At 61.4% G+C, this 45,548-nt stretch carries 41 protein-coding genes and 4 pseudogenes (1 of these 45 running past the window's edge); 31 read left to right on the top strand and 14 right to left on the bottom strand.

Annotated elements, in window-relative coordinates:
* The first annotated feature begins 93 nt into the window (after positions 1–93).
* Both HLH21_RS11960 and HLH21_RS11955 read left to right on the top strand, forming a co-directional pair.
* A complete protein-coding gene (locus HLH21_RS11960) occupies positions 94–429 on the top strand; it encodes a DUF736 domain-containing protein (RefSeq protein ID WP_182943987.1) in 336 nt (111 codons plus the stop codon).
* 344 nt (positions 430–773) lie between these two features.
* Positions 774–929, top strand: coding sequence for a hypothetical protein (locus HLH21_RS11955; protein ID WP_182943972.1), 156 nt, complete (start codon positions 774–776; stop codon positions 927–929).
* A 27-nt stretch (positions 930–956) separates the two neighbouring features.
* Here HLH21_RS11955 and HLH21_RS11950 read toward each other — a convergent pair whose 3' ends face one another.
* Positions 957–1,190 carry a helix-turn-helix domain-containing protein gene (locus tag HLH21_RS11950; protein WP_048848409.1) on the bottom strand — a complete coding sequence of 78 codons (234 nt, stop codon included), beginning with the start codon at positions 1,188–1,190 and terminating at the stop codon, positions 957–959.
* Between the two features lie 270 nt (positions 1,191–1,460).
* Here HLH21_RS11950 and HLH21_RS16915 point away from each other — a divergent pair, with 270 nt between their 5' ends.
* From HLH21_RS16915 to HLH21_RS11910, 9 genes and pseudogenes are all read left to right on the top strand, one after another.
* Positions 1,461–1,667 carry a transcriptional regulator domain-containing protein gene (locus HLH21_RS16915; RefSeq protein ID WP_264811536.1) on the top strand — a complete coding sequence of 69 codons (207 nt, stop codon included), beginning with the start codon at positions 1,461–1,463 and terminating at the stop codon, positions 1,665–1,667.
* Positions 1,606–2,247: a DNA -binding domain-containing protein gene (locus HLH21_RS11945; RefSeq protein WP_182943971.1), complete on the top strand. Its 642-nt coding sequence runs from the start codon at positions 1,606–1,608 to the stop codon at positions 2,245–2,247. The genes HLH21_RS16915 and HLH21_RS11945 overlap by 62 nt, the downstream gene beginning before the upstream one ends.
* Before the next feature lie 96 nt (positions 2,248–2,343).
* Complete coding sequence (locus tag HLH21_RS11940) at positions 2,344–2,643, top strand: helix-turn-helix transcriptional regulator (RefSeq protein WP_077808161.1); 300 nt, start codon at positions 2,344–2,346, stop codon at positions 2,641–2,643.
* A pseudogene (locus HLH21_RS11935) lies at positions 2,640–3,713 on the top strand (replication initiator protein A). Before HLH21_RS11940 ends, HLH21_RS11935 begins: the two are co-directional and overlap by 4 nt.
* Positions 3,710–4,198, top strand: a complete 489-nt coding sequence (locus HLH21_RS11930) for a DUF2840 domain-containing protein (protein WP_182943970.1) — start codon at positions 3,710–3,712, stop codon at positions 4,196–4,198. Before HLH21_RS11935 ends, HLH21_RS11930 begins: the two are co-directional and overlap by 4 nt.
* Entirely contained in the window at positions 4,195–4,824 is a 630-nt protein-coding gene (locus HLH21_RS11925) for a S26 family signal peptidase (RefSeq protein ID WP_182943969.1), read from the top strand. The genes HLH21_RS11930 and HLH21_RS11925 overlap by 4 nt, the downstream gene beginning before the upstream one ends.
* Positions 4,825–4,882: 58 nt before the next feature.
* Positions 4,883–5,224, top strand: coding sequence for a DUF736 domain-containing protein (locus HLH21_RS11920; RefSeq protein ID WP_182943968.1), 342 nt, complete (start codon positions 4,883–4,885; stop codon positions 5,222–5,224).
* Positions 5,221–5,892 carry a lytic transglycosylase domain-containing protein gene (locus tag HLH21_RS11915; RefSeq protein ID WP_182943967.1) on the top strand — a complete coding sequence of 224 codons (672 nt, stop codon included), beginning with the start codon at positions 5,221–5,223 and terminating at the stop codon, positions 5,890–5,892. Before HLH21_RS11920 ends, HLH21_RS11915 begins: the two co-directional genes overlap by 4 nt.
* Positions 5,893–6,085: 193 nt before the next feature.
* Positions 6,086–7,825 carry a relaxase/mobilization nuclease domain-containing protein gene (locus HLH21_RS11910; RefSeq protein WP_182943986.1) on the top strand — a complete coding sequence of 580 codons (1,740 nt, stop codon included), beginning with the start codon at positions 6,086–6,088 and terminating at the stop codon, positions 7,823–7,825.
* A 232-nt stretch (positions 7,826–8,057) separates the two neighbouring features.
* On the opposite strand, the gene HLH21_RS11905 is transcribed toward HLH21_RS11910, so the two are convergent.
* The 4 genes from HLH21_RS11905 to HLH21_RS11890 all read right to left on the bottom strand — a co-directional run bounded on the left by HLH21_RS11905 (position 8,058) and on the right by HLH21_RS11890 (position 12,552).
* The gene (locus HLH21_RS11905) at positions 8,058–10,598 is read right to left on the bottom strand and encodes a DEAD/DEAH box helicase (RefSeq protein WP_182943966.1); all 2,541 of its coding nucleotides are present in this window, start codon (positions 10,596–10,598) and stop codon (positions 8,058–8,060) included.
* A 64-nt stretch (positions 10,599–10,662) separates the two neighbouring features.
* Positions 10,663–11,634 carry an ATP-binding protein gene (locus tag HLH21_RS11900; RefSeq protein WP_182943965.1) on the bottom strand — a complete coding sequence of 324 codons (972 nt, stop codon included), beginning with the start codon at positions 11,632–11,634 and terminating at the stop codon, positions 10,663–10,665.
* 332 nt (positions 11,635–11,966) lie between these two features.
* Entirely contained in the window at positions 11,967–12,278 is a 312-nt protein-coding gene (locus tag HLH21_RS11895) for a CcdB family protein (RefSeq protein ID WP_182943964.1), read from the bottom strand.
* A 4-nt stretch (positions 12,279–12,282) separates the two neighbouring features.
* Positions 12,283–12,552, bottom strand: a complete 270-nt coding sequence (locus tag HLH21_RS11890; RefSeq protein WP_029605669.1) for a type II toxin-antitoxin system CcdA family antitoxin — start codon at positions 12,550–12,552, stop codon at positions 12,283–12,285.
* A gap of 173 nt (positions 12,553–12,725) precedes the next feature.
* Between HLH21_RS11890 and HLH21_RS11885 the strand changes: the two genes are divergently transcribed.
* Positions 12,726–14,726 carry a conjugal transfer protein TraG gene (locus tag HLH21_RS11885; RefSeq protein ID WP_182943963.1) on the top strand — a complete coding sequence of 667 codons (2,001 nt, stop codon included), beginning with the start codon at positions 12,726–12,728 and terminating at the stop codon, positions 14,724–14,726.
* Between the two features lie 7 nt (positions 14,727–14,733).
* Positions 14,734–15,162 (top strand): ribbon-helix-helix protein, CopG family, encoded by a 429-nt coding sequence (locus tag HLH21_RS11880; RefSeq protein WP_182943985.1) that lies wholly within the window; start codon positions 14,734–14,736, stop codon positions 15,160–15,162.
* Between the two features lie 33 nt (positions 15,163–15,195).
* Here the strand turns inward: HLH21_RS11880 and HLH21_RS11875 are convergent, their stop codons facing one another.
* Positions 15,196–16,251: an aldo/keto reductase gene (locus HLH21_RS11875; RefSeq protein ID WP_182943962.1), complete on the bottom strand. Its 1,056-nt coding sequence runs from the start codon at positions 16,249–16,251 to the stop codon at positions 15,196–15,198.
* A 179-nt stretch (positions 16,252–16,430) separates the two neighbouring features.
* Between HLH21_RS11875 and HLH21_RS11870 the strand changes: the two genes are divergently transcribed.
* The 11 genes and pseudogenes from HLH21_RS11870 (at position 16,431) to HLH21_RS11820 (ending at position 26,879) form a co-directional block, all read left to right on the top strand.
* Positions 16,431–17,351, top strand: coding sequence for an AraC family transcriptional regulator (locus HLH21_RS11870; RefSeq protein ID WP_182943961.1), 921 nt, complete (start codon positions 16,431–16,433; stop codon positions 17,349–17,351).
* A 182-nt stretch (positions 17,352–17,533) separates the two neighbouring features.
* Positions 17,534–18,510: pseudogene (gene trbB, locus HLH21_RS11865) on the top strand (P-type conjugative transfer ATPase TrbB).
* The gene (locus tag HLH21_RS11860; protein ID WP_182943960.1) at positions 18,507–18,839 is read left to right on the top strand and encodes a TrbC/VirB2 family protein; all 333 of its coding nucleotides are present in this window, start codon (positions 18,507–18,509) and stop codon (positions 18,837–18,839) included. Before trbB ends, HLH21_RS11860 begins: the two are co-directional and overlap by 4 nt.
* Positions 18,839–19,117, top strand: a complete 279-nt coding sequence (locus HLH21_RS11855; protein ID WP_182943959.1) for a VirB3 family type IV secretion system protein — start codon at positions 18,839–18,841, stop codon at positions 19,115–19,117. Before HLH21_RS11860 ends, HLH21_RS11855 begins: the two co-directional genes overlap by 1 nt.
* Before the next feature lie 12 nt (positions 19,118–19,129).
* Complete coding sequence (gene trbE / locus HLH21_RS11850; protein ID WP_182943958.1) at positions 19,130–21,562, top strand: conjugal transfer protein TrbE; 2,433 nt, start codon at positions 19,130–19,132, stop codon at positions 21,560–21,562.
* A complete protein-coding gene (trbJ, locus tag HLH21_RS11845) occupies positions 21,559–22,338 on the top strand; it encodes a P-type conjugative transfer protein TrbJ (protein ID WP_182943957.1) in 780 nt (259 codons plus the stop codon). Before trbE ends, trbJ begins: the two co-directional genes overlap by 4 nt.
* 14 nt (positions 22,339–22,352) lie before the next feature.
* Positions 22,353–23,783: a P-type conjugative transfer protein TrbL gene (gene trbL, locus HLH21_RS11840; RefSeq protein ID WP_182943983.1), complete on the top strand. Its 1,431-nt coding sequence runs from the start codon at positions 22,353–22,355 to the stop codon at positions 23,781–23,783.
* Complete coding sequence (gene trbF, locus HLH21_RS11835; RefSeq protein ID WP_182943984.1) at positions 23,783–24,466, top strand: conjugal transfer protein TrbF; 684 nt, start codon at positions 23,783–23,785, stop codon at positions 24,464–24,466. Before trbL ends, trbF begins: the two co-directional genes overlap by 1 nt.
* Positions 24,463–25,465: pseudogene (gene trbG, locus HLH21_RS11830) on the top strand (P-type conjugative transfer protein TrbG). The gene trbF and the pseudogene trbG overlap by 4 nt, the downstream one beginning before the upstream one ends.
* Positions 25,462–26,649: pseudogene (locus HLH21_RS11825) on the top strand (TrbI/VirB10 family protein). Before trbG ends, HLH21_RS11825 begins: the two co-directional pseudogenes overlap by 4 nt.
* On the top strand, positions 26,646–26,879 hold the full coding sequence (locus tag HLH21_RS11820) for a DUF2274 domain-containing protein (protein ID WP_041249229.1): 234 nt from the start codon (positions 26,646–26,648) through the stop codon (positions 26,877–26,879). Before HLH21_RS11825 ends, HLH21_RS11820 begins: the two are co-directional and overlap by 4 nt.
* A gap of 2 nt (positions 26,880–26,881) precedes the next feature.
* Here the strand turns inward: HLH21_RS11820 and HLH21_RS11815 are convergent, their stop codons facing one another.
* The 4 genes from HLH21_RS11815 to HLH21_RS11800 all read right to left on the bottom strand — a co-directional run bounded on the left by HLH21_RS11815 (position 26,882) and on the right by HLH21_RS11800 (position 33,549).
* Complete coding sequence (locus HLH21_RS11815; RefSeq protein ID WP_182943956.1) at positions 26,882–27,796, bottom strand: LysR family transcriptional regulator; 915 nt, start codon at positions 27,794–27,796, stop codon at positions 26,882–26,884.
* A 6-nt stretch (positions 27,797–27,802) separates the two neighbouring features.
* Positions 27,803–30,868, bottom strand: a complete 3,066-nt coding sequence (locus HLH21_RS11810; RefSeq protein WP_182943955.1) for an efflux RND transporter permease subunit — start codon at positions 30,866–30,868, stop codon at positions 27,803–27,805.
* The gene (locus HLH21_RS11805) at positions 30,865–31,935 is read right to left on the bottom strand and encodes an efflux RND transporter periplasmic adaptor subunit (RefSeq protein ID WP_264811533.1); all 1,071 of its coding nucleotides are present in this window, start codon (positions 31,933–31,935) and stop codon (positions 30,865–30,867) included. Before HLH21_RS11805 ends, HLH21_RS11810 begins: the two co-directional genes overlap by 4 nt.
* Before the next feature lie 93 nt (positions 31,936–32,028).
* Positions 32,029–33,549 carry an efflux transporter outer membrane subunit gene (locus tag HLH21_RS11800; RefSeq protein ID WP_182943954.1) on the bottom strand — a complete coding sequence of 507 codons (1,521 nt, stop codon included), beginning with the start codon at positions 33,547–33,549 and terminating at the stop codon, positions 32,029–32,031.
* Between the two features lie 153 nt (positions 33,550–33,702).
* On the opposite strand from HLH21_RS11800, the gene HLH21_RS11795 reads away from it, so the two are divergent.
* Complete coding sequence (locus HLH21_RS11795) at positions 33,703–34,065, top strand: ArsR/SmtB family transcription factor (protein ID WP_182943953.1); 363 nt, start codon at positions 33,703–33,705, stop codon at positions 34,063–34,065.
* Positions 34,066–34,092: 27 nt separating this feature from the next.
* Here HLH21_RS11795 and HLH21_RS11790 read toward each other — a convergent pair whose 3' ends face one another.
* Complete coding sequence (locus HLH21_RS11790; RefSeq protein WP_182943952.1) at positions 34,093–34,815, bottom strand: DsbA family oxidoreductase; 723 nt, start codon at positions 34,813–34,815, stop codon at positions 34,093–34,095.
* 61 nt (positions 34,816–34,876) lie between these two features.
* On the opposite strand from HLH21_RS11790, the gene HLH21_RS11785 reads away from it, so the two are divergent.
* Positions 34,877–35,575, top strand: a complete 699-nt coding sequence (locus HLH21_RS11785) for an alpha/beta hydrolase (protein ID WP_246379643.1) — start codon at positions 34,877–34,879, stop codon at positions 35,573–35,575.
* Between the two features lie 212 nt (positions 35,576–35,787).
* Here HLH21_RS11785 and HLH21_RS11780 read toward each other — a convergent pair whose 3' ends face one another.
* Together HLH21_RS11780 and HLH21_RS11775 are read right to left on the bottom strand one after the other, a co-directional pair.
* Positions 35,788–37,101 (bottom strand): DUF5623 domain-containing protein, encoded by a 1,314-nt coding sequence (locus HLH21_RS11780; protein ID WP_182943951.1) that lies wholly within the window; start codon positions 37,099–37,101, stop codon positions 35,788–35,790.
* 492 nt (positions 37,102–37,593) lie between these two features.
* The gene (locus HLH21_RS11775) at positions 37,594–38,187 is read right to left on the bottom strand and encodes a glutathione S-transferase family protein (RefSeq protein ID WP_182943950.1); all 594 of its coding nucleotides are present in this window, start codon (positions 38,185–38,187) and stop codon (positions 37,594–37,596) included.
* A 109-nt stretch (positions 38,188–38,296) separates the two neighbouring features.
* Here HLH21_RS11775 and HLH21_RS11770 point away from each other — a divergent pair, with 109 nt between their 5' ends.
* The 5 genes from HLH21_RS11770 (at position 38,297) to HLH21_RS11750 (ending at position 44,370) form a co-directional block, all read left to right on the top strand.
* The gene (locus HLH21_RS11770) at positions 38,297–38,851 is read left to right on the top strand and encodes a TetR/AcrR family transcriptional regulator (RefSeq protein WP_182943949.1); all 555 of its coding nucleotides are present in this window, start codon (positions 38,297–38,299) and stop codon (positions 38,849–38,851) included.
* A complete protein-coding gene (locus HLH21_RS11765; protein ID WP_220789790.1) occupies positions 38,848–39,366 on the top strand; it encodes a GNAT family N-acetyltransferase in 519 nt (172 codons plus the stop codon). The genes HLH21_RS11770 and HLH21_RS11765 overlap by 4 nt, the downstream gene beginning before the upstream one ends.
* Positions 39,360–40,364 carry a zinc-binding dehydrogenase gene (locus tag HLH21_RS11760; RefSeq protein ID WP_246379641.1) on the top strand — a complete coding sequence of 335 codons (1,005 nt, stop codon included), beginning with the start codon at positions 39,360–39,362 and terminating at the stop codon, positions 40,362–40,364. The genes HLH21_RS11765 and HLH21_RS11760 overlap by 7 nt, the downstream gene beginning before the upstream one ends.
* Positions 40,365–40,499: 135 nt before the next feature.
* Positions 40,500–43,013: a DEAD/DEAH box helicase family protein gene (locus HLH21_RS11755; protein WP_182943948.1), complete on the top strand. Its 2,514-nt coding sequence runs from the start codon at positions 40,500–40,502 to the stop codon at positions 43,011–43,013.
* Positions 43,014–43,083: 70 nt separating this feature from the next.
* Complete coding sequence (locus HLH21_RS11750; protein ID WP_182943947.1) at positions 43,084–44,370, top strand: hypothetical protein; 1,287 nt, start codon at positions 43,084–43,086, stop codon at positions 44,368–44,370.
* Positions 44,371–44,533: 163 nt separating this feature from the next.
* Here HLH21_RS11750 and HLH21_RS11745 read toward each other — a convergent pair whose 3' ends face one another.
* A protein-coding gene (locus tag HLH21_RS11745) for a recombinase family protein (protein ID WP_182943946.1) crosses the window boundary here: on the bottom strand, positions 44,534–45,548 show its 3' portion. The gene runs 770 nt beyond the window's last position; the window shows 1,015 of its 1,785 coding nt (coding positions 771–1,785); the start codon falls outside the window, past its right edge; the stop codon is at positions 44,534–44,536.

Here is a 45,548-nt window from a genome sequence, read left to right as displayed (position 1 = left end):
TCGACGCCGCCTGTTCCGCTTGGAATAATTTTGCCGCCCTGCCTGACACCATCCGGTCGATCGGACTCAGAAAGTGGGCTCACACAGGTCTGTATCTATAACCGTTGGTATAACATCGGTTCCTTCAAGAAGGTGGGTGAAGGCTTCGAAGGCGAAATCGTCACCCTGGCCCTGCAGGCCCGCAACGTCCGTCTGGTGGCGGAAACCAACCGGGCCAACGACAATGCCCCCAACTACCGCGTCTACCTCGGACGGGTGGAACTCGGTGCCGCATGGACCCGCCGCTCCAACGAAGGCCGCACCTATCTGAGCCTGAAGCTGGACGATCCCTCCTTCGCCGCCCCGATCTTCGCCAACCTGTTCACCGACGAGGAAGGGGAAGGCTACACCCTCATCTGGACCCGGCCCCGCAGCCGGAACGGGGAGTAAGCTCCCCACCACCAACCCCGCCCGGTCTCCCCGGGCGGGGCCTTCCGGGTCTTCTTTTCCGACGTGCTCTTCGGGGCGCGGGCGGCAGCGCTGGCCGCCCGACGTGAGAGGTCGGAGGAATACGAGGCTTTCCCTCAGCCTTCCCATTGTACCATGCGCGAGGGCGAACCGCGTCAAGGACGCGTGGTCCCCCCAATTTTGCCCGACGCACCCGTGCCGGGCACGCCGAACAAAATCGGCTCCCCCACACGCCGGCAGGCCGGTCGCCTGACGGCGATCCCTGACCCGGTCCGCCCCGGCATGAGCCGTCCGTCCTGTCTTTGACAAACGAAAGGAGCAGGACGATGACCACGCTACACGACCACATCCAGATGCTGCGCGCCGAACTGACCAGCTTTCACCTCAGCCGTCGCGAGCGCCGGCAGATCGAGTGCGAACTCAAGGAGGCGCTTGCTTGGCAGGGTAACGTCGAAGCAGACAGGCCGACACCGCCCCATTGAGGGCGGAGAGGGTGGGGTCAAGGAACCTTATTTCTGATCGTCCGCCGGAACCTGATTTTCATCCAGTAATGCCGCCGGTCGTACGTTGAGTGCCTGTGACGCATGCCATAACGAAAGCAGCGTCGCGTTCTGGCGTCCGGTCTCGATCCAGCTGATATACGCGCGGTCCACGCCCATCCGTTCCGCCAGGGCCTCCTGGCTGAGACCGGCGGCGCGTCGCAGGCGCCTCACGTTCGCGCCGAAAAGTCCTCGGATATCCATCCTCAGGATAGGAACGATTTGTGTATTATCGCGCTACGTATTATAATACACGGAACGCTCAGCGCCTTCCCCTGTGATGCGCCATGGGCATCACGTGATGTCGCGAAAACCGATGTTTCCGGCCCGTCTGGCGTGAATCGTTTCCCAATACCGAAACAATTCTGAGCCCACCGGATATTTTCGGGATCACCTCCCTAAGTCTTCGGGACTACCCGTTCCGGTTTTGCACCGGATACTGGGTCGAATCCATGACATATCGGGGAGGGGGGAGTGCCGACAATCCGGCCGTGGGATGCCGCACCCCTTCGTCGCGCCTTCGCCGGGCTCGACCCTGCCGGTCTCGCCCAGGAATGGCTGCGGCGCAACCTGGCTTATCGGAACGATTATGCCGCCATCATGACGACGGGTAAGGCAGATGCTGAGGCATGGCGCGCCTTCGCCCGTCGCTGGGGGTTGCGTTTTCCCTGTCGACCCTGATCTTCCCGCCTGGCTCGCCCCCGCGTTCTGGGATCCGGACATCGCGCCCGAGGTCGCCGTGCGTGGCGATGGAGGTGATATTCTGTCCCGTCTCGCACCATACACGCGTGCACGGCATGATGGTCCGGATGGCATTCACCTCGTGCTGGACAGTGTGGCGGGTCCGCTGCGCCTTGTCATTGTCGTCGATCGACAACCCGATGCGCCAGGAACCTGGTTCATCGTCGATGACCGCCACCTCCCGACCCGTCTTGCCTGCGTGGCACGCTTCGGCTGCCTGCTTGCCGATCATTCGCCGGGTTCAATTCCCCCCAGCCTGCGCCTGAGTCCCCAGCAGAAGCTGCGCCAGATCCGCATGCTCTGCATCGCGGAAGGACGGCGTATGGGGGTGACAGCGAAGCGGATCGCCGCTGGTCTTTACGGTGCCGACATTCTCCGGCTCTCGAACAGGGAATGGCACGCCAGCTCATGGTACCGGGCCTTCTACCGCGATCTCGACGGTGCCGGCTTCTATCTGAGCGGCGGCCACATCGCTCTCCTTCAGGGGCTGAAGCAGGGGGGTGACAGTCTGGTGGCCTGAACTTTGTCATCCCTCCCCACAGGCCATTCTCCGGCAGCGTCTTCCCATGAGCCGCGACATTCCGCACGCGGCCCGATCCAACGGGAGGAAGACCCCATGCGTGTCCAGCCGACACTGCCACCGCGCTATCTGCGCACCCCGGACGCGGCCAATTTCGTTGGCCTGTCTATCCGCACCCTCGAAAAGCACCGGAGTTGCGGCACCGGTCCGCTCTACCGCCAGCTTGGCGGCCGGATCGTCTATGCCGTCGAAGACCTCTGCGCCTGGGCCGATCTGAACGTCAGGCTCTCCACCGGGGACGGTGGGGGTATCCCGATGCCGTCCGATCCCCGCGCGTATATCATCCGCCTGCAGGCCAGGGCTCGCAAGGCTCAGCAGCGGAGCGCCGGACGATGATGCCGGCCGGTGATAGCTGGCGTCAGCCCGACCGCCGCTTCGTGGTCACGGGGTCGGCACGGCCCCGTGACATTCGTGATCTCATGGGGCGTCCGTTTTTCGCATTGGGAAAAACGCCGCGCCTCACCCCGATTGATTATCAGGCGCGACATATCACGATCATGGTGCGGTCTGAAAATGCTGGCGGTATGGCGACGGTCTGGGATGTCGACGTCCTGATCTGGCTGACCGGGCAGATCGTCGATGCGCTGAACCATGGATTGTGGGTGTCACGCCATGTGCGCTTCACGCCCTGGCGTCTGTTTCAGGATCTGGGCTGGGCTTCCGGACTACATGAATACCATCGCCTTCGCCGTGCATTGGAACGGCTGTCCACGACAACAGTCATGACGAACATCCGCCAGGGCGCTGACTGGCGGGAGAGGCCGTTCACGTGGATCAGTGATGTCCGGATATCCCGTGACGAGGGCGTGGCCCTGACTCTGCCAGACTGGCTGATGGAAGCCGCCTGCGATCGCTCGCGCGTGCTGAGCGTTGATCCCGCCTATTTCTGCCTTCGTGGCGGTCTGGAGCGGTGGCTTTACCGCCTGGCGCGTCGACATGCCGGGCGACAGAAGGAGGGATAGCGCTTCGATCTGGCGGAACTGCACGCACGCTCAGGCAGCCTGACCCGTCGTCGCGATTTCATCGCGAAAATCCGCGCCATTGTCGTCAGCCAGACCATTCCCGGTTATGCGTTTCGCGTCATTTCTGGCGGAAAACAGGGGATTTTATGCGCTGTTCCAACGAGTCAATTCACCGAGGGTGTGGATAACGATGTGCAACATGTCGTTGGATCAACGGCGCATCATATCGTGGGAGCGGCGGCGGATTTATCGTGGGATCATTGGCGAAAATCGGCGCAACGTATTGTTTTCAAAAGCGGAATCAGCTCTGTAACTTATATAACTAATATAATAACTTATTATGTAGGGGATTTCGGTCTTTTAGCTCCCCTTCCGGCAGCCTGGTCGGGGCGTGGAGAAAAGGCTCGGGAAGCGGTCGCGGATCGCCTGGTCGGTGTCCCATGACCGCCCGCTCTTTCAAGCCGGACGACGCTGTCCTCACTACGGTTGAACTGACGTGGATCGAGAAGCGCATCGAACACTGGGTCCGCTTCGGCCGTCCCGTCGAGGATCGCATTCTCGACCGTCGGCGCAGGCTGATGAGCTTCACGCCGGACAGCGTGTTCGCCTTCATCCGCTGGGCTGCGAACGATTTCGGCACCGTGGTGTCCTGCATCGACATCGTGCGGGCGGTCGGGGCTCAGGAAGCCTGCCAGACCGTGCCCTTCGTGCGCCCCGGGGGCGAGAGCCTGCTGCGCCAGAGCGGCTGGCCCAAGGTGCGGCGCGTGCTGGAGGCCATCGACGTCGTGGAGGCGCTGGGAATTGATCCTGCGGCCGCCTGTCCCGATCACTGGCGGCACCTGCATCACCGGCTCACGGCAGCGCAGGAACCGCGTCCCTACACGCGTGAACGGCACGAAGGATGGCTGCGCCGGAGGGCCGCGTCATGACCGGGCGCGCCTGGTTTTTCACCACGTATTTCGCCGTGCTCGGTGTGGGTGCTTCGCTGGCGTTTCATCCCACGCCGCGCTGGGTTTGGAACGAGACGGCCAGCGTTCCTGTCGGGCTGTATCGCATCCAGCCCACCACCCCGGTCCGTGTCGGCGACATTGTCGCGCTCCGTCTTCCTGAGCGCGAGGCCACGCTGCTGGCGACACGCGGCTACCTGCCGTTCGGCGTGCCGCTGCTCAAGCCTGTGGCAGCACTGGCGGGGCAAAGTGTCTGTCGCATCGGCGTCCACGTCACCATCGACGGTAAGGCGGCCGGCGATGCGAAGACCGTCGATCATCGGGGCCGCAAGCTGCCGGTCTGGCAGGGCTGTCAGCATCTCGGGCCGGGGCAGGTTTTCGTTATGAACGCCGCTGTGCCAACCAGTCTGGACGGGCGGTATTTCGGCGTCCTGCTGATGGATACCGTGATCGGTCGCGCGGTGCCGGTTCATGTCCGAACGGGCGAAGCGGAGCCACCGCCGCTGCATTTCGATCCGCTCCCGGAACCGGATGATCCCGTGCGGAAGGGACTGCTCCTGGGACGGCCGATGATGCCCGCGAAAGAGAGCGAACCGCCCATTCAATGATGGTCATTCAGCCCTTGAATTCTCTGTCATTGCCACTCTGTCTGAAAGGATTGTTCCTGTGAGCCAGATCGGATTTTTCACCCGCACGTCGGATGGTTTTGCCGGACGCGTGCGCACCCTGTCACTGGATGCCGAACTGACCTTCGTGCCGGCGGAAAACAATGGCGCGGAGCATGCGCCGGATTATCGTATCCATCTCGGTGATGGAGACGCTGGGCCGGAGATCGGGGCAGGGTGGACCCGCACCGGGGAGCGTGCTGGCGAGTATATTTCCATCGTGCTGGATGACCCCAGTTTCATGCAGCCGGTCCGGGCCACGCTGTTTCAGGCCGGACGCGGTGGGCGTGAGTGGCAACTGGTTTGGAACCGGCCCGCAAAACGTCCGGGAGGGCGGGAATGAGCCTCCGGTTTTTCATGTCCGCTGGCGTGCTGGCCGTGCTCGCGCTGACGCTCTCGCCGACCATCGCCCGCGCCCAGCATTTTGATGATCTGGTGCGGCAGGCAGCGGAGCAGAATGCGATCCCGGCAACATGGGTAAGGGCCGTCCTGCAAGCTGAAAGTGCCGGTGATCCACATGCGGTTTCTGCCGCCGGTGCAATGGGGCTGATGCAGCTCATGCCGGACACATGGAAGGATGTCCGGCGAACACTCAATCTGGGGGCCGATCCTTTCGATCCGCACGACAATATCGCGGCTGGTGCAGCCTATCTGCGATGGCTGCACGACCGCTATGGCGATGCGGGATTCCTTGCCGCCTACAACGCTGGTCCCGGTCGTTATAACGATCATCTGGCGACTGGTCGGCCATTGCCAGCCGAGACGATTTCCTACGTGGAATTCGTCAAACGGCTGATGAAAAACCTATCGTCTGACCTCCATCTTCCCGCTTCTTTTTTGTCCTTTCCGGCTCGTTCCTGGGTGACGGCCGCGCTCTTCGTTTCTGGCTATCCCGATGGGTTTCGAGCACCCACGGCACGTCATGTCGCTGCTCCCGAAAACCTCTTCGCAGGACATGCCGGGGAGAGGTCCGGCATGGTCCCACTGAGGGGATCGGATCAGGTCCAGTGAGGCGTGAAAACCCCGGAAAGCCAACAGAAAAGGGAGGGCTGGATAAAAGGCCGCACATCGCGGCTCGGTTGGGGTGGCGGTTTTTCGGGGTTTTTGAAGTCTTGTTGCGAGGTGCGTGGAAATTCCATACCTCGCGTCGAGGCGTCATCTCTTTGATCCGACGCGATCTTTCGCGCGGTGCAGGGCAGTTTTCATGAATAGGGACGAGGAATTTCGCATCCGGTCAGGGCGCATCCGCTCTACCCGCGCCCGGCAGGCGCGGCCTTTCGTGACGCAGGTGCTGGCGTCGGTGCAGCGGGCCGGTGGCAGGGTGTCCCGCGCGGGGAAAATCGGTGCCGGGCGTCGCTCCAGTTTCGGGCGTGGGAGGGCCGCCGCTCATGCGGCCAATCGCCTGCTCACCAGCCGCTCACGGGGCGTCGTCATCAAGGCCCGTGTCGTGCGCCATGCCCCGCGCGCCACACCATTGGCAGCACACCTGCGGTATCTCCGTCGGGAGGGCGTGACGCGGGACGGGGAGGACGCGCGCCTGTTCGGCAAGGACAGCGACGACATCCGCGCCTCGGACTTCGCGGAACGCTGCGATGACGACCGCCACCATTTCCGCTTCATCGTCTCCCCGGAGGACGCACCGGAGATGTCGGACCTGCGGGCTTTCGCGCGGGATCTGATGGGGCAGATGGAAACCGATCTCGGTACGAAACTGGACTGGGTTGCCGTCGATCACTGGAACACAGCACATCCCCATTTGCATGTTATCGTTCGGGGTGTCGCGGAGGACGGTTCCGACCTGGTGATCGCGCGGGATTATATTCGCGAGGGGATGCGCGCCCGTGCCCAGGATCTCGTGACGCTGGAACTCGGGCCACGCACCGATCATGATATCCATCAGGCGGTCGAACGGCAGGTGAATGCCGACCGCTGGACCCCGCTTGACCGTCAGCTTCAGAGGGACGGCGGGGAAGATGGTGTCATCGCTCTTGGGCGCGCGTCGGGCGAAACGCCGGACGCCTTCGCCACGGTGAAGCTGGGTCGCCTGCGCCGCCTGGAAACCATGGGGCTGGCGCACCAGGTCGGGCCGGATCGCTGGCGGATGGACGAGAGTGCGGAAGCGACGCTGCGGGAGATCAGCGAGCGCAACGACATCATCAAACGGATCCACCGGGGGCTGGCGGAGCAGAAGATCGATCGTGCCGCATCATCCTGGGTAATGGCCGCCGAGGGCACCACCGATCCCGTCATCGGCCGATTGGTCGATCGCGGCCTCGACGATGAGCTACGCGGCACGGCCTATGCGGTGATCGACGGAATTGATGGTCGCACGCACCATGTCCGCCTGCCGCACCTCGAAGCCGCAGGTGATGGGTCGGTCGGTTCGATTGTCGAACTGCGGCGTTTCACCGACAAACAGGGACGTGATCGTATCGCGCTGGCTGTGCGTTCGGACGTCACGCTGGAGCGACAGGTGACGGCGGAGGGTGCCACCTGGCTCGACCGGCAGGCCATCGCGCGGGAGCCTCTTGCCCTTGCGTCCACCGGGTTTGGCGCCGAGGCCAAAGAAGCCATGGAAAAGCGGGCGGATCATCTGGTGAAGCAGGGGCTGGCCAGCCGCGACGGCGGGAGCATCCGTTATGCGCGGAACCTGATCGGCACCCTGCGTCAGCGGGAACTGGACGCGCTGGGCCGGAACCTCGCCGGGAAGTCGGGAATCCCCTTCCGGCGGAGTGACGAGGGCGATCCCGTTGCCGGCACCTATCGTCAGCGTCTCAACCTGGCGTCGGGCCGGTTCGCCATGATCGACGACGGGCTGGGCTTCGAGCTGGTGCCGTGGTCGCCGTCGCTGGAAAAACAGCGAGGGCGGGAGGTGTCGGGAATCATGCGCGGCGATGGGGGGATTGACTGGTCGTTCGCGCGGAAACGGGGTTTGGGTCTATGACCGGGAAGCGGGGGAAGCGGAAGGTCTGCTTATGGAGTGCCAACATATGAAAACAGACATTTCTTGGAACCGAGCTGGCCCTCTCTGCTAAATCCGCGTCGTTGGACGTTCCAGAACGGTGGGTTACGGGGCGTGCACGACGGCATGAAACATCCGTTTAACAAAAGAAGCCACCCTCCTGACACGCCTGTTCCTCTTTGGTAGGTACCGATGATGGGTGGCGGTCGATCCGTTAGAAGCTTCCATCGTCGACGTTCTCAGGATCTTCAAAAGTGTTAGTTGTCGGATTCCAGAAGACTTGTTTCCAATCTTGGCCGGTCGGTTCGATCTGCTCGTGCGGAACCCATGAATCACCATCGTCGCGATTCTTGTAGCGATACATGAGAAGCTTCGTGTCACTTATGTCGAAGAACTTCACTTCAAGCAACTCCCGCTCGACGAGCGTACCGTTAATCCGGACGCTGACGATGCTACCTGGTTCATAGACCACCAACTCGCCGCTTCGAACCGGCAACTGCCGTCCCACCGGCATAGTGCCCTCCTGCAAGCTGCTGTGCCAGTCCATTAGCTTTCCGACAATATCGCCTGGGATCAGAGCATCACTGCCCGCCATCTCTGCCGCCCTCTTCAGGCGGTCGAGGACCTGACCGAAGTCCTCAAACAACGCCTCAGTCAGCCGGAGCCCCCCATAGATGCTGTCGTAGACCACGATTGTATCGGTCGCCCGTGTGAGTGCTCCGTTCTGGTAGAAGGCGATGTGCGAATGTGTGTCGTCAATGTCAGTGGGAGCGATGCTTTTTTTGCGAAGGATCATCTGTCGAAGTGCGGCCGAGACAGCACGCCGAAGCTGGGCTTGCTGGCCACTTCCAGAGAACCACGGTTCCTTGATCTGGAGCACGATTCCCGTCGTGCTGAATTCGCGCTGCTTTTTGCTCATGCGCGGGTCTTTTGCGCGTAGGTCTCTGTAGATGAACGATGTGCCGCCTATCTTATAGCCAAGGACCGCCTCATTCACCTGGAGAGCAACCTCTGCGATCAGCCCGCGTTCGCCCGATAGTATGCGATTTGAAACAACATCTTCCGACGAAGCGCCGACATTGACGGTTTTGTGCAAGATAGGCTGCGTGATAACCGGGCTTTTTGCATCATAGAGCCGGATGGAGCGGTCGAAGGAGCTCGACTTCCATTCCGACACCTTCATTGGCCGTTTCAGGTGCAAATAGGTGGCGCCGGGATAGGCTTCGCGGATGGCTTGGTTCAGGGCTATGTCGCCGATGTTTTCGGCTTCACTGCGTGAACCCTCCTTCAACTTGTAGTTCGGTTCGCCGACCTGCCTGAGGGGGTAATTGAAGTGGGGGGAATCAGCACCGATCTGCGCGATCAGCTCGAATTCCCTCGGCCGACGGATGCCGGGTCGCGCCAACTCGAAGACCTTCTCGAACGAATCAGGCCAAATAACGCCCGGCGGCATCTTGGCTTCGCTGAAGCCCAGCTGCTCGGACTCGTCCATCAGGCACCTTGCATGGGCGAACTGAATGAACCGGTTATCGAGATAGAGATACGACTGCTCGACTGAACCCTCGAAATATTCCTGAAAGCTCGAACCGAGTTGAGTGAATGCATGTCGTGGTGCGATTACCGCGAAAACACCTTCCGAGGAGCGACCTACGCGACCCAACCTTTGACGAAACGCCTTCTTCGACTGCGGGACGCCGAGATTCAGGCCGACAGTGAACCCACTGACATCGATGCCAACCTCCAGCGCCGATGTGGAGACGATGCCCCGGAGTAGGCCTTTGCGTAACTTTTGCTCAATTTCGGCCCGGTCGTGCCCTTCGTAGCCGCTACGATACGGCAGGACATCATCGCGGTCGATCACTCGGGCGACCCGCTCGACGCCCTGACGCGAATTGTGGAACGCGATGAAGGTATCGGTGGTAGCGTGCTCCATCTCATTGATGATGCCTTGTAACATCGCTTCTGCTGGTCCGCCAATATCGGGGCCATCAATGTGCAGAAGGGTTCTGGGATGGCTGGGCGACCCATCATCGGCCTCGTCAACCGCAACGAATGGCCAACCAGTCAGGTAGGTCATATGATCTACCGGGCTGTGAATGGTCGCGGTCGCTGCGATGATTTGAAGCTGTGTTCCCGTACGGAGGTCCTTTGCCGCCCGATTCCGAGCAACCATGAACCGACGCATCAGATACGCAACATTGCTCCCGAAGACGGATTCGTAAACATGTGCTTCGTCAATAACGAGAAAACGCAGCTTGCCGAGAAAATGTTTAAAAGCCGGATTAGAAACCTGCCGCATGAACCATGCATGAAGCAGGTCGGGGGTTATTGCTACGATGCGAGCGTTCTGTAGGGCCTCGTAACGCTCGTCCATCCGGATATTGCCGTGAAGCTCAGCCACCGTGTGTGCGGGAAGCCCAAGCTCCAGAGCCATTTGCCGCCAGCGCGAGAGTTGGTCGGCAAGAAGAGCCTTCAGGGGGTAGATGACCAGTGCAACGCCGTCGCCCTCTAACAGTTCACGCATGATTGGCAGTTGGAAAATAAGCGACTTGCCCGATGCGGTGCCGGTTGCCACTACGATATTCTGGCCGTTGTCGATGTGCTGAAGGGCGACGGCCTGATGGTTCCAAACTGTATCTGCCTTGCCGTGCTTGGCTATCAGCCACTCACGTAAAGTGCCTTGGTTGAAGGCGACGGGGGTAGCAGCCACGCGTTCCGGCCTGCCGGGGATATCCACCCGCTCGATAACCGTCAACTTACCACTGTCACAGAGCGCATCGAACGCGTCCTTGACCCTCAATGTCCCCCTATGCACCGCGTCAATTCCCCTTTGGGTTCGCAGACATTGAGGCAGTCGACGGTTTCCCGACAGCAGCTTCGTCTCTCAGCTTTCTGAGCTCACGATCAATGTCTTCCAAATTATTACTATTTAGTTTCAATATGACGGTGGTCCCTTTCAGATGGGTTGGGTCCGTCTTAACGCGTTCTTTGGACCAAGTTTTGGCGAGCGATCCGGAGGCAATCGACAGAGAGCCACCGCTTGCAACACACAGACCCTTTACCATGTAGAGCCCGTAGCCGCTGTTCGCCCAAACGCTGCGGGAAGACTGCTTCCGCCAAGTCTTAGAGGACACGCCCGGTCGCACGGCCAAGTCCAGTGCTTGGTCGTCTTCAACGCTTCCGATCTTCGGATTGGAGGATAGCGATTTGGCGAGACCGATCCCCCGGTCAGTGATGGCAATCTCCGCTTCGCCGGTCATAGGCCAATATTGGGCGGCATAGGTGAGATCGGGGGAGGAGCTGTGTTCCACCACGTTCCGGATCATTTCTCGAATGGCATAGGCTAGCGTCTGAAACGCAGAAGTGTCGCGAGACTGGAGCAGCAACTCGACCATATCTTCGCTCAGTCGCTGAACGGTGTCGCCATGGTGTTCCATCTGCTCGGACGCCTCGTCCTTGATGTCGTTCACAATTAGGGAGCTGATTGGAATGAACCGGTCACTGGAACTAGCGGCGCTGACCTCATTTCCGAACATCAAGCCGAATGAGCGGAAAAAACCGGCATGTGCAGCATATGTCAGATTTCTATGGTTTAGCGCCCTCCGATGCACCTCAGGGTGTTCTTCGCAAAATTGACGAAGCGCAGCACTCACAGTGATCATCCACCCAGGTGTGGCGAACTTTACAGACCGGAAATCGAAATGGACCTCATCAACACCATCAAGCCGGGCCAATTCTGCACTGAATTTGTGAAATGCATGCCGGGAGTCAGGCACCTTTAATACGATCATGTTTCCGGGCCCTCAGGGCAGATTTGGAAGTATCTCAGCCTGCAATCACCAGCCGATCATCCAATGCATTACTGAATGTGTTTGTTGCTTTAACCCTTTAGGGGTGCAGCATAATGATGCTAACAGAAATTAGATACTTACTGATCCGTTGATTCCATCTATATGTGTGGAAACACATAGATTAATTAATTGGATTACTCTTGCAGATTCTTATTTAATTCTAAAAAATAGATATTTTCAACGCCAGTGCCACAACAGCATGCCCGCTATGCGATATTCACTTAAGAGGTTCTATGTCTGGGTTGAGGGCGACAGCGGAAGTTCCGCGCCCCTCACGCCCTACTGACCAGTTCGTCCAGTGCCCTGATGATCGTGTCCTGGTCGCGTTCGGCCAGGACGCCGACTGCGGTTCCAAGCCGCGCGGCGGGGACAGTCGCCAGGTCGAACGGGTTGGCGAAGACCTCCTCTCCCTCGACATGGAGATGCGGCGTCAGCGGATGATTCGGCGGGGCGCTGCCGGACCGTCTGACGAGCGGCATGACGACCCGGCCCACGCTGCGCTCCAGGCGGCTGCTCTGGATCTGCACGACGAACGGGATGTCCCGGTTACGGCCGGGGTTCCGGTAGATCGCGAATTGCGGCATCGGCTCAGAGCGTCGAGAATTCGTCGCTCAGGAAGCCGTGCCGCGCGTGCAGATCGTTCACCGCGTCGATCACGCCATCGAGTTTGCGTTGTTCGTCCTCGCGCTGTTGCCGCGCGGATTGCAGGTAATCGCCCAGCAGGGTCTCGACCGTCGCCGAAAGATTGGGCGTCACTTCCCGGACCTGCGCCAGCAGATCGGTGTTGAGCGACAGGTTGACCGGGCGGCGAGGCGCGCTCCGGTCATAGGAAACGCCGAGGCTGGTGCGGCTGGGCATGATCCGACTCCTTATGCGCATATCGTGCGCATAAGATGAGGATGCCGACGCCAGACCGCAACGCGCAAGTATTTTTTCGCTCCTGCCCGCTCCAGTACGATGGGTGCCCGATCATGCTTGCGCCTTGGAAAAGGCCGGTTCTTGGCTGTCTCCCATGACGAGGGGAGGACTCGATGGATCAGCCGGGAACACGCATCCAGTGGGGACAGGCTCTCGTGGTCCTGTCCATGATCGTGCTGTCCTGGTGGACGGCGACACAATGGACGGCCTGGGAACTGGCGTTCCAGCCGGAACTCGGCCGACCGTGGTTCACGATCCTGCATCGCTGGCCGGTCTATGCCCCGCCGCTGTTTTTCTGGTGGTGGTACGAGTTCGACGCTGACGCGCCGGCGGTGTTCGCGAGGGGTGCCTGGATCGCGGGCTCCGGCGGTGTACTGGCTTTTGCTGCGGCGGTGGCGCTGTCCGTCCATCGTGCCCGCGAGGCGAAGCGCGCGGCGACCTATGGCTCCGCCCGCTGGGCTGAGGACGCGGAAATCCGCGCGGCGGGGCTGCTGGGCGAGGATGGCGTCGTGCTGGGCAAATACCGCAGGGCCTATCTCCGACACGATGGCCCCGAGCACGTCCTGACCTTCGCGCCGACGCGTACGGGTAAGGGTGTGGGCATGGTGATCCCCACGCTCCTGACCTGGCCGGGGTCGGCTATCATCCATGACATCAAGGGTGAGAACTGGCAGATCACCGCCGGTTTCCGGAATCGCTTCGGGCGGGTGCTGCTGTTTGACCCGACCAATCCGGCGTCCTCAGCCTATAATCCGCTGCTGGAGGTCCGGCGTGGAGCGTCGGAAGTTCGCGACGTGCAGAACATCGCCGATATCCTGGTCGATCCCGAAGGCTCGCTGGAACGGCGCAACCACTGGGAGAAGACCTCCCATGCGTTGCTGGTCGGAGCGATCCTGCATGTGCTCTATGCCGAGGACGACAAGACCCTCGCCGGGGTGGCGAAATTCCTCTCCGACCCGAAGCGGTCGATCGAGGCGACCCTGTCCGCCATGATGCGTACACCGCATCTCGGGAAGGCAGGGCCTCACCCCGTCGTGGCGTCGGCCGCACGGGAATTGCTGAATAAGTCGGACAATGAACGCTCCGGCGTACTGTCCACCGCCATGTCGTTTCTCGGTCTCTACCGTGATCCCGTGGTAGCCACCGTGACAAGTCGCTGCGAATGGCGGATCAGTGACCTGCTGGAGGGCGACCAGCCTGTCTCGCTGTATTTCGTCATCCCGCCCTCGGATATCAGCCGCACCAAGCCGCTGATCCGCCTGATCCTCAACCAGATCGGGCGGCGGCTGACGGAGGATCTGTCTGGCCGGGAGGGGCGGCGTCGCCTGCTGCTGATGCTCGACGAGTTTCCCGCTCTTGGACGTCTGGACTTCTTCGAGAGCGCGCTCGCCTTCATGGCGGGCTATGGGATCAAGGCGTTCCTGATCGCGCAATCCCTCAACCAGATCGACAAGGCATACGGTCAGAACAACAGCATCCTGGACAATTGTCACGTCAGGGTCAGTTTCGCGACTAACGATGAACGGACCGCGAAGCGCGTGTCCGATGGTCTGGGGGTGGCGACCGAAATCCGGTCGCAGAAGAACTATGCCGGCCATCGGTTATCTCCCTGGCTCGGGCACCTCATGGTCTCGCGTCAGGAAAGCGCGCGGCCCCTGATGACGGTGGGCGAGGTCATGCAGCTTCCGGCACGGGATGAGGTGGTCATGGTGGCGGGCTGTCCGCCCATCCGGGCGCGCAAGGCGCGGTATTTCCGGGATCGTCGCTTCGTCGAGCGCATCCTGCCGCCGCCCGATCCCACGCAGTTGCTCCGGCCTGTCCGGCCCGATGACTGGAGTGGTCGTCCGTCTCCTGTTACCCCGCCACCGGAGCAGACGGGGTCGCCGGCAGCACCGGATAAACCCGACGACGCGGATAGTGATGAATCCCTCGGCACGGGACGGAAATGGTCGCGCGAGCATGATCCGGCGGATGTCGGCAAACACAGGAAGCGCACAGGCCCCGACCTCTTTGGCGAGGCACTGCCACCTGACATGGAAGCACGGGATCGCGCCGACCTGACGCGGATCGCCCGGCAGGCTGGGCTCGACCATGGCAACGATCTCGGGCTGTGAGGGCGTGATGAGGACATCCCTGAAAAAGGCGCGGCTGTCGGTCTATCTGGAACCGAAGCTGCTGGACGCCCTGACCGCCCATGCGGCGCGGCGCGATCTTTCCCTGTCCTTGGTGGCGGAAGCGGCCATCGCATCTTTCCTGTCGCCCGATGCCGATGAGCGGCGGGAGGCGGCGATGAGCCGCAGGCTGGACCGCCTCGACCGGCAGGTCGCCCGCATGGAGCGCGATCTCGGGATCAGCCTTGAGACGCTGGCTCTGTTCATCCGCTACTGGATGACGGTCAGCCCATCCTTGCCGGAACCGGCCGCAGCGGCAGTGCGGGCGCAGGGGGCGGAGCGCTACGAGGCGTTCGTGGCTGCCCTTGGTCGACGACTTAGCCGGGGGCCACTCTTCCGGCAGGAGATCCCGGACGACCTTCGGGCGGAGGCCGAATAAGGGCTTCCCGGCGTCGGTCGGCCCCTGCGCGTACTACGATGTTTTCGGCAACTCCCCCGCCTTGGCGCCGGCGCGATAGCCACTTTGCCGTTCGATCATCCAGCCCGGATATTCCGGCGGCAGGGCGCTGCTCGCATCCAGCGTCGTCAGTTCCTCGGGAGACAGCGTGACGGTGGTGGCTGCGATGTTATCCTGCAACTGGTCCGGACGTTTCGCACCGATGATGACGCTGGTGACCGCCTTGCGGTGCAGCAGCCAGGCGATGGCGATTTGTGCCACGCTGCGTCCGTGCGCCTCGGCGATGGGGCGCATGGCGTCGATGACGGCGAAGGCCCGGTCGCGGTTGACCGGCGGGAAGTCGAAGCTGGCGCGACGGCCGTCGCCGGAGACGGAACTGCCGTCGCGAAGATATTTGCCCGACAGCAAGCCGCCCGCCAGCGGGCTCCAGACCATCAGCCCGACCTGCTCCTCGGCCAGCATCGGCGCGATCTCGCGCTCCAGGTCGCGGCCGGCGATGGTGTAATAGGCCTGCAGCGAGCGGATCATCGCCAGGTTCCGGCGCTCGGCGATGCCCAGCGCCTTGCTGATCTGCCAGGCCGCCCAGTTGGAGACGCCGACGTAGCGGACGGCGCCCGAGCGGACCAGCGTATCCAGCGCCTCCATCGTTTCCTCGATCGGGGTGAGAGGATCGACGCCATGGATCTGGTAGAGATCGATATGGTCGAGTTGCAGCCGTTTCAGGCTGGCATGGCATTGGGCGATGATATGCGCGCGTGAGGCGCCGCGCGCATTCGGACCGTCGCCCATCGGCCCCAGCACTTTGGTCGCGACCACGACGTCGTCGCGCGCCACGCCGAGATTGCGCAGGGCCTGGCCGGTGATCTGTTCCGACAACCCGGTGGAATAGACGTTCGCCGTGTCGATGAAATTGATCCCGGCATCGAGTGCGGCGCGGACCAGGCCATCGGCGCTCTCCTGTGCGATCCCGCCGATTTGTTCCCAGATGCCCCCCTGACCGCCGAAGGTCATGGTGCCGAGGCAGAGTTCCGAAACCAGGAGGCCGGTGCGGCCGAGTGGATTGTATTTCATGGGATGAGATCTCCGCAAAAAAGACGGACCGCGTGATGCGGTGTGGCGGCATAGTGCCGCCGGGGAGGGGCCTCGCGGTAGGAAGATCCCATCGCGTTCTTGCATGATGCTATCAGAAGTAGACACCGCGCCTTGTGCGCCGTCATCCACAAGAGCAGTTTGATGGCGGAGGATCATGAATGTCCGCGATCGATCACCTGCGCGATCTTATCGGGCGCCACGCGGCCGGACGGCGCACGCCGACTGCCGTGCCCGGCCTCATGCTGTTCCACTCCGAAGGTCGATCGGTGCCGCTGAACTGCATCTACCGCTCCCGGCTCTATCTAATCGTCCAGGGCCGCAAGCAGGTCGAGCTTGGACAGCACGCCTTCACCTATGACGACAGCCATTACCTGATCACGACGGTCGATCTGCCGGTCAGCAGCGCGGTGATCGAGGCCAGTCCGCACCAACCCTATCTGGCGCTCAGTATCGATTTCGATCCGGCGGTGCTGGCGGACCTGCTGCTGTCCGTGCCCGTCGGCGGGGACAGAGGGGCAGGGGATGAAGCCGGTCTGGCCGTCGCATCGCTGGACGAGGCGTTGCTGGATTCCGTGCGCCGTCTTGTAGCGCTGCTGGATACGCCAGGCGATATAGCGGTTCTTGCCCCGCTGGTGCGGCAGGAAATCTATTACCGCCTGCTGATAGGCCCGCTCGGCGTTCGGCTTCGGGCGATCGCGGTGGCGGACAGCCACCTGACCCGGATTGCCCGGGTCATGGCCTGGATGCGGACGCATTATGCCGAGGAGTTCGGGATCGACAATCTGGCGCGCCTCGCCGGTATGAGCGCGCCTTCGCTGTTTCGGCATTTCAAGGCGGTGGCGCTGATGAGCCCGATGCAGTACCGGACCTGCATCCGGCTGCAGGAGGCCCGGCGGCGTCTGGTGGCGGACGGGGATGACGCGGCGGAAGCCGGTTTTGCCGTGGGGTATGACAGCCCTTCCCAGTTTAGCCGCGATTACCGGCGTATGTTCGGGGTACCCCCGGCCCGTGATGCCGCCCGGCTGCGGGGGGACTCTATGCTCCTTGCGCAGGAGGTCGAGGAAGAACGCCTTTCCTGAACCTGTCTGTCGGGCTTCGTCTGCCGGTTTCGATAAACCGTCAGGAGCAAGTAAAACCCGCATCCGTTACGATCTTGTACGATCGTGAGAAAAGGCTGTTGAAAATAGGAGAAAACAGCACTCTCTAATGATCCCCGTCGTCGTCCGGAGAAGTCGGATGACCTGGCCGGACGGGGATTTCCATGACGGTTACACCAATTGAAAATGGTGCCCGACAGCGCGGTATTTCTATGCTGCGCACGGCGATGGGACCGGCGATTGCGGGGCATCTTGCCGATTCCGCTGTGGTCGAGGTGATGCTCAATCCCGACGGGCGGCTGTGGATCGACCGTCTGGCGGGCGGCATGGGGGACACGGGCGAAACCATCACACCGGCCGATGCCGAGCGCATCGTGCGCCTGGTCGCCCATCATGTCGGGGCGTAGGTGCATGAGGCAGCACCACGCGTCTCGGCGGAACTGCCAACCGGCGAGCGCTTCGAGGGGCTGTTGCCGCCTGTGGTGACGGCCCCGAGCTTCGCGATTCGCAAACCCGCCGTCGCCGTGTTCACCCTCGACGACTATGTCGAGGCCAGGATCATGACCGCAAAGCAGGCGGCATATCTTCGCAACGCTGTGCAGAGCGAAAGAATATCCTGGTCGCGGGCGGCACGTCGACCGGCAAGACCACATTGGTCAATGCCCTGCTGGCCGAGGTGGCCAAAACCGGTGATCGCGTCGTCCTGATCGAGGATACGCGCGAACTGCAATGCACGGCGCCTAATCTCATAGCCCTGCGGACCCGTGAAGGTGTGATTACCCTTTCGGATCTCGTCCGGTCCGGTCTCCGCCTGCGCCCCGACCGTATTCCGATCGGTGAGGTGCGTGGTGCCGAAGCACTCGATCTGGTCAAGGCATGGGGCACTGGCCATCCGGGCGGCATCGGTACGCTGCATGCCGGATCGGTGCTGGCTGCCCTGTATCGTCTGGAACAACTGATCCAGGAAGCGGTGGTCACGGTGCCGCGCGCCATGATCGCGGAAACCATTGACGTGATCGCGGTCCTGTCCGGACGCGGCAATGCCCGCCGGCTGTCCGAACTCGCCACCGTGGACGGGATTGATCCCGCCACAGGTATCTATCGCATTCATCCAGTACATACCAACGGAGATTCTCGATGACCCGCGCTCTCTTTCGCGTGCGCCAGCACGCGCCTGCCATTTCCGCCATGCTGCTGCTTTCGGTTGCATGGTGCTCCTCGGCCTTGGCGTCCGGGTCGGACATGCCGTGGGAAACGCCGCTGAACGAGATCCTGCAATCCGTGCAGGGTCCGGTGGCTAAGATCATCTCGGTGATCATCATCACAGTCACGGGTCTGACCTTGGCCTTCGGGGAGTCCTCAGGCGGATTCCGTCGCCTGATCCAGATCGTCTTCGGTCTGTCCATCGCTTTTGCCGCCAGCTCGTTCTTCCTGTCGTTCTTCTCCTTCTCTGGCGGAGCGCTGATCTGATGGCCGTCGGATATGAGGATGACGCGGTGCCGGGCTTTCATGTCCCGGTGCATCGCTCGCTGACCGACCCGATCCTGCTGGGGGGCGCGCCGCGTGCTGTAGCCATCGCTAACGGCACGCTGGCGGCGGCGATCGCGCTCGGCCTGCGGCTATGGCTGATCGGCGCCGTCTTCTGGATCGCCGGTCATGGGCTCGCGGTGTGGGGGGCGAAGCGCGATCCGCTGTTCATTGAGGTCGGACGGCGGCATCTCCGCTATCCCGCCTGGCTCCGGGCTTAAGGAGGATCGGCCATGATGTCCCTTGGGGAATATCGCAACCGTGCTGCCCTCCTGTCGGATTTCCTGCCCTGGGCCGCGCTGGTCGGAAAAGGCGTCGTTCTCAATAAGGACGGCAGTTTCCAGCGCACAGCAAAAATTCGTGGCCCCGATCTGGATAGTGCCACACCGGCCGAACTGGTGGGTGTGACGGGGCGGCTGAACAATGCGCTCCGCCGCCTTGGCTCCGGCTGGGCGGTGTTCGTGGAAGCGCAGCGCGTCCCGGCGCCCCTCTATCCTGACAGTGACTTTCCCGATGCCGCCAGCCAGATGGTCGATCTCGAACGCCGGGAGCAGTTCGAGGATGAGGGCGCGCATTTCGAGAGCCGGTATTTCTTGACCCTGGTCTGGCTGCCGCCAGCGGAATCATCAGGCCGTGCCGAACGCTTTCTCTATGAGGGCAGGGAACGGGACGGCCCCGATCCACACGGAATACTCCATGCGTTCGTCGACCGCACCGACCGGATGCTGGCGTTGCTGGATGGGTTCATGCCCGAGGCCGCGTGGCTCGATAATGGCGAGACGCTGACTTACCTGCATTCCACGATCTCGACCCGTAACCAGCGCGTCAGGGTGCCGGAAATCCCGATGTATCTGGATGCCCTACTGGTGGACCAGCCGCTTTCGGGCGGTCTGGAACCGAAGCTCGGCGATGCGTATCTGAAAACCCTGACCATCACGGGTTTCCCCAGCCGCACCTTTCCCGGAATCCTGGACGACCTGAACCGGCTGGCCATGCCCTATCGCTGGTCCACCCGTGCGATCCTGCTGGACAAGACGGATGCGACGAAGGTGCTGACGAAAATCCGTCGGCAGTGGTTCGCCAAGCGGAAATCGATCGCGGCGATCGTCCGGGAAGTGATGACCAACGAGGCGTCGGTGCTCGTGGACAATGACGCTGCCAACAAGGCCGCGGATGCCGATCTGGCCTTGCAGTCTCTCGGAGCTGACGATGTCGGGCAGGCGTATCTCACCGCGACCATCACAGTCTGGGATGGTTCCGCCTCCATCGCGGCCGAGAAGCTCCGGCTAGTCGAAAAGATCATCCAGGGCCGCGACTTCACTTGCATGGCGGAGAGCCTCAACGCGGTGGAGGCGTGGCTCGGCTCCTTGCCCGGTCATGTCTACGCCAATGTCCGCCAGCCGCCTGTTTCAACCCTGAATCTGGCGCATATGATTCCTCTGTCCGCCGTGTGGGCTGGGCCGGAACAGGATGGCCATTTCCGTGCTTCCCCCCTTTTCTACGGCAAGACGGCGGGCGCCACGCCATTCCGGTTCAGCCTTCACGTCGGGGATGTCGGTCACACGCTGATCGCAGGACCGACCGGGGCAGGTAAATCCGTGCTGCTGGCACTGATGGCGCTCCAGTTCCGCCGCTATCCGGGATCTCAGGTCTTCGCCTTCGATTTCGGCGGCTCAATGCGGGCGGCGACGCTCGGCATGGGCGGAGACTGGCACGATCTCGGGGGCGGACTGACCGACGAGGATGATGGGCAGCCCGCCGTGTCACTCCAGCCGCTGGCAAAGATCGACAATGCCGACGAGCGCAAATGGGCCTCAGAATGGCTGGGGCAGATTCTCGTGGGTGAGGGCGTGGCATTGACGCCGGACGTGAAATCCCATCTCTGGTCTTCTCTCAACTCCCTCGCGTCATCGCCCGCCCATGAGCGGACCCTGTCCGGACTGGTAGCGCTTCTCCAGTCCAACGCCCTGAAGCAGGCGCTGGTGACCTATTGTCTGGGCGGTCCCTATGGCCGCCTGCTCGATGCGGACGCCGAACGTCTTGGCGATGCGGACGTCGTCGTGTTCGAGACTGAGGGGCTGATCGGCTCCGGCGCGGCGTCTTCCGTGCTGTCCTATCTGTTCCACCGCATCGAGGGCCGTCTGGACGGCCGCCCGACCCAGTTGGTGATCGACGAGGGCTGGCTGGTCCTGGATGACGGGGATTTCGCCGGCCAGTTGCGCGAGTGGCTGAAAACCCTGCGCAAGAAGAATGCATCGGTGATTTTCGCCACCCAGTCCCTGTCCGATATCGCCAATTCCCGCATTGCCCCGGCCGTAGTGGAAAGCTGCCCCACACGGATCTTCCTGCCGAACGAGCGGGCGATCGAACCACAGATAGCCAAGATTTATCGGGATTTCGGGCTGAATGACCGGCAGATCGCCATCATTGCCCGTGCCGCGTCGAAGCGGGAGTATTATTGCCAGACCCAGCGCGGCAACCGTCTGTTCGAACTGGGGCTGGGACCGGTGGCGCTCGCCCTGTGCGCGGCATCAGGGAAGGACGATCACAAGCTGATCGATGCAGTGCTGGCGGAACACGGACGTGCCGGATTTCTCGCGGCATGGTTCGACGCACGCAGCGTGGCATGGGCTGCGGACCTTCTGCTGGAAGGAGGCGTGCCATGACGGAAAAACTCTTCCGGATTCATGCAATACTTTTCCGTCGTATGGGACTGTTCGCATCCGTCACGGCGCTGGCCGTTGGTGCCAGCGTCAGTTCGGTGCAATCCGCCCATGCGCAATGGGCGGTCTATGACGGGGCTGCGCATGTCCAGACCGTGCTGATCGCGGCGCGGGAATTGCAGCAGATCGACAACCAGATCACGTCTCTCGCCAATCAGGCGCAGATGTTGGTCAACCAGGCGAAGAATCTCGCCCTGTTGCCCTTGTCGACATTGTCGACGCTGCAATCAACGATTTTCCAGACCACCGCGCTACTCGCGCAGGCGCAGAACATCGCCTACAGCGTCACCTCGGTCGAGCAGCAGTACCAGCAGTCCTACACGTCCGTCTCGTCGGGGATGTCCGACAGTGCCCTGTTCAGCCAGGCCCAGACCCGCTGGCAGAATTCCGTCGGCGGGTTCGAGGATGCCCTGAAGATGCAGGCCCGTGCCGTCGGCAATATCCCGTCCGACAGCAGCGCCATGACCCAGCTCGTCTCAGCAAGCCAGAGTTCGAGCGGCGCGCTCCAGGCGGCGCAGGCCGGCAACCAGCTTCTGGCCCTGCAATCCCGGCAGCTCTCGGACGTGGTTGCCGTGCTGTCGGCCAACGGACGGGCACAGGACCTCGACCGGGCGCGTGAGGCGGCGGCCGAGGCGGAAGGCCGGGCGCAATACGAACATTTTGCGCAGCACGACGCCTATGTGCCGGGCGCCGTCTCCGTCTTCAATGACGGGAACTGACGGTCATGGCGGGCATGGGTATGGCGAATGCAGGCGTCATCGACAATTTCCTGAACAGCTTCACCACGACGATCGATAGCGGTTTCGGTCTGGTGAAAAGCGATGTCGTGTCCCTGGCCGGTTCGCTGTCCGTGCTCGACATCGCGCTCGCCGGTCTGTTTTGGGCCTGGGCGGCAGACGAGGACATCATCCAGAGGCTGGTGAAGAAGACGCTCTATATCGGCTTCTTCGCGTTTGTCATCGATAATTTCGACGTACTCTCGAAGAAGATATTCGACAGCTTCGCAGCCCTCGGCCTGAAGGTTGGCGGCGGAAAGCTGGCGCTGGGTGATTTCGTGCATCCCGGCAGACTGGCGGCGACGGGGTTTGACGCGGCGCAGCCGCTGCTGGATGCGATGCACCAGTTCCTCGACCCGATCCATTTTTTCACCGGCTTCGCCCAGATCGCGGTGTTCCTGATCTCCTGGTTCATCGTCATGGCGGCGTTCTTCGTGCTCGCCGTCCAACTTTTCGTGGCGATCATCGAGTTCAAGCTCACCACGCTCGCGGGGTTCATCCTGATCCCGTTTGCCCTGTTCAACCGCACGGCGTTCCTCGCCGAGAAGGTGCTGGGCAACGTGGTGTCCTCCGGCGTGAAGATCATGGTCTTCGCCGTGATCAGCGCCATCGCCTCGACGCTGTTCTCTCAGTTCACCACCTCCTATGGCGACAGCCTGCCGACGATCGGCCAGGCGCTGTCCGTGGTCCTCGCGGCACTCGCGATGATCGGGCTCGCCATGTATGGCGGCAGCGTCGCCAACGGGCTGATTTCCGGTGCGCCGCAGCTTGGCGCGGGAGCCGCAGCAGGAACCGGTATGGCGGTGGGTGCGATGGGAGCCGCTGCCGTGGCTGCCCCCGCTGCCCTGGCGTCGGGCGGGGCTGCCGCACTCGGCGCGACGGCAGCCGCCGCACGCGGAGGGGCAGCCGTCGCGGGCGCCGCCACGACGGCCTACAGCGCCGGAGCGGGCGGTGCCGGAGGCGTGGCTGCCGGTATCGGCGGAATGGGCCGGGCTGTTGGTGGCGCTGCCGTGAACGCGGCGAAGAGCAAGGTCGGCGCGGCGGCGTCGTCATTGAAGGAAAGCTACGCGGCCGGCGGACGCTGGGCCGCTGGTGCGATGGGCAGCGGGGGAGAAGGCGACGGTCCGTCGCATAACGGTGGGTCTTCAGGCCCGTCCGGCGGCGGGGATGACCCCGGTTCCGGGCCTGCCGGTAGCGGCAACCCTGGTCGCGGCCCCTCGGGAGGCGGCCCTGATGGCGGCGACGCCTCCGACGGCAAGCCGCCGCGCTGGGCGCGGAAGATGAAGCGCCGCAATGCTGCCGCCCATGCTGCCGAGGCCGCCAATGTCATCCGCTCCGCCGATGGCGGCGGCGGATCCGCTTCCATCGATCTCTCGGAGAAAGAATGATGTTCCGTCGCTCCACCACACGCTATGGGACCACGCCCGAGCCGGTGACACCCTATCAGAAAGCAGTGCAGGTGTGGGACGAGCGGATTGGTTCCGCCCGCATCCAGGCCCGTAACTGGCGGCTGATGGCGTTCGGTTCCCTGTTCCTGTCCGCCGGTCTCGGGGCTGGCCTGGTCTGGCAGTCTATGCGCGGCACCATCACGCCGTGGGTGGTGCAGGTGGACCGGCTGGGGCAGGCGCAGGTCGTAGCCCCGGCGACAGGGGGCTACATGCCCGCCGATCCGCAGATCGCCTGGTATCTGGCGCAGTTCGTTCACGACGTCCGCTCCTTGTCGTCGGACGCCGTGGTGGTCCGGCACAACTGGCTGCGCGCCTATGATTTCACCACCACGTCCGGGGCTGCGGCCCTGAACGATTACGCGCGGCTCAATGATCCGTTCTCGCGCATCGGGCACGAACAGGTCGAGGTGGACATCGCCTCGGTCATCCGCGCCTCGCCCGGCAGCTTCCGCGTTGCCTGGACTGAGCGCCATTACCGCGACGGGGCGTTTACTGGCACCGAGCGCTGGACCGCCATCGTCTCGGTCGTTCTGCGCACGCCCCGCGATGCCGATCATCTTCGCCGCAATCCACTCGGGATTTTCGTCTCCGCCATCAACTGGTCGAAGGAGTTGGGTCAATGATCCGCATGATCGTGCGCGCGTTGCCGCTGACGCTGCTCGCCCTGTCCGCCTGCTCGGGGCAGTATCATCCGCCTGTCATTCGCTACGATGACGCCGTGCAGGCGACACGTCTGCCGGACCCGCCGAAGCCCGTACGGGTGGTGGAGGTGCCACAGCCTCTCCCGTTGCCGGGGCAGCTCAAGCCGCTGCCGCCACGACGCACGGCCCATCCGGCCCCCGAAGTCGCCGACCCGACGGCACGGGTCACGCAGGCCAATCTGGCCGCGCGTATCCAGCCCACGCGCGCAGGGTTCATCAACGCGGTGCAGGTCTATCCCTATTCTTCCGGAGCGCTCTATCAGGTCTATACCTCGCCCGGCGAGATTACCGACATCATGCTTCAGCAGGGCGAAAAGCTGGTCGGCACCGGGCCGGTTGCCGCCGGAGATACCGTGCGCTGGATCATCGGTGATACCGAAAGCGGGGGCAGGGGCGACAAAACACATCCATATTCTGGTCAAACCGACGCGGCCGGACCTGATCACAAACCTGATCGTCAACACCGACCGGCGGACCTATCTCGCCGAACTGCGCTCCACGCCCGCGACCTACATGGCATCGGTGTCGTGGGACTATCCCGAGGACGACCTGATTGCCCTGCATCGACAGGACAGTGCGGCCGATGACGCTGCCCCCGTGGACGTGGGGCTAAATCTCGACGCGCTGAATTTCCGCTACGCGATCGAGAGTGTGAAAGGCGGAGTGCCCCCCTGGTTGCCCGGCCGGGCCTTCGATGACGGCCACAAGGTCTATATCGCGTTCCCGTCCGGGATCGGGCAGGGGGAATTGCCGCCACTCTTTGTGCTGGGGGCCGATGGCGGGGCGGAACTGGTCAATTACCGGGTCCGGCAGAACTGGATGATCGTCGATCGCCTGTTTGCCGCCGCCGAATTGCGGCTCGGGGATAAACACAGCGAGCAGCGCGTGCGCATCGTCCGCACCGATGGACGGCGGACATGACTGGGCAGGTTCCAACAGCGGGCGAAAATCCAGCGGTTCCGGCAACAGGGGGAAATTCCGCATCACCACCGCCCGATCTGCGTCTGAGGGCCGAACGGCCGCGCGTGGTAAGGCTCAACCGCACCGTGGTCTGGGCGCTCGGCGGTGCGGGCATGCTCGCCATTGGTCTGGCACTCGGCTACGCGCTGGAGAACAGCAGCCACAAAGCGCCACCGGCCGCCAGCCAGGACACGGATGTGCGTCCGTCCGCCGATGGGCTGGCGGGGCTGCCCTCAGACTACGTCGGCAGTGGCGTCCCGAAGCTCGGTCCTGCACTGCCCGGTGACCTTGGGCACACCATCCTGAAGGCACAGGGGAAAGCCGCATCAGGCGGGGATGATCGCCGTGTCGCGCAGGAGGTCGAGGCCGCGATCGCCAGCCGGCTATTCGTGCAGACGGGGGAACGTGACCGCGCCGGCGAACAGACGATGCCGCCCGCGCCGGACGCTCCTGCCACTCAGGGGCGGGCGTCCACCACGACCGGGCCACAGGCTGGGAACCTCGCCTTTCTGGAAGGGCAGCCTGATCGCGCGACGACCAGCCCGGACCGCATTGCGCCGCCTGCCTCACCTTATGTCCTCCAGGCGGGCACGGTGATCGCTGGCGCATTGAACACGAAGATCAGTTCCGACCTGCCGGGCCAGATCGTGGGGCACGTCACGCAGAACGTCTATGACAGCCCGACCGGCCGCTATCTGCTGATCCCGCAGGGCAGCAGGCTGTTCGGGGCCTATAACAGTGGGATCTCCTTCGGGCAGCAGCGCACGCAGATCATCTGGACGCGGCTTATATACCCCGACGGCGAGAGCCTCGTGCTGGAGAAGCTGCCCGGTGGTGACGCCATCGGCTAGTCCGGCCTGTCTGACGAGGTCGACAATCATTGGGGCCAGCTTTTCAAAGCGGCCCTGGTGACCACGCTCCTCAGCGTCGGCTCCGAGGCGGGCACCAGCCAGAGCGAAAACAATCTGGCCCAGGCAATCCGCTCCGGCGCCAGCAACGGCTTCTCCATGGTCGGCAACCGCCTGATCGACCGCAGCCTCAACGTCCAGCCCACCCTGACCGACCGGCCGGGACTACCCTTCACCGTCATTCTCAGCCGCGACCTATTGCTCAAACCCTATCAGAATGGAGGAAATTTAAGATGACAGAGCTGAAGATCACGGAAATCCCTGACGAGAAACCGGTGAAAATGACCGTGGCGTTACCCGCCGATCTTCATCGTGATCTGCTTGCCTACGCAGCACTTTTTTCCGGTAGCGATGGGACGATGGATCCGGCCCGACTGGTCGCGCCCATGCTCCGGCAGTTCATGATATCGGACAAGGGGTTCGCCAGGGCGCGGAGAAAGAGGAAAGGAACGTCGTCAGAAAAATAGCTTCATGGTCTGTGGCTTTCGATATAGCGGGCGAAACTCAGGGCGCAGGGATTTTCATTGTCGGGTCGCCAGACGATCCCGAATTCCAGATGGGAGGAGCCACCCGCGTCCCGGATTTCCGTGATCGCGATGTCATGGCCATGCCGATCGCGGATCAGCGGTAGCCACGAGGCGGGAAGCAGGGCGACGCCTTCGTTGTTCTGGACGAGTGCGACGATCCTGTTGCTGCCGATATCATGACGCTGGATCTTTGGGCGGATGCCGGTTTCCCCGAGCTTGCGCTGGATGAGTGCCTCGAAGTCCTGACCCGCGTTGTCGCGTCCCGTGAGGAACGTCTCGTGACGCAGGTCTGTCCAGGATACTTCCGGTCGTGTTGCCAGGGGATGATCAGGGGGGAGTGCGGCCACGATGCGGTCGCTCCACAGAGGCGTGACCCGCAAGGAGGGCGCCAGGTTGCGGCGGGTGACGACCGCGAAATCGATCTGCCCGCGCTGGAGCCGGCGCAGCAGCCTCTTGCCTGTACCCTCGGAATAGCGAAAGACGATATCGGGGTGAGTGGCGCGGAAGTCTGCCGTGAAGGTCGAGAGTCTTCCGGGCAGCACGCAGGTCTGGATACCGATAGAGATCTGGCCATTCTCGCCCTTGCCCGTCCGCCGAGCGCGGGTGTTCATGCCTGCCACATTGTCCAGGATCGTCTGGCTCCAGCGGATGAATTCCTGACCGAACATGGTTGGAGCAGCGCCCGCCGGCGAACGGATGAACAGCCTGACATCAAGCCGCTCCTCAAGGTTATGCAGGGATCGGCTGACGGCCGATTGTCGGATGTTCAGGAAACGCGCCGCGCCGTGGATACTGCCGTGCTCGGCGATTGCCCGCACGCACAGCAGTTGCCACAAATCGAATGGCGGACGACGCATGGCCTGTCACACCGTCTTGCTGCGGCGCGGCCTGATGACCGTGTAGACCGAGGGCAGAACGAACAGCGTCATGGTCGTGCCGACGATCATGCCGACAACGATTACCGTTCCCAGTCCGAAGCGGCTGTTCGCGCCCGCACCGGTAGCGATGACCAGGGGCGCAAGACCTACGACCATTGCTGCTGTGGTCATGATGATCGGTCGGAAACGGATGGCGGCGGCCGTCTCGATTGCTGTCCTGCGGTCTACATTGTCACGATGAAGGATCTCGTTTGCGAACTCGACCATCAGGATTCCATGCTTGCTGACCAGCCCGATCAGCGTAATGAGTCCGATTTCGGTATAGATATTTAAGGTCGTCACACCGAGGGCGAGTGGAATAAGGGCGCCGAACACGGATAACGGCACACTGACGAGGATGATGACCGGATCGGTGAAGCTGTTGTACTGAACCGACAGGACGAGATAGATCGCAATCAGTGCGAAAAGGAATGCAAAAATCAGAGCGCTCCCTTCCTGTACATACTGGCGTGAGTCAGACTGCCAGTCATAGCTGTAACCGGGCGGGAACTCCGCCGCCTTTGCCTTCAGGAAGCTCACGGCGTCACCCATCGTCACGCCTTTGGCGAGAATGGCCTGGAACGTCGCCGAGTTCTGCTGGCCGAACTGGGGCAGGCGGTTGGGCTCGACATCGACCCGCACGCTGGCCAGGGCCGATAGCGGTAACTGACGGCCGTTCTGGTCGCGCATGTAGTAGGTCTTCAGGGCGTCAGGTGTCAGGCGGGACAGGGGAACAGCCTGTGGGATCACGTCATAGGACCGGCCATAATAGCCAAAGCGATTGACGTAGTTTTCCCCGATGAGCGTATTCAGCGCGTTGCCGATTCGCTCCATACGGATCCCGAGCGCATTGGCTTTGGTCCGATCGACCGCGACCCGGACAACCGGATTATCGAAAGCAAGGTCGCTATCGACCACGGCAAACAGACCGCTTTTAGAGGCTTCTTCCCGCAGGTGTGACATGACGCCGAAGACATTGCGATAGCTGTCATCACTGCGGACGACCATCTGAACTGGCAGGCCGCCGGTTGAACCCGGTAGTGCCCCCATCTGGAACACGAAGACGCTGGTCCCCTGGATGGAAGCAACACGCTGTTGCAGGTCCATCTGGATCTGATCGGCGTTACGCCTGCGCTTGCCCCAGTCGTCGAGATTGACACCGCCAACGCTGTTGGCGATCCCGTCAATTCCGTTCATCTGCCAATGGCTATGGCCTTCCGGGATTTCAGACATCTTCTCGTAAAGTGTCTGGGCGTAGGTCTCGACATAATGAAGATTGGCATATTGCGGAGCCTTGACGGCCGTATAGACAATGTCCTGGTCCTCATTGGGTGCCAGTTCGCTCTGCGAGACATGCAGCATGACCGGAATAAGAAGGAAGATTACCGCCGCCGTGCCGAGCGGAACCCAGCGATGCCGCAGCGAAAAATCGAGCACTGTTTCATAGCGCGCAGTCATGAAGCCGAAGACACGCTCGGCCATCCGTTCCATGAAGCCTTCCTTCTCTTTCGCTTTGAGCAATTTTGCGCTCATGAGCGGCGACAAGGTGAGTGCGACGACACCGGAGACGATGACGGACCCGGCCAGCGTGAGCGCAAATTCCCTGAACAGCGTGCCCGTCAGTCCGCCCATGAAAGCGATCGGGGCGTAAACCGCTGTAAGTGTGAGGGTCATCGCGACAACAGGGCCTGCCACCTCACGCGCCCCGAGTAACGCGGCGTCGAAGGGGGATTTGCCCTCTTCGATATGGCGATGGACGTTCTCGATCACGACGATGGCGTCATCGACCACGAGCCCGATCGACAGCACCATCGCCAGCAGGGTGAGCAAATTCAGGCTGAACCCGAAGGTGTACATCAGCCCGACGGCGCCAAGTATCGAAAGGGGAATAGTGGCGATCGGCACGATCACCGCCCGCACGGTACCGAGCGAGAGGTAAATCACAAGGATGACGATGAGCAGCGCCTCAATGAATGTTTCGGTCACTTCATCGATCGATGCCTGAATGAAATGGGCGGTCTCGTAAGGGACGCGGACATCAATGCCCGGCGGAAGCGTTGCCTTGAGTTTGGGCATGATCTCGTTGAGACGCGAGATGATCGTCAGCGGGTTGCCCGTTGGCGACGGTTCCAGGCCCACGAAGATCGAAGGACGTGGTGTTGGCTTGCCATTCGGCGGCCGAAGCGTGCTGGTCTGTGAACTGGTGTCCGTATTGTCCGGCCCCAGTTCTGCACGCCCGATGTCCCGCACCCGGATAACCCGGCCACCGGTCGAGCGCAGCACCATATCACGGAATTCCTCGACCGTTTTCAGATCCGTGTTGAGGTTGATATTGCTGATCGTATAAACGCCTCGGATCCGGCCGGGTGCTGCCTGGAAATTGTTCTCCCGGATGGCCTGCGCGACATCCTCGCCCGTCATGTCGTTGGCAGCCAGCTTCTCTGGGTCGAGCCAGAGGCGCATCGAAAGGCGCTGCTCTCCGAAATAACTGATCTCGGATACACCCTCTATGCCCGAGAGCATCGGTGCTGCGACCCGGTGGATATAATCCGAGATTTCGTAGAGAGGCCGCGTCGTACTGGCAAAACCAATATAGGCGACGGCGGTGAAGCCGCCCGAGGTGCGTTTGATGACCGGATCATACGCGCCTTCCGGCAGGCGGTATTTGACCGCGTTCACTTTGGACATCACGTCGGTCAGGGCGCGCATGGAATCATAATTCAGCATCATGCGCACCGTCACCACGCTGAGGCCCTGCGTGGTGGTGGAGGAAAGATAATCGATGCCCTCGACGGACGCGACGGCCTCGCTGATCGGCTGGGTCACGAAGCCCTGCATGAGATCCGATGATGCCCCCGGATAGCGGGTCGAGATCAGGATCGTGGAGGTTTCGAGGGTCGGATATTGACGTGTTGCGATGGAATTGAAGCCCTTGATCCCGAAGAGAACAATCAGGATCGTCACGACAATCGCCAGGACAGGCCGCCGAAGGAAGCGATCAGTAAAACTCATTGTGCCAGCTCCCGCAGGCCGGCCAGAGGCAGGACTTCCGGAATCTCGCGCACCTTCACGCCGGTGACGAGGCGGTTCTGGCCGCTGGTTACGACACGGTCGTCCGGCTTCACCCCGTCATCGATAACCACCCATCCGTTGCGGCGGTCGCCCGCGCGTACAGCCGTCGCGGTGACGGTCGGACCATCGGTGGACGGCTGCTCGACGAAAAGCGTCTCTCCGTAGGCGGTATAGGTGACGGCGGTTTCCGGGACCACGAGGTGTGGCGCCACCTTCGCGGCAATGGAGACATGGGTGTAGGTGCCCGGATGCAGGTCGGCCGGCGGCGCGTCGAGCAGGGCCTGAATGGAGAGCGTATGCGAACCGTCGATGCGCGGGTCGATGGTGGTGACCGTGGCGGTGAAATCCTGCCCCGGCGTCGTGTCGAATGTCAGGTGGACGGTCTGCCCGAGCTGCACGCTGGCTGCGTTCTCCTCGGCGAGGATGAAGTTCACTCGCATCCGGGCGTAGGACGTCAGCGTGGCGATGGCATCACCCGGATTCAGATACTGGCCGAGATTGATCTGTCTGATCCCGACGGGGCCGTCGAAGGGCGCGCGGATATGCTTCTGGTCGATCACCGCCTGCACTCTGGCGACATTGCCTTTCGCGGCTTCGAAGCGCGCCGTGGCTGTCTCCAGATCCTCGTGGCTCTCTACGCCGGTGCGGATGAGAGAGCGGGCACGGGCGAGATCAGCTTCGGCCGCCCGCAGTTCGCCGCTCTGGCGGATCAGCTCGCCCTGTTCCGGCGCGTCATTGAGGACCAGGAGCAACTGGCCTTTCCGGACGGTCGCCCCGGAATCGAAATCCAGTTCGGTGATCCGGCCGGCGATTTCAGGGGAGAGCGTTACCCCCTGGAACGGCTCGACCTGACCGATCGTCTCGATATGGGCGGCGAAAGGGACGGGTCTGACCGGCCAGACGGAGACCGCCGTTGCCGGAGTGTCGGCAGCCCTGCCTACGGCGGGCAGGGACATCAGCACCGCGAGAGCGGTGGCATGGTGCCAGGGGACGGAGAAGCGTCGCACAGATATCTCCCGAAGTTATTGTTATACGCGGATATACGTACTTAAAGGGCTGGGAAGTCCGGATTTGGGGGATGAAACTGAGTCAGGTGCCGGTCATCGCGCGGCGAGTCGGACGGATCGCCACTGATCGGGTGTGACATGGGCGTCGGCCAGGCCACCGCCCGTCGCCACCAGGATCCGTATCGTCTGACGGAACATCTCGGTCTGTGCCCGCACCGTGTTCTGGCGCGCGAGCAGAACGAGCCGGCGGCCGTTGATCGGCTGGAGGATGGTCTCCCGGCCCGCCTGATACCCGGCCTGGCTCAGGGTCAGCGCATCATCGGCCGAGGTCAGGGCCTGTCGCTGGTTGTCCAGTTCCGTCGATGCGTTCTTCAGGCCGTTCAGGCCATCGGCGACTTCCCGGAAGCCGTTGATGACCACTGACTGATAATGATCAAATGCGATCCGGTAATCCTCTTCCGCCTGTTTTTTCCGAGCCATGAGAGTGCCGCCGTGAAAAAGTGGCAGAGCGGTACCGCCGATCAGGCGCCATGCCGCGCCGGCGGGGCCGCCCATCAGCCCCTCGGCGGCGACGGCCGCGCTGAGGGTCAGCCGGGGATAGAGGTCGGCGGTTCGGACGCCGATTTCGGCATTCGCCGCCCGCATCATGGCTTCGGCGCCAATGATGTCCGGGCGGGCGTGAACGAGTTCGGATGGCACCACCACAGGGATGTCTGGCGGAAGGCTGAAATCGGCGAGCGTCAGGATCGGTGCGGTCCAGTTGGCGGGCGAATGCCCGGTCAGGACGGCAAGGGTCGTTCGCGCGGCTTCATGGGCGTTGATCAGCGGCGGCAGGAGAGACTGGTCGTGCGCCAGTTGTGCTTCGGCGCTCACGACATCCAGCCGGGGTCTCCTGCCCACCTGCCAGGCGAGTGTCGCCAACCGGAGCGTTTCCCGGTCGGTGTCGATCACACCCCGGATCACGGTGATCTGGTCTGCTGTCGAGGCGACTTCAAAGGCGGTCAGGACTGTATCACCGATTACCAGCAGCATCGTGACATCACGGCGCTCCCGTTCGGCATCCTTCTGTGCGCCGGCCATCTGCACCAGTCGATGATTGCCGCCGAAAATATCCGGGTCATAGGAAACGTCGAGACCGGCTGAATAGGCGGAGAAGGTCGGGAAGGTCCATGCCCAGGGGCCGAACAGGGCGGCCCCGTATTCCTGACGCCCCTCGGTGCCGGTGGCGTCGATCTGGGGCATCAGGCTGCCTTGGGCAGCATGGAGCCCCTCAACGGCCTTGCGCAGGTTGGACTGGGCTGCCTGGATCGACCAGTTGTTCCGACGTGCCTCGGTGACGAGGGCGTCCAGCCGGGGCGAGCGAAAGAGACGCCACCAGTCCGAACCCGGCTTTCCGGCAGCCTGCTTCGTGGAGTTGGCCGAAGCGACGGCCGCTGTTTCCGACCAGGTTTCGCCGAATGTTGCGGCATCAGGTGGCTGGGGGGTCTTGTAGGTCGGGCCGACTGTGCAGCCTGTGAGGCCCGGCATCAGGGCAACGAGAATCAGCTGGGCCGCGCGTGATGCGGCGGCGACCCGCTTTGGCCTTTGGGTAGGGGGCAGGAAATTGGGTGGCAAGGGGGCCTCCGGTCATCATGAACGAGTCTCATTGATACGAATATAGACGTACATACGGATTAAAGGCCAGCCTTATCGAGACACAGGCTTACGACGGGGCTTGGAAGCAGCGTTTTCTTGACCCGCTCCCATGATACGCGTACCAATCCCCGCATGATCGCACGCCATCCGAAACGCGAGGATATCCGGCTCGACGCCGTGCTGACGGCATTGGGTAATCCCATCCGCCTGGCTGCGGTGCGGACGATTGCCGTAGGGGGCGAACATCCCTGCTGCGATGTGCTGCCGCAGATTCCAAAATCCACCATGACGCATCACTGGCGCGCCTTGCGTGACAGTGGTGTGGTCTGGCAGCGCCATATCGGTCGGGAATACCGTCTTGAATTGCGACGCGAGGATCTGGACAGCCGCTTTCCCGGTCTGCTGGACTCCATCCTCGGTCCGCTTGTCAGCGATCCGCTGACGCAGGAGACGATCGCCGAATACGACCGCTCCCGCCAAGGCGCGCGTGCCTGACGGAAGCGCGGGCGGGACGGCCTTTGCTCAGGGAGTGCTGGAGCCGGAAGGGGGGATGACGCATCCCGTGCTGTCGCAGGTCATACCGGTGGTAGGATTCTCGGACACTGTTTTACGTGCCTCGTTCCATGACTGGCGCAGGGCGGCCAGCAATTGTGCTTTCGGCTGAGCGCCTGAAAGAGCGTAGGCGCCGTCGAAGACAAAGAAGGGCACTCCATGAACGCCCGCCTGTGACGCACGGGTTTCATCACGCCTGACATCTTCGGCGAAGTCGCTGCCCGTCAGCGTGGCGCGCACGGCGTCGCCATCAAGACCGACATCCTGCGCAAGGCCGACAAGTACGTCATGGTCGGCGAGGGGGGAGTTGTCGGTGAAATAGGCCCGGAACAGCCGCTCCGTCATGTCCGCGCCGTGACCGTGCTGTTCGGCGAATTTGGTCAGCCGGTGTGCGTCGAAGGTGTTGGTGTAGCGGACCGAGGCATAGCGCATGTCGAGACCGCATCTCTCGCCCATGGACGTGATATGGTCGATCATGGTCTGGGCGTCGCTCCGGCTTTTGCCGTATTTCCGCATGATGCGGTCGAGTGTTGTGGTGGTCACTGCCGGACCTGATGTCGGATCGAGTTCGAAGGCCCGGAAGACGATCTCGACTTCGCGGGCATGTTCGAATTCGGCCAGGGCGGCTTCGAGAAACCGCTTAGCGATATAACAGTAAGGGCAGGCATAGTCGGACCAGATTTCGAGTTTCATGACAGCCTCCGCATCCTTGATAATGTACGATTATACCCGTACCATGGTTTCATCAAGCGTCATGAACGTCGATGAGAAAGGGGAGCAGGGGATGAAGCCGCTGAAAGCGCTGGAGGTCGAAACCGGACAAAATCCCGTCGCGTCGATCATCCTTATTCACGGCCTGGGTGCGAGTGGCCGGGATCTGGCGCCCATTGCCCAGGCGCTCGACCTGCGCTCCATCGGCGCGGTCCGGTTCATTTTTCCCAACGCGCCCGTCCGACCGGTTTCGGTCTGTGGTGGTGAGCGCATGCCGGCATGGTATGATCTTCTCGCGCCAAATTTGCTTCTGCGGGAAGATGAGCCGGGGTTACGTAATGCCCACGCCTATCTGGCGAGCCTGATCGACCAGGAAGTCGCGCGCAGTATCCCGTCTCGACGCATCGTGATCGGCGGGTTTTCCCAGGGCTGTGCGATGTCGCTGATGACAGGGCTGCGCTATTCGTCGCCCTTGGCTGGGATTGCTGGTCTGTCCGGCTATCTGCCGCTGGCCGGGCAGACGGGAAGGGAGGCAACGGAGGCGAACCGGGCAACGCCGGTTTTTTTGGCGCACGGTGAGGGCGACACGGTCGTGCCGCTGGCGGCGGCTCGCCTCGCGCGGGATTGGCTGCATGCCGAGGGGCATGACGTTGCCTGGCATGTGTATCCGATGGCGCATGAGATTATCGGTGCGGAGATTGTTGATCTCAATGTGTGGTTGGTGAATTGCCTTTCATCATGACAGAGCTGACGTAGCAGCTTGCTGGCATATATAGCGAGCTTGGATGATTTCGTCCGGAACATCCAGAGTAATGAAAGAAGTAAGACCAGATTTTTTTTGGACTGTGAATTCAGCTCAACCGAATAAAGACGCAACATACTGGAATGATTGAATGCGATCTTACAATTGAATCTTGACGACAGCGCAGGATTCCCTGCGCTGTCGTCAAGCTGTCAGTTATCAATGGTCTTCATCTTGTTGACCAATGTAGCTGACATTTCGATGCGTCGGATCTGCTGACGAAGTGGTGCACAGTCTTGATAGGTCGCTTGAAGCTGCCCTTTGAGTTCGACTAGTAATGCGACGATGCCATCGCGCGACTTAGCTCTTCCATTATATGGATCAGTCTCTTGGGGCTGATGATAATAAACATCAAAAAATTCGGAACCTTCAAGCTCTCCGGGTTTGATTTCGAAACTCATCCAGCCTTCAAGCGTGGAGCGGAGTGAACTCAAGCGGATGTGGACACCGTCTGGCAACATACCTGACCAAAGTATAGCTTTAATGATCCTTCCGGCATGGATATGTCCTTCGATGCCTAATGCACCAACCGGACGTCGGGTCCGAGATCCAGGTTTATAGCTACAGGGAAGTGAGGTTGTACTGGCTCTAGGAATAACTGTGGCTTGTGATCGGGCGCGTCGAATATCTTGGGGTGTGTCCGCCATGGGACTGACGAACATATCCCACGATAGCACGGATTCCCCGGTCCAGTTTTTCTCAAGTAGTGGCGGGGGCATATTATTGATTTTCTTTGTCAGGGCATCAAGATCATAGTTCGGTGAGTTTTCTGTCGCAATGTAAAGATCGCATTCGTAGGGATTATACATCCCAGCCCAAGAGGTTTTAGAAATGCTCCATCTATGTCGTATTGCCCATTTGGTGCGTTCTAAGTCGTCAGGTGCGCCTTTATATGGTTCGTCAACCAATATGAACTGTCCTATTGTTGGATCAATCCATCTGGTTGCATGATCGTTGTTTGGCAGGTTGTCTTTGGATGATCCGTCAGGATAATTTTTACGGTGATTGCGACAGGGGCGTAGCCCTGTATATTCCATGAAGCGTAGCGAGCGCTCTGCGGTGCAAAGACGCTCTCTGGCACGAACCTGAGTTTGCGCTAATGTGTCGCATACGAAATGGTCGTCTGCGACCATCCGAAGATCACCAAACCCCCGAGCATATTTGAGCGCTAATTTATCGCAGATGTGGAGGATTGGCTTTGAGAGGCTGATGTTAAGAGTTTCGCGTCCTATGTTCTGTGGTTTTTTCTCATCGCGCCAGTAAATCGTCAACAATACATAAGGCCGGGCACACATAACGGCTCGCGCAGGTAAAACTCGACGAGCATTCCGGTAATTCGAGCAATTGGCGGCTTGAGCTGCACGATCAAGAGCTGCGGAATGCTGAATTCCGCTCTTTTTCCGGATTTCGATAGCAAGACGTTTAACGCCATCGATTGTTGTAGGACGCACACTACGATTCAACATGGCGATACTCCTGGCTTGAATTTACAAGCGTCACTCGCCAACCGCCTTTCAAGCTCGAACGCCAGTTGAAAGGATGTTTCAAAAATCTTTTACAGCAATGCTGCCAGCAGCTTCGGAACGGCGAGTGCCATGCTCATGCCAAGAGCGTCTTCAACGATATATGGAATGTCGTCTGCGTTCAAGCCTGTCCGATGGGATGTCGCGATTCAATGTTACGGTTGCCAGAGAGGTGTCGCCACTTTGTAGTTGCCTCACAAAGTGCGGCTACCGGGGCTTGGTAGCTTTCCTCCTACAAATTTTCGACGGTGACACAGCCGCTTCGCCAGAAAACAGGGTGGTGCGACCTTATTGGGTGAAGTGCGTCATTGGTTAGTGCATTGATTGCCCGTTTCGCGGAGCCCGGATGGAAGCAGTAGAGCATACTGGGCGATCCACTGATGGCGGTGCCGACGCATGGGAAAGTTTTCCTGAATGTTTATATAAATAATTACTTCACAGACCCGGCATGGGGATGAAGCCCGGCAGATTCCGCATGCGCCCGAGCCAGCGTCCCAGGGCCGGGTAAGGGGTAAGGTCAATACCACCTTCGGGCGCCAGTGCGAGATAGGGAAAGAGAGCGCAGTCAGCGATCGTAGGGTGACCGAGCGCAAACCAGTCCTGTGTCTCGACATGCTCATCAAGCAGCGGCAGGAGTTTGTCGGTCCAGCGCATGGCGGTGCCCATATCGAGGCGGTACCCGAATTTCCGGATCAGACGGGCGGCGTTGGGGCCGTTGCGTACCTCGCTGGATGCCACTGAAAGCCATTGTGTGATGATGGCTTGCGACCAGGCATCCTCTGGCCACCAACTACGGTCCGTCAGTCGACCGGCGAGGTAAACCAGGATGGCCTGGGAGTCCCGGAGTGTAAGGTCGCCATCCACCAGGACGGGGACTTCCCCAAACGGGTTCAGTTTCCGAAAATCTGGATCATGGTTCTCACCCGACGCAAGATCGACGGGAACGAGGTCCAGCTTCGTGTTGGTCAGGGCCGCGAAAAGTCGGATCTTGTAGCAGTTTCCGGAGACGTCCAGATCATAGAGAAGCATCACGAGGTCTCCTGTGACCGGAGATAAGAGAGTAGGAGGCGGACGGGACTTGTCCGGCATCATTATGCGCCCTACTGTGACGAACGACCGTTCGTGAGTCAAAGGCGAAATGAGAGAACCCGTTCCTATCCACCGGATCGTTGTCGAAGCTCGCGAACTGTTTCGCGAGTACGGCTACGAAGGGGCATCCATGCGCGATCTGGCCGATCGCGTGGGTTTGCGTCCGCAAAGCCTCTATACGCGCTTTTCGTCGAAGGAATCGCTGGTACGCGAGGTGCTGGCCCTGACGCTCGACGATGTGCTGGTCGATCTCCCGGATCCTGCGACGGACTGGCGTGCTGCCTGGCGGACGCTGATCGGACGGATTGCGGAGACATTCGAGGCGAGAGGGCGCTGCGTGGGACTGCATCTCGCGTATGGCGTGACGGCGCAAACACCGGACGCTCGGGACGCGGTGCGAGCGTTTTTCGCACGGTTGCGCGATGCGATGGCCGGGATTCTGGAAGCCGGGAAGATTTCCGAACCGGCGTCCGTCGCGACGGATACCCTCGCGCAACTCGAAGGGGCAACGCTCTGGATCACGACCGAGGGTGATATGGAACCTCTCCGGCATGCTGTGGAGCGTGCCTTGCGTGTTGGTGACCAGGAAGGGAGAGCCGTGTGATCGAAACCGAAAGATTGCGCCTCTCGCTCCATCAGATGAAGGATTTCTACGATCTGCGCGCGATGTGGAGCGATCCGGATGTCGTTCGACACATCAGCGGTGTTCCATCGTCGGAACAGGAGTGCTGGTTTCGCCTTCTTCGCTATCGGGGCCTGTGGAATTTTCTGGGTTATGGATACTGGTGTGTCCGCACGAAAGCGGATGGGCACTATGTCGGCGATGTCGGCTTTGCTGATTGGAAGCGCGATATCGAGCCACCTCTGGACACTGTGCCGGAAGCCGGCTGGGTTCTGGCGCGCTGGGCGCATGGCCAAGGATTTGCGACCGAAGCCCTTCAGGCCGCTCTGGCGTGGATGGACGGGCGCGGCGTGGACCGCACGGTCTGCATCATGGCGCCGGAAAACGGGGCATCCCGGAGGGTGGCGGAGAAATGCGGATATTCCCTGAAGGGCAATGTCCGTTTTGGGGATCGGCCGACGGTGCTTTTGCAGCGTGACAGGAGACATCAGTGGTGAACGCACACGCATCCACATTCCGCGTTTGGACCTGGCAGGCGCCGGGTGAGCCTGAGCAGCTTCGGCTGGAAATGCGGGGTGCCATTTCGCCAGGACCGGGTGAGATCGTCGTGCGCAATACCATGATCGCGCTCAATCCCGTTGATTGGAAAGTCATTGCCGCCAGTCCCGACGGATGGAGGCCGGGGCATGTGCCGGGCGTGGACGGTGTCGGAATCGTCGCGGAGGTCGGCGACGGCGTGAGTATCCCCCTGGGAACGCGGATCGCATATCATCAGGGGCTCGGCAAACCGGGTAGCTTCGCGGAATATACGATCGTGGGTGCCGATTGCGCGCTCGTTATTCCCGACGGTGTCAGCGACGAGAGCGCCGCCGGAATTCCGTGTCCGGGGCTGACGGCGTGGCAGGCGCTCGCCAAGGTACCGGATATGCCGAACCGGGATGTACTGGTGACCGGGGCTGGCGGCGCTGTGTCGCTGATCCTGACGCAACTGGCATTGCGTCGGAACTGGCGCGTCTGGGCGACCGCGTCGCCGGTTCATCGCGAACGGCTGCTGGCGCTGGGCATTGCCGGTACGTTCGATTATCGCGATGAGGCTTGGCGTGCGCAATTGACCGTAGCACTCGGGTCGCGCCGCCTCTTTGCTGTATTCGACACCACGAGCGGGGCGTATGCACGCGGTCTGGCGCCACTGGTGGGGTATAACGGACATCTGGTCTGCATTCAGGATCGGCTGGAATCACCGCCTCTGCCGCCGTTCACGACGGCGCTGTCCCTGCATGAAGTCGCACTGAACAGCGCGCACGGCCATGCGACGGTAGAGGATTGGCGGGAGTGGCGCCAGGCCGGAGCGCACGTGCTCGACGCTGTCCGGATTGGTGCCCTGGATCTCCAGCAGCATATAGTCACCGCGTTCGATGACCTGCCGGCAAGCCTCTCTGCCCTGAAGCACGGGCGCGTCCGGGGGAGGAAAATCCTTGTGCGCACTGAGGCTTGAGGCCGTCATGCCGCGCGCCCATCGCTCGTCTATCACCGCACGCCGCCAAAGGAGTTTGGCAAAAAACAGATAAGAAAATCGTTGGCCTCAGTGCGCCGCTAGTCCATCTTCCGAATAAAAGGAGAGGCAAGGTTGATGGACTTTTCAAAGCTCGGCAGTGCCAAGAAGGCTCAGGCGCCGACCGATCCGATCCGAATCTTTGAATCACTGCCAAGCTTGTCTGGCACGTTCAATGATCTGTGGCGCGGCCAGGACAAGGCGCTCACCGAATGGCATGCCGCCCGCGACCGGCAGGACGTATTAGTTTCGCTCAATACAGGCGCGGGCAAGACGATCGTCGGCCTGCTGATTGCGCAGAGCCTAGTGAACGAAGGCCTGCAGAATGTTCTCTACGTTTGCTCGACAATCGATCTGGTGCGCCAGACCGCCGAAGAAGCGAACCGCATCGGCATCGATCATTCGACCCGTGTTCGGAAGGGATTTTCCAACGACTTATTCGAGACCGGCAAGGCCTTCTGTATCACGACTTATGCCGCGCTATTCAATGGCCATAGCGCGCTGCGTAATCGATTCTTCCCTCAGGCGATCATCTTCGACGATGCGCATGTCGCCGAGAGTCTCCTGCGCGACGCATTTACGCTGCGCGTGGACGTCTATGACCATGAGGAATTGTTCAAAGAGATCGCCGAGTTGTTCAAGCCGCATTTCCACGAACTGGGCGTTGCTGGGCGGTTCCGTGACGCGCTCGATCTGTCGCGGCATTCGACCGCGTTCGTCGCGCCGCACGGCCTCTACGAGCGAAGCGAGCGCCTGCTCGAGATCCTTCTGCGGCACGGGATCAAGGACCATGACGAACTGACCTATCCGTTCGCCTGGCTCGAAGACCGGATCAATGCGTGCGCCGCAGTGTTCACGCGCGGTGCATTCGAGCTGACGCCGCCGTTCCTGCCTTCGCTGGCGCTCGACATCTTCCAGCAGAAGGTCAGGCGAGTCTATCTCTCAGCGACGCTGCAGAGCCAGACTGAATTCATCCGTGCGTTCGGTCGCAAGCCTGACGTCACGGTCACGCCGTCGAATGATGCCGGCAACGGCGAGCGCCTCATCGTCAGCGGCCGCAAGGTCAAGAACGGCTTTGGCCCCGAGTTCGCGGAAAAGCTGGTTGAGACGCAGAAAGTCGTGATCGCGGTGCCCGACTACGAGCGCGCTAAGGCTTGGGCGAAGGTCGCGGAGCCGCCGGCGCGGGAGGATTTTTCCGAGCTGCTCGACGCGTTCCGTAAGGGGGGTGAGGGCGCGTTCACTCTGGTGTCGCGGGTCGACGGCATCGACCTGCCGCACGACACCTGCCGGATCATGATTATGGAGGGACTGCCGTCGGGAACCTCGCTGCTTGAGCGTTACCAGTGGGAGTTTCTGCGGATGAATAACGTCCATGCAGTGCGCGTCGCCAATCGACTTGCGCAACTGTTCGGGCGGATCAATCGGGGCCGCAACGACTATGGTGCCTTCCTCATTCAGGGCGACGACCTTGACAAATGGCTCGGCAACGACCGCAACCTCGCGCTGCTGCCGCCGCTCTTGCAGAAACAGGTGCTGATCGGGCGTGAGGTACAGGAGGCGTTCGGCATTGACAGCCACAAGCAGGCCATTGCGCTGATCGAGCGTGTGCTAGGCCGCGACGAAGGCTGGCTCGACTACTATCAGCGCGAGGTGAAGCTCGCTGAACTCGACCAGGACCAGCTCGCCCGGCACAACGCGGCCGAGCCCTTCATGGTGGCAGCGGCGCTCAGCGAAGCCAAATATGCCGCGGCGATGTGGCGCGACGATCCGACAAGCGCTAGGCGGGAGCTGGAGAAGACAGTCGATACCACGGCACAGCACGACACCCCGCTCGGCGGATGGCATGCGTTATGGCTCGGCGCTGCTTTCGAGCGCGAAGGCGATAAAGATGCGGCGCGCACTGCCTACGGGCAAGCAATGCGCCGGCTCGGCAACGGTATGACGTTGCCGTGGCCGATGCGGAGCACAAGCGACAAGGCAATTCCCGAGATGAATGCCTTCGGCCGCTCGCTTCAGGGGCTGCTCTGCTACAGCAATGGCAATAAGTTCGAAGCGGAGGTGAAAATGATCGTACAGGCGCTCGCTCTCATCGATCAAGGTCATCCCAGGCAGGCAGAAGCCGGCGTGCGCGCGCTCGGCGAACTGCTCGGCTTTACCGCGACGCGGCCCGACAATGACGGAGACACTGGACCCGACGTACTGTGGCGCGACGAGGCAAAGCCGCGCCAGCTGGGGTTCGAATTGAAGACCGACAAGAACGACCCGGCAACCTATTTCAAGAAGGACATTTCGCAGGGTCACGATCATCTCGAATGGATGACACAGACTTATCCCGATTACGACATAATCGGCCTAGCCTTTGTCGGCCCGGCCGGGAAAGCGCATTCCCGGTCCAATCCTTCGGCCGTCATGAGCTTATGCCAGCCATCGGCGTTGGCAGCGCTGCGCGACGAACTGCTTGCACTGATCGAAGACCTGCGCAAGCGCACGCCGATGGAACGGCTGATCGCGATCAGCAAGGAAACGGAAGATGGCCGCTGGGACATCGAGAGCATTTTCAATCGTCTCAATCCAACACCCATGCTCAAGTAAAACCACGCTGTTGGCTCATGCTCGTTTGTTATAGGATGAGACCTCGCATTAACGAGGGCCAGCGTATCACATGACAATCTCGAATGCGGGCAAAGCGGTCGACATGATGTTGGACGCCATGTTCTGTCAGCGCACTTCCGGTCGGCGGCAACATAGCTTTATGTATAATAAGCCGGGCGGGATACCTTTCGTAGGCGGAGCTGGTTTTGAGGTGAACTACGACGATCGGCGATTGCTGAAGGCCGCGCTCTTCATGCGTCGCAATGCTGCCCCGCATCTTGGATCGCTATCGGTGGGGGACGTCGAAAAGGCGTTAACGGACTTCATCCGCGATAACTTCTGGATTATCGGTAATGAAGCTTGGAATGGCTGTCTACTCGGCGCCGGCCAAGCCCGAGACGCTCCTTTCTCGGAGTTCGTTTCGGTCAGCACGAAAGAACGCTTGGTCGAAACAATTGTCGTCTCAGACCTCTTCGTTGAACCCCGCCAGCTTGTCGCATTTCCGTTAGTGACGGTGCGTGTGGAGGAGGAGTTCGAGTGCTCCACATTCTTTCTCGTGAGGGCGGATGGCCTGAAACTTAGCCGAATGCCTCCCGGCTATATCGACGCTGATCTGCAATCCGATAGCTTTCCTCCGTTCCGCCGGTGGGACGGCATCCGCCGATCGCCATCGTCATGGCTCGGTGTTTGGGCAGGCACAGCGGAGGTCGCAAAGCGGCATAGGGCTGCCATTCTCGGCGCTATGGCCCTCCTTCCCCACCGCCTGGAGCGATATCTGTTTTCCGGTCGGACGTTGTTCGGCGGCTTCTGCACGTTCGCAGGCTCGCTCAGTGTTACGACTGGAGACCCGCATACGCCACCACTGTCAGAGGATATCGTTATCGGGAAAGCTGATCACGAGTGGCTGACAATCCTAGCGGACAAGCTCGTCTCGCCAACAAAAATCGAGAAGCGGCAGATGCGTGCGCTAGAATATTTCTATCGTGCGTGGGTGCCTGATCCTACGCGCCGCTTCCCTACATTATTCGGCGCGCTCGACGCGATCTACGGGGATGCCGGGAAGGCGACACAAAGCGTAATTGAAGCCGTTGGTCCGATCATGGGCTCGGCCTACGACTACGATCGCTTGAAACTCCTGCTCGGTCTCCGAGCCAGCGTCATCCACGGCAGCGCGCCGAACGTCTATGAATCGAGCGACTATCACAAATATTATGAACGCTACGAAGAGGACGCGACTCGCGACCTCGAACTGATCGTCGCACGATGCCTTCAAGCAGTAATCTTCGGAAGCGCCATGCAGGAGCGGCCGCACACCCATGCGGTACTTATCAAACATCACACGGGGCGCGATGTCTGAAGGAACGCAGCGGGTGGTCGTGTGTTGACTGCTGATGAGTAGACCGCTTCAGCGTGGACGATTTTGTCCCGTGCAAGTCCGCTTTGAGGGCGGAAGCTGATATAGCTCTGGGTAAATAAACTCTACGTTTTATGAGGGCAGGGGCCATTTATTTCAGTAAAGGTCATGCATGGGCAGAAAAAAGACCGTTAAAACAGCCTATTAATCCCGCTTTGCTCTCAACTTGCGATTGCCGCAAGCTGAGAACCAATCCTGTCCCCGCAACCAACGACGCTTGCGAATGACCATTCGCAACATTTTGCCGGGATCGTGGTGTGCGGTTCCCCGCAACCAACGATACTTGCGATATGAACGCATCAAGAACGCCACTGTCCGGATGGACCGTGGCGTTTTTCTTGTGCGCCGCGAACTGCAGGATCGCTGCCAGATCGCCGCGCAGGATGATCGCCAGTTCGCCGTCGGCCGGCTGGAGCGTGATCTGCGAGACGAGCGTGCGCAGGCGCTCGGCCGCCTCGGTCTTCGTCTCCTCGGCCTGAAGGCTTTCATAGAGAGACGCGATCCGCTGCTGATAGATCTCCGCCATGTTCGGATGGAGAAGGGGAGGCGGCTCCTCCGTGTTGGCCAGACGCTCTGTAAGTTCGATTTTGCGCGCCTCCAGGGCGCCGATCTTATCCTTGAGCTTCGCGCCCGGAACGCCGTCGAGGATGGCCTGGATTGCCTTGTCCAGTTCGCGATCAATGCGAGGCAGCTCATTTCGCATCGCCACGAGGTCGGCGCCCAGTTCCATACGCATGCGGTTCACCTCGCGAGTGAACTCGTTGCAGAATTCCTTGAACAGGTCCGGTTCCATCAGATGCGTACGCAGCCCGCTTAGAACCGATGCTTCGAGCGCGTCGCGACGGATGTTCAGGCGGTTGTCGCAGGTGCCCTTGTTGCGCGCCGTCGTGCAGCCGAGCAGGTCTTTCGAGATCATGCTGTAGCCGCCGCCACAGCAGCCGCAGCGGATCAACCCGGCAAAGAGATGGCGCGGACGGCGCCGCTCACTGAGCGCTTCGTTTCCCCGTTCCGGCTGGCTGAAGGTTGTTTCGGCCTGGCGTGTCTTCACGGCGTCCCACAGATCCTGCTCGACGATCCGCAATTCCGGCACCTCCTGGACCACCCATTCGGATTCAGGATTG

This window comes from Gluconacetobacter johannae, assembly GCF_014174305.1.
GTDB lineage: Bacteria > Pseudomonadota > Alphaproteobacteria > Acetobacterales > Acetobacteraceae > Gluconacetobacter > Gluconacetobacter johannae.
Note: the sequence above shows the minus strand (reverse complement) of the source record. Positions and strands in the feature narration are given on the sequence as shown.

What these genes read in the sequence shown, in the direction of transcription:
- HLH21_RS11895 (WP_182943964.1), bottom strand. Translation starts at nt 12,278, where the DNA reads ATGCCGCAATTCGCGATCTACCGGAACCCCGGCCGTAACCGGGACATC.
- trbE (WP_182943958.1), top strand. Translation starts at nt 19,130, where the DNA reads ATGATGTCCCTTGGGGAATATCGCAACCGTGCTGCCCTCCTGTCGGAT.
- HLH21_RS11785 (WP_246379643.1), top strand. Translation starts at nt 34,877, where the DNA reads ATGAACGTCGATGAGAAAGGGGAGCAGGGGATGAAGCCGCTGAAAGCG.
- trbL (WP_182943983.1), top strand. Translation starts at nt 22,353, where the DNA reads ATGGGTATGGCGAATGCAGGCGTCATCGACAATTTCCTGAACAGCTTC.
- HLH21_RS11955 (WP_182943972.1), top strand. Translation starts at nt 774, where the DNA reads ATGACCACGCTACACGACCACATCCAGATGCTGCGCGCCGAACTGACC.
- HLH21_RS11940 (WP_077808161.1), top strand. Translation starts at nt 2,344, where the DNA reads ATGCGTGTCCAGCCGACACTGCCACCGCGCTATCTGCGCACCCCGGAC.
- HLH21_RS11950 (WP_048848409.1), bottom strand. Translation starts at nt 1,190, where the DNA reads ATGGATATCCGAGGACTTTTCGGCGCGAACGTGAGGCGCCTGCGACGC.
- trbF (WP_182943984.1), top strand. Translation starts at nt 23,783, where the DNA reads ATGTTCCGTCGCTCCACCACACGCTATGGGACCACGCCCGAGCCGGTG.
- HLH21_RS11900 (WP_182943965.1), bottom strand. Translation starts at nt 11,634, where the DNA reads ATGATCGTATTAAAGGTGCCTGACTCCCGGCATGCATTTCACAAATTC.
- HLH21_RS11915 (WP_182943967.1), top strand. Translation starts at nt 5,221, where the DNA reads ATGAGCCTCCGGTTTTTCATGTCCGCTGGCGTGCTGGCCGTGCTCGCG.
- HLH21_RS11870 (WP_182943961.1), top strand. Translation starts at nt 16,431, where the DNA reads ATGTCCGCGATCGATCACCTGCGCGATCTTATCGGGCGCCACGCGGCC.
- HLH21_RS11795 (WP_182943953.1), top strand. Translation starts at nt 33,703, where the DNA reads ATGATCGCACGCCATCCGAAACGCGAGGATATCCGGCTCGACGCCGTG.
- HLH21_RS11820 (WP_041249229.1), top strand. Translation starts at nt 26,646, where the DNA reads ATGACAGAGCTGAAGATCACGGAAATCCCTGACGAGAAACCGGTGAAA.
- HLH21_RS11855 (WP_182943959.1), top strand. Translation starts at nt 18,839, where the DNA reads ATGGCCGTCGGATATGAGGATGACGCGGTGCCGGGCTTTCATGTCCCG.
- HLH21_RS11810 (WP_182943955.1), bottom strand. Translation starts at nt 30,868, where the DNA reads ATGAGTTTTACTGATCGCTTCCTTCGGCGGCCTGTCCTGGCGATTGTC.
- HLH21_RS11770 (WP_182943949.1), top strand. Translation starts at nt 38,297, where the DNA reads ATGAGAGAACCCGTTCCTATCCACCGGATCGTTGTCGAAGCTCGCGAA.
- HLH21_RS11910 (WP_182943986.1), top strand. Translation starts at nt 6,086, where the DNA reads ATGAATAGGGACGAGGAATTTCGCATCCGGTCAGGGCGCATCCGCTCT.
- HLH21_RS11875 (WP_182943962.1), bottom strand. Translation starts at nt 16,251, where the DNA reads ATGAAATACAATCCACTCGGCCGCACCGGCCTCCTGGTTTCGGAACTC.
- HLH21_RS11755 (WP_182943948.1), top strand. Translation starts at nt 40,500, where the DNA reads ATGGACTTTTCAAAGCTCGGCAGTGCCAAGAAGGCTCAGGCGCCGACC.
- HLH21_RS11890 (WP_029605669.1), bottom strand. Translation starts at nt 12,552, where the DNA reads ATGCCCAGCCGCACCAGCCTCGGCGTTTCCTATGACCGGAGCGCGCCT.
- HLH21_RS11790 (WP_182943952.1), bottom strand. Translation starts at nt 34,815, where the DNA reads ATGAAACTCGAAATCTGGTCCGACTATGCCTGCCCTTACTGTTATATC.
- HLH21_RS11930 (WP_182943970.1), top strand. Translation starts at nt 3,710, where the DNA reads ATGACCGCCCGCTCTTTCAAGCCGGACGACGCTGTCCTCACTACGGTT.
- HLH21_RS11925 (WP_182943969.1), top strand. Translation starts at nt 4,195, where the DNA reads ATGACCGGGCGCGCCTGGTTTTTCACCACGTATTTCGCCGTGCTCGGT.
- HLH21_RS11780 (WP_182943951.1), bottom strand. Translation starts at nt 37,101, where the DNA reads ATGTTGAATCGTAGTGTGCGTCCTACAACAATCGATGGCGTTAAACGT.
- HLH21_RS11775 (WP_182943950.1), bottom strand. Translation starts at nt 38,187, where the DNA reads ATGCTTCTCTATGATCTGGACGTCTCCGGAAACTGCTACAAGATCCGA.
- HLH21_RS11945 (WP_182943971.1), top strand. Translation starts at nt 1,606, where the DNA reads ATGCTGAGGCATGGCGCGCCTTCGCCCGTCGCTGGGGGTTGCGTTTTC.
- HLH21_RS11885 (WP_182943963.1), top strand. Translation starts at nt 12,726, where the DNA reads ATGGATCAGCCGGGAACACGCATCCAGTGGGGACAGGCTCTCGTGGTC.
- HLH21_RS11880 (WP_182943985.1), top strand. Translation starts at nt 14,734, where the DNA reads ATGAGGACATCCCTGAAAAAGGCGCGGCTGTCGGTCTATCTGGAACCG.
- trbJ (WP_182943957.1), top strand. Translation starts at nt 21,559, where the DNA reads ATGACGGAAAAACTCTTCCGGATTCATGCAATACTTTTCCGTCGTATG.
- HLH21_RS11750 (WP_182943947.1), top strand. Translation starts at nt 43,084, where the DNA reads ATGACAATCTCGAATGCGGGCAAAGCGGTCGACATGATGTTGGACGCC.
- HLH21_RS11815 (WP_182943956.1), bottom strand. Translation starts at nt 27,796, where the DNA reads ATGCGTCGTCCGCCATTCGATTTGTGGCAACTGCTGTGCGTGCGGGCA.
- HLH21_RS11860 (WP_182943960.1), top strand. Translation starts at nt 18,507, where the DNA reads ATGACCCGCGCTCTCTTTCGCGTGCGCCAGCACGCGCCTGCCATTTCC.